General features: G+C 51.7%; 44 protein-coding genes. 14 read left to right on the top strand and 30 right to left on the bottom strand.

From position 1 onward, the window contains the following. Window positions 1-128 (top strand): IS3 family transposase (locus tag IAG03_RS14555; RefSeq protein WP_430472435.1); only part of this gene is annotated, 128 nt, incomplete at its 5' end. 102 nt (window positions 129-230) lie between these two features. Here the strand turns inward: IAG03_RS14555 and glgA are convergent. The 5 genes from glgA to IAG03_RS08605 all read right to left on the bottom strand — a co-directional run bounded on the left by glgA (window position 231) and on the right by IAG03_RS08605 (window position 7,385). Continuing rightward, entirely contained in the window at window positions 231-1,655 is a 1,425-nt protein-coding gene (gene glgA, locus IAG03_RS08625; protein ID WP_249319721.1) for a glycogen synthase GlgA, read from the bottom strand. A 61-nt stretch (window positions 1,656-1,716) separates the two neighbouring features. Continuing rightward, window positions 1,717-2,835: a glucose-1-phosphate adenylyltransferase subunit GlgD gene (gene glgD, locus IAG03_RS08620; RefSeq protein WP_249319720.1), complete on the bottom strand. Its 1,119-nt coding sequence runs from the start codon at window positions 2,833-2,835 to the stop codon at window positions 1,717-1,719. Then, on the bottom strand, window positions 2,822-4,051 hold the full coding sequence (locus tag IAG03_RS08615; protein WP_249319718.1) for a glucose-1-phosphate adenylyltransferase: 1,230 nt from the start codon (window positions 4,049-4,051) through the stop codon (window positions 2,822-2,824). The genes glgD and IAG03_RS08615 overlap by 14 nt, the downstream gene beginning before the upstream one ends. Window positions 4,052-4,080: 29 nt before the next feature. Beyond that, window positions 4,081-6,033 (bottom strand): 1,4-alpha-glucan branching protein GlgB, encoded by a 1,953-nt coding sequence (gene glgB / locus IAG03_RS08610; protein ID WP_249319716.1) that lies wholly within the window; start codon window positions 6,031-6,033, stop codon window positions 4,081-4,083. A gap of 326 nt (window positions 6,034-6,359) precedes the next feature. Then, window positions 6,360-7,385, bottom strand: coding sequence for a zinc-dependent alcohol dehydrogenase family protein (locus tag IAG03_RS08605; protein ID WP_249319714.1), 1,026 nt, complete (start codon window positions 7,383-7,385; stop codon window positions 6,360-6,362). Window positions 7,386-7,726: 341 nt separating this feature from the next. On the opposite strand from IAG03_RS08605, the gene IAG03_RS08600 reads away from it, so the two are divergent. After that, complete coding sequence (locus IAG03_RS08600) at window positions 7,727-8,431, top strand: transaldolase family protein (RefSeq protein ID WP_249319713.1); 705 nt, start codon at window positions 7,727-7,729, stop codon at window positions 8,429-8,431. A gap of 374 nt (window positions 8,432-8,805) precedes the next feature. On the opposite strand, the gene gap is transcribed toward IAG03_RS08600, so the two are convergent. Both gap and IAG03_RS08590 read right to left on the bottom strand, forming a co-directional pair. After that, complete coding sequence (gene gap, locus IAG03_RS08595) at window positions 8,806-9,819, bottom strand: type I glyceraldehyde-3-phosphate dehydrogenase (protein WP_249319711.1); 1,014 nt, start codon at window positions 9,817-9,819, stop codon at window positions 8,806-8,808. Window positions 9,820-10,082: 263 nt separating this feature from the next. Continuing rightward, window positions 10,083-10,451 carry a metal-dependent transcriptional regulator gene (locus IAG03_RS08590; protein ID WP_249319709.1) on the bottom strand — a complete coding sequence of 123 codons (369 nt, stop codon included), beginning with the start codon at window positions 10,449-10,451 and terminating at the stop codon, window positions 10,083-10,085. A 209-nt stretch (window positions 10,452-10,660) separates the two neighbouring features. On the opposite strand from IAG03_RS08590, the gene IAG03_RS08585 reads away from it, so the two are divergent. The 4 genes from IAG03_RS08585 to IAG03_RS08570 all read left to right on the top strand — a co-directional run bounded on the left by IAG03_RS08585 (window position 10,661) and on the right by IAG03_RS08570 (window position 14,080). Further along, window positions 10,661-10,873, top strand: coding sequence for a FeoA family protein (locus tag IAG03_RS08585; protein WP_249319707.1), 213 nt, complete (start codon window positions 10,661-10,663; stop codon window positions 10,871-10,873). Window positions 10,874-10,965: 92 nt separating this feature from the next. After that, the gene (locus IAG03_RS08580) at window positions 10,966-11,187 is read left to right on the top strand and encodes a FeoA family protein (RefSeq protein WP_249319706.1); all 222 of its coding nucleotides are present in this window, start codon (window positions 10,966-10,968) and stop codon (window positions 11,185-11,187) included. A gap of 136 nt (window positions 11,188-11,323) precedes the next feature. Continuing rightward, window positions 11,324-13,810, top strand: coding sequence for a ferrous iron transporter B (gene feoB / locus IAG03_RS08575; protein ID WP_249319704.1), 2,487 nt, complete (start codon window positions 11,324-11,326; stop codon window positions 13,808-13,810). Between the two features lie 60 nt (window positions 13,811-13,870). Further along, window positions 13,871-14,080, top strand: coding sequence for a FeoB-associated Cys-rich membrane protein (locus IAG03_RS08570; RefSeq protein WP_249319703.1), 210 nt, complete (start codon window positions 13,871-13,873; stop codon window positions 14,078-14,080). An 818-nt stretch (window positions 14,081-14,898) separates the two neighbouring features. Here IAG03_RS08570 and IAG03_RS08565 read toward each other — a convergent pair. From IAG03_RS08565 to polA, 6 genes are all read right to left on the bottom strand, one after another. Beyond that, window positions 14,899-16,308 carry a resuscitation-promoting factor gene (locus tag IAG03_RS08565; protein WP_249319701.1) on the bottom strand — a complete coding sequence of 470 codons (1,410 nt, stop codon included), beginning with the start codon at window positions 16,306-16,308 and terminating at the stop codon, window positions 14,899-14,901. Between the two features lie 793 nt (window positions 16,309-17,101). Further along, complete coding sequence (locus IAG03_RS08560) at window positions 17,102-18,868, bottom strand: phosphoenolpyruvate carboxykinase (GTP) (protein WP_249319700.1); 1,767 nt, start codon at window positions 18,866-18,868, stop codon at window positions 17,102-17,104. A gap of 133 nt (window positions 18,869-19,001) precedes the next feature. Continuing rightward, window positions 19,002-20,021: a tRNA (adenosine(37)-N6)-threonylcarbamoyltransferase complex transferase subunit TsaD gene (gene tsaD, locus IAG03_RS08555; protein ID WP_249319699.1), complete on the bottom strand. Its 1,020-nt coding sequence runs from the start codon at window positions 20,019-20,021 to the stop codon at window positions 19,002-19,004. Next, on the bottom strand, window positions 20,002-20,502 hold the full coding sequence (gene rimI / locus IAG03_RS08550) for a ribosomal protein S18-alanine N-acetyltransferase (RefSeq protein ID WP_249319698.1): 501 nt from the start codon (window positions 20,500-20,502) through the stop codon (window positions 20,002-20,004). Before rimI ends, tsaD begins: the two co-directional genes overlap by 20 nt. Continuing rightward, window positions 20,489-20,932, bottom strand: a complete 444-nt coding sequence (locus IAG03_RS08545) for an arsenate reductase/protein-tyrosine-phosphatase family protein (RefSeq protein ID WP_249319697.1) — start codon at window positions 20,930-20,932, stop codon at window positions 20,489-20,491. The genes rimI and IAG03_RS08545 overlap by 14 nt, the downstream gene beginning before the upstream one ends. A gap of 12 nt (window positions 20,933-20,944) precedes the next feature. Further along, on the bottom strand, window positions 20,945-23,509 hold the full coding sequence (gene polA / locus IAG03_RS08540) for a DNA polymerase I (RefSeq protein ID WP_249319695.1): 2,565 nt from the start codon (window positions 23,507-23,509) through the stop codon (window positions 20,945-20,947). A 161-nt stretch (window positions 23,510-23,670) separates the two neighbouring features. Between polA and dusB the strand changes: the two genes are divergently transcribed. Then, window positions 23,671-24,639, top strand: a complete 969-nt coding sequence (dusB, locus tag IAG03_RS08535) for a tRNA dihydrouridine synthase DusB (protein ID WP_249319694.1) — start codon at window positions 23,671-23,673, stop codon at window positions 24,637-24,639. On the opposite strand, the gene IAG03_RS08530 is transcribed toward dusB, so the two are convergent. After that, a complete protein-coding gene (locus IAG03_RS08530) occupies window positions 24,633-25,781 on the bottom strand; it encodes a hypothetical protein (protein WP_249319693.1) in 1,149 nt (382 codons plus the stop codon). The two genes, dusB and IAG03_RS08530, sit on opposite strands and share 7 nt — an antisense overlap. Window positions 25,782-25,904: 123 nt before the next feature. Here IAG03_RS08530 and IAG03_RS08525 point away from each other — a divergent pair, with 123 nt between their 5' ends. Beyond that, on the top strand, window positions 25,905-26,159 hold the full coding sequence (locus IAG03_RS08525) for a Smr/MutS family protein (RefSeq protein WP_249319692.1): 255 nt from the start codon (window positions 25,905-25,907) through the stop codon (window positions 26,157-26,159). A gap of 94 nt (window positions 26,160-26,253) precedes the next feature. Here IAG03_RS08525 and IAG03_RS08520 read toward each other — a convergent pair whose 3' ends face one another. Both IAG03_RS08520 and yfbR read right to left on the bottom strand, forming a co-directional pair. Further along, entirely contained in the window at window positions 26,254-27,504 is a 1,251-nt protein-coding gene (locus tag IAG03_RS08520; protein ID WP_249319691.1) for an LCP family protein, read from the bottom strand. 137 nt (window positions 27,505-27,641) lie between these two features. Beyond that, complete coding sequence (gene yfbR, locus IAG03_RS08515) at window positions 27,642-28,223, bottom strand: 5'-deoxynucleotidase (RefSeq protein WP_249319690.1); 582 nt, start codon at window positions 28,221-28,223, stop codon at window positions 27,642-27,644. 309 nt (window positions 28,224-28,532) lie between these two features. On the opposite strand from yfbR, the gene IAG03_RS08510 reads away from it, so the two are divergent. Both IAG03_RS08510 and IAG03_RS08505 read left to right on the top strand, forming a co-directional pair. Next, window positions 28,533-31,064 carry a YfhO family protein gene (locus tag IAG03_RS08510; RefSeq protein ID WP_249319689.1) on the top strand — a complete coding sequence of 844 codons (2,532 nt, stop codon included), beginning with the start codon at window positions 28,533-28,535 and terminating at the stop codon, window positions 31,062-31,064. After that, on the top strand, window positions 31,061-32,026 hold the full coding sequence (locus IAG03_RS08505) for a glycosyltransferase family 2 protein (RefSeq protein WP_249319688.1): 966 nt from the start codon (window positions 31,061-31,063) through the stop codon (window positions 32,024-32,026). Before IAG03_RS08510 ends, IAG03_RS08505 begins: the two co-directional genes overlap by 4 nt. Window positions 32,027-32,090: 64 nt before the next feature. On the opposite strand, the gene IAG03_RS08500 is transcribed toward IAG03_RS08505, so the two are convergent. The 10 genes from IAG03_RS08500 to IAG03_RS08455 all read right to left on the bottom strand — a co-directional run bounded on the left by IAG03_RS08500 (window position 32,091) and on the right by IAG03_RS08455 (window position 40,847). Then, the gene (locus tag IAG03_RS08500; RefSeq protein ID WP_249319687.1) at window positions 32,091-32,552 is read right to left on the bottom strand and encodes a hypothetical protein; all 462 of its coding nucleotides are present in this window, start codon (window positions 32,550-32,552) and stop codon (window positions 32,091-32,093) included. A gap of 155 nt (window positions 32,553-32,707) precedes the next feature. Continuing rightward, entirely contained in the window at window positions 32,708-33,550 is an 843-nt protein-coding gene (gene rsmI, locus IAG03_RS08495) for a 16S rRNA (cytidine(1402)-2'-O)-methyltransferase (protein ID WP_249319686.1), read from the bottom strand. Further along, a complete protein-coding gene (locus IAG03_RS08490; protein WP_249319685.1) occupies window positions 33,547-34,356 on the bottom strand; it encodes a tRNA1(Val) (adenine(37)-N6)-methyltransferase in 810 nt (269 codons plus the stop codon). Before IAG03_RS08490 ends, rsmI begins: the two co-directional genes overlap by 4 nt. Window positions 34,357-34,583: 227 nt before the next feature. Then, a complete protein-coding gene (locus tag IAG03_RS08485) occupies window positions 34,584-34,754 on the bottom strand; it encodes a DUF362 domain-containing protein (RefSeq protein WP_249319684.1) in 171 nt (56 codons plus the stop codon). A 185-nt stretch (window positions 34,755-34,939) separates the two neighbouring features. After that, entirely contained in the window at window positions 34,940-35,809 is an 870-nt protein-coding gene (locus IAG03_RS08480) for a PSP1 domain-containing protein (RefSeq protein WP_249319683.1), read from the bottom strand. A gap of 5 nt (window positions 35,810-35,814) precedes the next feature. Next, a complete protein-coding gene (locus IAG03_RS08475; protein ID WP_249319682.1) occupies window positions 35,815-36,741 on the bottom strand; it encodes an ATP-binding protein in 927 nt (308 codons plus the stop codon). Window positions 36,742-36,746: 5 nt separating this feature from the next. Continuing rightward, window positions 36,747-37,070 carry a cyclic-di-AMP receptor gene (locus IAG03_RS08470; RefSeq protein ID WP_249319681.1) on the bottom strand — a complete coding sequence of 108 codons (324 nt, stop codon included), beginning with the start codon at window positions 37,068-37,070 and terminating at the stop codon, window positions 36,747-36,749. Window positions 37,071-37,142: 72 nt separating this feature from the next. Next, a complete protein-coding gene (locus IAG03_RS08465) occupies window positions 37,143-38,570 on the bottom strand; it encodes an alanine/glycine:cation symporter family protein (RefSeq protein ID WP_249319680.1) in 1,428 nt (475 codons plus the stop codon). A gap of 49 nt (window positions 38,571-38,619) precedes the next feature. Then, window positions 38,620-39,615, bottom strand: a complete 996-nt coding sequence (locus IAG03_RS08460) for an RnfABCDGE type electron transport complex subunit D (RefSeq protein ID WP_249319679.1) — start codon at window positions 39,613-39,615, stop codon at window positions 38,620-38,622. Next, window positions 39,612-40,847, bottom strand: a complete 1,236-nt coding sequence (locus IAG03_RS08455; RefSeq protein ID WP_249319678.1) for a 4Fe-4S dicluster domain-containing protein — start codon at window positions 40,845-40,847, stop codon at window positions 39,612-39,614. The genes IAG03_RS08460 and IAG03_RS08455 overlap by 4 nt, the downstream gene beginning before the upstream one ends. Window positions 40,848-40,935: 88 nt before the next feature. Here IAG03_RS08455 and IAG03_RS08450 point away from each other — a divergent pair, with 88 nt between their 5' ends. Then, entirely contained in the window at window positions 40,936-41,496 is a 561-nt protein-coding gene (locus IAG03_RS08450; RefSeq protein WP_249319677.1) for an adaptor protein MecA, read from the top strand. Here IAG03_RS08450 and rpe read toward each other — a convergent pair. The 4 genes from rpe to IAG03_RS08430 form a co-directional block, all read right to left on the bottom strand. After that, complete coding sequence (gene rpe, locus IAG03_RS08445) at window positions 41,493-42,125, bottom strand: ribulose-phosphate 3-epimerase (protein ID WP_249319676.1); 633 nt, start codon at window positions 42,123-42,125, stop codon at window positions 41,493-41,495. The genes IAG03_RS08450 and rpe overlap by 4 nt on opposite strands. A gap of 241 nt (window positions 42,126-42,366) precedes the next feature. After that, on the bottom strand, window positions 42,367-42,645 hold the full coding sequence (locus IAG03_RS08440; RefSeq protein ID WP_249319675.1) for a hypothetical protein: 279 nt from the start codon (window positions 42,643-42,645) through the stop codon (window positions 42,367-42,369). A 21-nt stretch (window positions 42,646-42,666) separates the two neighbouring features. After that, the gene (locus IAG03_RS08435) at window positions 42,667-44,379 is read right to left on the bottom strand and encodes a phospho-sugar mutase (protein ID WP_249319674.1); all 1,713 of its coding nucleotides are present in this window, start codon (window positions 44,377-44,379) and stop codon (window positions 42,667-42,669) included. Between the two features lie 86 nt (window positions 44,380-44,465). After that, the gene (locus tag IAG03_RS08430) at window positions 44,466-44,936 is read right to left on the bottom strand and encodes a metallophosphoesterase family protein (protein ID WP_249319673.1); all 471 of its coding nucleotides are present in this window, start codon (window positions 44,934-44,936) and stop codon (window positions 44,466-44,468) included. A 203-nt stretch (window positions 44,937-45,139) separates the two neighbouring features. Here IAG03_RS08430 and IAG03_RS08425 point away from each other — a divergent pair, with 203 nt between their 5' ends. Genes IAG03_RS08425 through IAG03_RS08415 form a run of 3 tightly spaced genes read left to right on the top strand, consistent with a single transcriptional unit; the run spans window position 45,140 to window position 46,185 of the window. Further along, the gene (locus tag IAG03_RS08425) at window positions 45,140-45,376 is read left to right on the top strand and encodes an alpha/beta hydrolase (RefSeq protein ID WP_249319672.1); all 237 of its coding nucleotides are present in this window, start codon (window positions 45,140-45,142) and stop codon (window positions 45,374-45,376) included. Window positions 45,377-45,383: 7 nt separating this feature from the next. Then, complete coding sequence (locus IAG03_RS08420; RefSeq protein ID WP_249319671.1) at window positions 45,384-45,743, top strand: hypothetical protein; 360 nt, start codon at window positions 45,384-45,386, stop codon at window positions 45,741-45,743. Between the two features lie 37 nt (window positions 45,744-45,780). Beyond that, window positions 45,781-46,185 (top strand): hypothetical protein, encoded by a 405-nt coding sequence (locus IAG03_RS08415; RefSeq protein ID WP_249319670.1) that lies wholly within the window; start codon window positions 45,781-45,783, stop codon window positions 46,183-46,185. The last annotated feature ends 21 nt before the right edge of the window (window positions 46,186-46,206 follow it).

The raw sequence follows: 46,206 nt of genomic DNA, 5'->3' as shown, positions 1-46,206 counted from the left end.
CTTCCTTTGAATCCTTCTCTAAGGCGATTGCCGAGTATATTGATTATTACAATAACACCAGAATCCAAGCTAAAACAAAATGGATGCCTCCCTCTAAATTCAGGGAAGCATCCATGATGGAAGCTTAATTATTCATTTTTAAGCCGGTGTCCAGAAAACCGGGTACATATCATGGCTGTACGTCAAGATCGCCGCTTTTATTTTAATCATTTAATACGAATGCAGTTCCCCTATGCATCCTTCAGCATCTGGCGATACAGGCGGATATAGGCATTTGCAGACCGACCCCAGCTAAAATCACAGGTCATTGCAGTATGCATCAGCGTCCTGCGCGTTTCCGGGTCCTTCCAAGCGTCAATGGCACGGTATACAGCGCGCTTCATATCCTCACTGTCATAGTTACAGAAGGTAAACCCATTTCCGCCCGGCGCACCCGCATCATGGATCGAATCTTTCAGCCCGCCGGTTTCCCGGACAATCGGAATCGTTCCATACCGCAGGGAAATCATCTGTGCAAGTCCGCACGGCTCACTCTTACTCGGCATCAAGAACAAATCCGCCCCGGCATAAATCTTGCGGGAAAGCTCCGGCACAAATCCAAAGCACGCGCAAACTCTGCCCGGATACGCCTGCTGCATGTTTTTAAAGAACGTTTCATATTCCCACTCACCGGATCCCAGAACGACAAACTGCAGATTGGTCTCGCGCAGCAATTCCTCCAGCGCAGCCTGCACCAAATCGATTCCTTTATGGGAAACCAGGCGTGTCACCATTCCAACGAGCGGCGCCTCCGGATCCTGCTGCAGCGAAAGCCGCTCCTGCAGCTTCTGCTTGTTGATTTTCTTCCCAGACAGGTCTTCCGCCGAATACGGCGCATAAAGCTGCGGATCCGTCTGCGGATCATAGCTCGCAACATCGATGCCATTTAAGATTCCGGAAAGCTTCCAGGCGCGTTCCCTCAAAAATCGATCCAGGCCATAGGCAAACCAGGGATCCAAAATTTCCTCCGCATAAGTCGGGCTCACCGTAGAAATCCGATTGGCACACTCCATGCCGCCTTTCATAAAATTGATGCAGCCATCGTATTCCAGAAGAGAATCGTGCTCTTCCGGAATTCCCAAAACATCCTCTAGCAATTCATGTCCATACTTGCCCTGATACTGAATATTATGAACCGTAAACAGCGTCTTGATGCCGGCATGCCATCCGCCGGAGTAGAACAAATGCAGATAAACCGGCACCAGCGCGGTCTGCCAGTCGTTGCAGTGGATCACATCGGGATGAAAATCCAGATAGGGGAGCATCTCCAGAACCGCACGCGAAAAAAACGCAAACCGCTCTGCGTCATCATAATGGCCGTAAATGCCAGCTCGCTTAAAATAGTACTGATTATCGAGCAGATAATAAATCACGCCGCCAAGGTGTGCCTCAAAAACACCGCAGTACTGCCGGCGCCAGGCAACCGGAACCGACAGGCTTGTGACAAACCGCATGTTATCTTTGAGTGCCTGCGGAATCTCCTCATAAAGCGGAAGCGCCACCCGGCATCCAATCAGCCGGGTCCGCAACGCCTGCGGCAAAGAACCGGAAACATCGCCGAGGCCTCCGGTTGCAATAAATGGCAATGCCTCGCTGGTACAAAATAAAACTTTCATGTTGCTTTCCCACTCCTTTTCTGAGATGGAACCCATGGAAATTCTGTCTGCAAATCAGACTTTATACAATCCGGCCTTTGCTGATCGACAACGGATAGGTTTCGTATCCCATCAGCTGCCGACCATCCGTGACCCTTGCGTTTTTATCGATGACCACATATTGGAGACAGCAATTCGATCCAACCACACTGTCCTGCATGATGATGCAATTCTTCACTACGCTGCCTTTTCCAATCCGTACACCGCGGAACAGCAAACTGTTTTCGACTTCTCCTTCAATCACGCAGCCGTCTGCCACCATGGAATTCTGCACCTGCGCCCCCAGTCCATACCGGGCAGGCATATCATCGTGCACCTTTGTGTAAATCGGCCGTTCCGGATTAAAAAGCGCTTCCCGAACCGGCTTTTGCAGCAGCGCCATATTTGCCTGAAAATATGTTTCGATCGAATTGATCGGCGCTGCGAATTCTTTGAACGGATATCCATAAATCCGGAGCGTATGCAAATTGCTCTGGATCATATCCCGCACGAACCGGCAGCGGTTGTGACTGATGTTATCCGCGATCATGGAAAGCAGCTTCTCCCGGCGCATCAAAAACATTCCCATACCGTAGCAGCGGTTGTCCTGCGGTTCCGGGCGAATCACCACCTCATTGACACGTCCGTCTTCATCCAAGCGATATGCCGCCACCTCATGCAGACCAGTCGGTGTCTCTGCCTCGCGGTAAAGCACCGTAATGTCCGCTTCCTTCTGTTTATGGAAGGAAATCATATCTGCATAATTGATGTTGCAGATGGTATCACAGTCGCACATCAGGACATACTCTTCATTGCTTGCCCGTTTTAGGAATTTCCCCACCGAAGCCAGCGACTCAATCCGGCTGTCGCGTCCGTAGCCATTCCAAGCAAACGGCGGCAGCAAAAACAGGCCGCCGCTTTTGCGGGAAAGATCCCAGACCTTTCCGGAACCGACGTGATCCATCAGCGACTGATAATTATTCCGCGTAATGATCCCAATTTTCCGGATTCCGGAATTGACCATATTGGAAATCGGAAAATCGATCAGCCGGTACCGCCCGCCAAAAGGAATTGATGCCAGTGTCCGTTCTCCAGTCAGTTCATGCACCCCATCGTCGTTAATGTTGGCAAAGAGAATTCCCAGTACATTATTCCGCCGCATTCTTTTCCGCCTCCTCTGCATCCAGCATGGCTTTGGGCGGCACTACCGCACCGGGCTGGACAACATATCCCGCGCCGACAACTGCAATCCCCCAACCGCCCTTATCCTTTGGCGCAATGTCTTCCGGCCGGGCGCCGACAACCGCGCCCTTCCCGATCACCGCATCTTCTGCGATAATCGCATACTGCACCACCGCGCCTTCTTCGATGCGTGCCCCGGGCATTACAATGGAATCGCGCACCACCGCGCCCGCTCCGACAAACACGCCGGTAAACAAAACCGAAAAATCAATTTCGCCGTAAATATTGCATCCGCCGGCAACCAGCGAATTTTGCACCCGGGATTCCGGCGCGACATAGTGCGGCGGCATCACCTGGCTGCGTGCATAAATCTTCCAGTTCGGATCGGAAAGATCCAGTTCCACCTTCGGGTTGATCAAATCCATATTGGCTTCCCAGAGGCTTTCAATGGTTCCGACATCCTTCCAGTACCCGGTAAATGGATACGCCAGCAGCCGCTCGCCCGCATTCATCATAGCCGGAAGCAGGTTTTTTCCGAAATCATGCGCCGATCTGCGGTCCGCCGCATCCTTGACCAGATACTCTCGCAGCTTGCTCCAGGTGAACACATAAATGCCCATGGAAGCCTGATTCGATTTCGGATGTGCAGGCTTTTCGTCAAACTCATAAATGGTTCCGTCCGCGTTTGTATTGAGAATTCCAAAGCGAGGCGCCTCTTCCCACGGAACCTCAATCGACGCGATCGTACAGTCCGCATGGTTCTCCCGATGGAAAAGAACCATTTCGGAATAATCCATCTTGTAAATATGATCGCCGGAAAGAATCATCACGTAATCCGGATGATACTGTTCAATAAACCGAATATTCTGATAAATCGCGTTGGCCGTCCCCATATACCAGTCGGATCCACGGCTGCGCTGGAACGGCGGCAGAACATGCACGCCGGCCTTTGTGCTGTCCAGATCCCAGGGCTGTCCGTTTCCGATATATCGGTTGAGTTCCAGCGGCTGGTATTGTGTCAGCACGCCGACCGACTCAATGCCGGAATTGACACAGTTCGAAAGCGGAAAATCAATAATTCGATATTTCCCGCCGAACGGCACCGCCGGTTTGGCAAGATATTTTGTCAGGACACCTAATCTGCTTCCCTGCCCGCCGGCAAGCAGCATCGCGACCACTTCCTGTTTTGGCAACATGGATACCCCTCCTAACGTTAACGCACATCCTAGGTTTCATCCGGAATGTCCGGTTTGTTCTGTTTTTTTCGCTGTTCTGACCGATCGCGCTGACAGGTGAGAAACGCGACGGAAAGCGGCGGCAGCGTCAGCGAAATGCTCTGTGCCTGTCCGTGCATCGGTACCGGATCCGAGTGCAGCATTTCGCAAGTTTTGGTGCCGGTACCGCCAAAAGCCGCTTCCTCCGTCGAAAAGATCTCTGTATAGACGCCCGCATACGGTGCGCCAATCCGGTAATTTTGGCGTTCAACCGGCTGAAAATTGCAGACCGCCAAAACTTCGCCGCCCATAGAATCCTTTCTCCGGAATGCAATCACGCTCTGCGTGTAGTCATCGTTTGCAATCCAGGAAAAGCCTTCCCAGGAAAAGTCAATCTCCCAAAGCGGACGAGTTTCCCGATAGAATCGGTTCAGGCTGCGGAAAAACGCCTGTGCTTTCTGATTTTGGGTTTGTTTGAGCAGCCCCCACTGCAGCTCGCCTTCATAATTCCATTCGGATTCCTGCAAAAATTCGGTCCCCATAAAGGTCAGCTTTTTCCCCGGATGCGCCATCATATACGCCAGAAACACTCGAACTTCTGCAAATTTCTCTTCCGGCATTCCCGGCATCTTGTTGTAGACCGACCGTTTCAGATGAACAACTTCATCGTGGGAAACCGGCAGAACAAAATTTTCCGAAAAAGCATAAAAGAAGGAGAACGTGACCTTGTTGTGGTGATCCTTTCGGTAGAGCGGATCCAGCGACATATATTCCAGCATGTCGTTCATCCAGCCCATATTCCATTTATAGTTAAAGCCAAGTCCGCCGCAGTATGCCGGCCGGGAAACCATCGGCCAGGCGGTGGATTCTTCTGCAATCATCATCACACCGGGATCTGCCGCAAAAACAGCCGAGTTGAGTTTCTGTAAAAAAGCGACTGCTTCCAGATTTTCGTTTCCACCAAGCCGATTTGGATACCATTCTCCATCTTTTCTGCTGTAATCAAGGTACAGCATCGATGCAACCGCGTCGACCCGGATTCCGTCAATGTGGTAATGCTTCACCCAGAAAACAGCGCTGGAAATCAGAAATGAAACGACTTCTTCTCTTCCGTAATCAAAAACCAGCGTGCCCCAGTCTTTGTGTTCCCGTTTCAGCGGATCCGTATATTCGTAACACGGCGTGCCGTCATAAAGCGCAATGCCGGCCGTATCCCGCGGAAAATGCGCCGGAACCCAATCCATGATGACGCCGATTCCGGCACAGTGGCAAGCGTCGACAAACGCCATAAATTCATCCGGCGTTCCATAACGCGATGTCGGTGCAAAATACCCCGTTACCTGGTAGCCCCAGGAACCGTCAAAAGGATACTCCGTTACCGGCATGATCTCGATATGCGTATAGCCCATTTCCTTAACATAAGGAACCAGCTCTTCCGCAAGCTTTCGGTAAGAGTAAAAATTCCCGTCCGCATACCGGCGCCATGAGCCCAGATGCACCTCGTAAATATTGACCGGCGACTGTTCATGCGGATGCGCTTTTTTATACGCATACCACGGCGCGTCGTTCCAATGGAACCCGCTGATATCAAAATATTTGGAGGCGTTATCGGGGCGGGTTTCGAAATGATAGGCATATGGATCAATTTTAAATAACTTTTTTCCATCCGTACCGCTTACATAAAATTTATAGGCGGAAAATTGTTCCAATACAAACGGCAGCGTTGTTTCCCAGACGCCGTCGCTGATTTTGACAAGCGGATACTCCTCCGGGTTCCACCCGTTAAAATCGCCGGCAATCGAAACTGCTTTCGCGTGCGGCGCCCAAACCCGGACCGACATGCCGTCTCCCTCTTCGGTTTCTATCCGATGGACGCCCAAATAGTCCTGCGTATTAAAATTCTCGCCGCGATGGAACAAATACAGCGGAAGGTTTTCGGTTTTCTTCTTGGTTACTTCCTGCATGTTCACGTATGGCCTCCCTGTGATCCGGAACAGATCCGTTTTATCCGTAGGACACTGTCCATTTTGAATTTCCTTTTGCGGGCACCTGAAAGAGAGCCCTTCTTCCGTTTTCTGTTATCATCATAACAAGATTTCCAGAAAATTTCAATGGGGATTATGCAATATTTCCTTATATTATTTTGTTAAAAAGAGATTCGTTTGTTAGTTTTATATAAATACGCCGTGCAAATTCCCCATAAGAACACAAATCCTATTGTATCACACGGTCTGTGTCGGAACCTGTAAAAAAGGCTGCCCGCGTTTTGACGCAGACAGCCTTTTTATCGTTAGAGCCAGGGATTGATCATGTATTTACCCTTTGCGCGCATCTCCGCGCTGCTCAGAATCTCCGGAAGCGCCTCCAAGGAGCAGGTGTCGTGCACCATCGCGTCCACATTGATCCGGCCGGAGTTAATCAGCGAAACCGCACGGTTGTGGGTATACGGATTGATGAACGAAGCCTTCAGCACAACTTCCTTCTGGAAAATTTCAAACGGCTTCAGTGCAACCGTCGCGTCCGGTTTGGTCAATCCAAACATCATCACAACCGAACGTTTGCCGGCAAGATCGATCGCCTGCTCAATACAGGCGGGAATTCCTGCACACTCAATCACTGCGTCCAGACGCTTAATGCCGGCGTTTGCAATTGCGGCCTTTACGTCTTCCTTGAACGGATCCACGCAAACATCCGCACCCAGCTGTTTGCCCATTTCGCGCTTTCCTGCGACCGGTTCGATCAAAACCACTTTATGCGCGCCGTAAAGCTTCGCAAGCTGTACCATCAAAAGGCCAATCATTCCGCCGCCAATCACAGCAGCGGCTGCGCCTGGGCGAATTTCACACAGATCAATTCCATGCAGACAGCAAGCAAGCGGTTCCGCCATGGCGCCCTGCCCGAACGTAACTGTATCTGCCAAACGATAGACTTGTTTCGCAGGAACCGCAGCGTATTGTGCAAATCCGCCGTCCGTCGTCGTTCCATAGCCGATCATTTTCTCGCAGAAATGGCCGATTCCCTCGCGGCAGTAATCACACTCTCCGCACATATTATTGGGATCCACACAAACGCGGTCTCCAATCTTCAGGCTATCCACTTTTGCCCCAATCTGTTCAATTACGCCCGAAAATTCGTGTCCCAGAACGGTATTGGGGTTGCAATCTGCGGCTCCTTTATCGCCTTCGTAGATATGGACATCTGTCCCGCAAATACCGCAGGCCATCACTCGAATCAGAACATCCTGCTCTCCAACCGTAGGAAGCGCACGTTCTTCGATGCGCAAATCATGTTTTCCATAAAAAACAGCGCTTTTCATTTTGATGTCTCCTCTTTTGCGTTTTTCTCACCTTTGAGTTTACTGTTCTGCCAGTGGTTTGTCAAGAATCATTTCCTATTTTCCCCTTTCGTTTTAACATGTTTGCTGAAAAGAATTTGGGGCGTTCAAGATTTTACAGCTGATTACGGAAAATTCTTGCAGCCGGATCGGAACATTGCCAAAAAACCATTTCTCTTTTTTGTGGGAATCGTTGAAATGGGAGAATTTTTAATCGGCCTTTTATTATTCTTTATTCTCATTAAATATTTTCAAACAGTAGTATACTATTAACAGAAATAGAAATGAATTCATGTAAAAAATCACAAAAAGAGGCGTGGGACATGCTCTATTTATTGGACACGGCAAACTTAAAAGCCATTCAAGATTTGACAGATTACTATCCGGTTTCAGGCGTCACAACCAACCCGACCATCATTTCCCACGAAAGGGCTGATTTTGAAACATTGATCAGCGGCATCCGCAGCATCATCGGAAAAGACCGAATGCTCCACGTCCAGGCCACCGGAAAAACCTGCGAAGAAATTGCACGGGAAGCTTTGGCGCTCAATTCCTTTGACAAGGGAAATCTTTATATCAAGGTTCCAGTTTCCCGAGAAGGCGTAAAGGCCATTAAAGTCCTAAAGGAAAAAGGGATCAAGGTCACGGCGACCGCCATCTTCACCCAACAGCAGGCGTTGGTCTGCGCACGTGCCGGCGCGGATTTCGTCGCACCGTATATCAATCGTTTGGATAATATTGTCAGCGACGGCACCGGTGTTGCGAGCGATATTTCTCACTTGTTCCACCTTTACAATCTGCCGACCAAGGTATTGGCCGCAAGCTTTAAGAATGTAGAACAAGTTCATAAAGTCAGCATGGCCGGCATCGACGCCGCAACTGTAAATCCGGAATTGCTGGAATCCCTGCTCTGTCACCCGCTTACCACACAGGCAATTGCGGATTTCTCTGCTGATTGGGCTTCCGTTTATGGAAAGGATGCCGACATTGCAGATCTTTTGGAAAACGACATCTCGATTACCGCCTGATTTTATCCGCTTTGGTATGCCGCAGCGTTTCATCGCTGCGGCATATTTTTTTGCTTTTCCTGCAGCAGCTCTTGCGCCTTGCAATTTTTCTTCTGGAAAGCGGCATCTTCGCGTCCCATTTTGGGGAGTGCTTCGGAAAATACTGCTACATGTACACGCGTCCTTTTTCAAAAGACATTTCATGCTTTAGGGTTTTGATTTTCCGCATTGCAAAAACAGCGCCGTTTTAGGATGTCTGCGCACTGTTTTCGAAACCCTAATTTTTAACAACCGTCCGCCGTGTCTCTATTGGATTGCAAATACACGCTGGGTACAAGCACACAAAAAAAGCAGCAGGCAATCAGCCTGCTGCTTTCAGGATTCGTTCACAAATCTTATTCGTGATCGACTTTGTACATGTGCTTGATGAGCTCGATAACCTTGTTGCTGTAACCCCACTCGTTGTCATACCAGGAAACGAGTTTCACGAAGTTCTTGGTCAGCGCAATACCGGCCTTCGCATCGAAGATGGAGGTACGCGGATCGCTGATGAAGTCGGAGGAAACAACATCTTCATCGGTGTAGCCGAGGATGCCCTTCAGTTCGCCTTCAGAAGCCTCTTTTACAGCTGCGCAGATCTCATCATAGGTCGCTTCATTTCTGAGGTTGACAGTCAGGTCAACAACAGAAACGTCCAGAGTCGGGATACGGAAGGACATACCGGTCAGCTTGCCGTTGAGTTCCGGAATAACCTTGCCGACAGCCTTTGCAGCGCCAGTGGAGCTCGGGATGATATTGCCGGAAGCAGCGCGGCCGCCTCTCCAGTCTTTCTTGGAAGGTCCGTCAACCGTCTTCTGGGTAGCAGTGGTTGCGTGAACCGTCGTCATAAGACCGTCAACAATGCCGAACTTGTCGTTGATGACTTTGGCAAGCGGAGCCAGGCAGTTGGTCGTGCAGGAAGCGTTCGAAACGAACTGCATGTCCTTCTTGTACGTATTGTTATTTACGCCCATAACAAACATCGGGGTGTCGTCCTTGGAAGGAGCGGACATAACGACTTTCTTTGCACCGGCATCGATGTGTGCCTGAGATTTCTCTTTCGTCAGGAAGAGACCGGTGGACTCGACAACATATTCTGCGCCGACTTTGCCCCACGGGATCTCAGCAGGATTCATGCAAGCGAAGAAGTTAACCTTCTTACCATTTACGGTGATGGAATTCTCATCGTAGGAAATCTCGCCGTCAAATTTGCCGTGAACGGTGTCATAGCGGAGCATGTACGCCATGTAATCCGGCGTCATGAACGGATCGTTGATTCCAACAAACTCAATTTCCTCGGATTTGAGGCCTGCACGGAAAACGAGACGACCGATGCGGCCAAAGCCATTAATACCAACTTTGATGGACATAACTCTTACCTCCTGAAATTATTGTTAAATAATTATCCACCATTTATTCTATCCTATTCCCTCGCACTTTTCAAGTCTAAAACCAAAAAAATATGTTTTTTCACCTTTCCCATAAATATCTTTCGTCATGGCGCCGGCACATACAGCAGTATGATGGTTTTTGAGCTTTTCGTTTCAAGTGCGTGATGCACCCCCGCCGAATCACAGCTTCCGCACAAGGCAAGGGAAAGGATTTCGAAAAAATCTCGTTATCGAGCTGCTTTCTAGAGTTTCCCGTTTGTGTGGCGCTTGATCGCCTCAAAACTTTCCGGACTGATGACATGCTCAATCCGGCAGGCATCTTCCCGGGCAATTGTCGGATCTACGCCGAGATAAATCAGCCAGTCAGAAAGCAGCGTGTGCCGCTCGTAAATCATAGACGCAATTTCTGCCCCTTTTTCTGTTAAGGTGATGTACCCGTCCGGATCCATTCGGATGCACCCGTTTTCCCGAAGATGTTTCATTGCAACGCTGACACTGGGCTTGGAGAATTCCAGTTCATTGACAATATCAATCGACCGAACCGCGCCAAGGCGCCGATGCAAAATCAGAATGGTTTCCAAATAGTTTTCTGCGGATTCCTGTATCTTCAAAGTCCTCATTCCTTTTTATTGAATCATAATCATATTTAGTATAACACGACTTTTGTGCAGATTGCAACTTCCGTTTTAAAGCGTAGAAAAAAGCGGAAAAAAAGCTTGACAAGAGAGTTAGACAGTGCTAACTTAGTAGGTGGTTAGAAAATGCTAACCTAATTAAAAAATCCAAAACCAATCCCGTAAACCAACGGAGGGAGGAAGCTATGATGCCCCTAACAATGGCCAAAACAGGCGAAGCCATCGAAATCAAACGAATTGGCGGTCGAGAAGACACCCGGCGTTTTCTGGAGAATCTCGGATTCGTCGTCGGCGGTACTGTAACCGTGGTTTCGGAAATCAATGGCAATATGATCATCAACGTCAAAGACTCTCGTGTTGCAATCAGCCGAGAGATGGCAAACCGGATTATGATTTAAACTCCGGCGCCTAATATGCGGCAAGCAAAGAGCCGGATTGGCTTCCGGTTCAAACCTCAAACGCAGAAAAGAATGAGAAGGGAGCGATCGAAATGCAGACACTGCGAGAGACAAAATGCGGTTCCACCGTAAAAGTGGTAAAACTCCACGGACAGGGTGCGGTAAAACGCCGGATCATGGACATGGGCATTACCAAAGGCGTGGAAATTTATGTTCGAAAAGTGGCCCCGTTGGGTGATCCCGTAGAGGTAACGGTGCGCGGTTACGAACTTTCCTTGCGCAAAGCGGACGCTGAAATGATTGAAGTGGAATAAGCCGGCCGATTCGGCAGATCCCCCATCATCCTTTGCAAATGCAGAATTGTCCAGCCAAAAAGTTAGCTCAATCTAACTCAAAAACTCAACCGGCACCGGTTGCCGGAAACACTTATCAAGAGGAGGCTTATGTGCAATGGCTATTAAGATCGCACTTGCCGGAAACCCGAACAGCGGTAAGACGACGTTGTTCAACGCGCTGACGGGATCCAACCAGTTCGTCGGAAACTGGCCCGGCGTTACCGTTGAAAAGAAAGAGGGACGTCTGAAAAACCAGAAAGACGTGGTCATTACAGACTTGCCCGGTATTTACTCTCTGTCGCCGTACACCCTCGAAGAAGTTGTCGCGCGGAACTATTTGATTCAGGATCGTCCTGACGCCATCCTCAACATCGTAGATGGCACCAACATTGAGCGAAATCTTTATTTGACCACACAACTCATGGAGTTGGGCATTCCGGTTGTAATGGCTGTCAACATGATGGATATCGTCAACAAAAACGGCGACCAGATTCGTACGGAACAGCTTGAAAAGAGTCTCGGCTGTAAGGTCGTAGAGATTTCCGCATTGAAAGGCACCGGCATCCAGGAAGCTGCGCAGAAGGCTGTTAAGCTTGCAAAAAGCAAATCGCGTATTCTGCCGGTCCATCATTTCTCTGCACGCATCGAAAAATCTCTGGATGAAATTGAAAGCAAGCTGACCGATATTCCGGAGGAGCAGAAACGCTTTTACGCCATTAAACTCTTGGAACGCGATGATAAAATCCGCGATCAGATGAAGAGCGCGCCGGATGTGGAACCGATTATTGCAGCGCTGGAAACCGAACTGGACGACGACAGCGAAAGCATCATCACAGACGCACGGTATACATATATTTCCTCCATCATCAGCAGCTGCTACAAAAAGAAAAACCAGTCCGCATTGACGCCTTCGGACAAAATTGACCGCGTGGTTACCAACCGCTGGGCTGCGCTCCCGATTTTTGCCGTCGTCATGTTCATCGTGTACTATATTTCCGTTACAACAGTTGGCAGCATTGCGACCGACTGGGCGAATGACGGCGTATTCGGAGACGGATGGCATCTCTTCGGCATCGGAAGCAAGGCTTATAGCGATGTTGCTGAAGAATATGACGGCGCCTCCCAGGTCATCAACGGATTTATTGCGTCCGCTGAAGAAAACGGCATCGATACAGAGGCGGTTGCCGCGGCGCTGGATGCGGAATCTGAGGATTATGATCCGGCCGCTGCAAAAGAAGCCCTGATGGCGTTTACTTCGCAGTTCTCTGCGACCGACACCGCAACCTATACCGTTGTCGATGAGGAAACCATGGCAGACGAAGAAGTTACCTCAACAGGTGCTGATCTTGCGGATGCCGAGGCTGTTTACGACAAATACAGCTATGAAGCGCCGGATCCTGCAAGCTATGGCGTTTGGGTGCCCGGTATTCCGGTTCTGATCGGCAAAGGCCTTGAAGCCGCCAATTGTGCAGATTGGCTCAGCGGCCTGGTTCTCGACGGTATCGTCGCCGGTTTGGGCGCTGTTCTCGGATTTGTCCCGCAGATGCTCGTGCTCTTTATCTTCCTTGCCTTCCTTGAGGCTTGCGGCTACATGGCGCGTATCGCCTTCGTGATGGACCGTATTTTCCGCAAATTCGGACTTTCCGGAAAATCCTTTATCCCGATCCTGATTGGTACCGGCTGCGGCGTTCCCGGAATCATGGCTTCCCGTACCATTGAAAATGAACGTGACCGCCGGATGACGGTTATGACGACGACCTTTATTCCCTGCGGCGCAAAGCTGCCCTTCATCGCCATGATCGCCGGCGCGATTTTCGGCGGAGCGCCTTGGGTTGCGCCTTCCGCTTATTTCCTCGGCATGGCAGCCATCATCTGCTCCGGTATCATTTTAAAGAAAACCAAAATGTTCTCCGGCGATCCGGCGCCGTTTGTCATGGAGCTGCCGGCATACCACTGGCCGACAGTCGGCAATGTTCTGCGCAGCATGTGGGAACGCGGCTGGGCATTCATCAAGAAGGCCGGAACCATCATCCTGCTTTCCACCATCATTGTCTGGTTCACAACGTACTTCGGCTTTGTTGACGGCACCTTCACAATGCTCTCTGAAGATCAGATCGACCACAGTATTCTGGCCATCATCGGCAATGCGATTGCTTGGCTCTTCATTCCGCTCGGCTGGGGCAACTGGCAGGCAACGGTCGCTTCGATCACCGGTCTGGTTGCAAAAGAAAACATCGTCGGCACGATGGGGATCCTTTACGGCGGAACCGGTACGGTTTACAGCAATCTCGCTGGCGCCTTCACTGCTCTGAGCGGTTACAGCTTCCTGACCTTTAACCTGCTGTGCGCGCCTTGCTTCGCTGCGATGGGTGCCATCAAGCGCGAAATGAACAGCGCAAAATGGACCTGGTTTGCAATTGGTTATCAGTGCGGATTTGCTTATGTTATCGCACTGTGCATCTATCAGCTCGGTATGCTCTTCACTTCCGGCGCATTCGGCATCTTCACAGTTGTTGCGTTCCTGCTGGTCGCACTGCTTGTGTTCCTGCTCTTCCGTCCGTATCACGAAAGCGATCGCCTGAATGTCCGTGTACGGGTATAACTAAACGCGTAAATTTCAAAATCTCATTTCGTTGTTTCCATTCCGGAAAGGGGGATTTTCATGCTTGCATTTCTTGCTCAGTCCTGGGGAACGCTTTTGATCGGCGCACTCGTTCTGCTTGTGGTCGTACTGGTTATTCGAAAACTCCTGCACGACCGAAAACAAGGAAAATCCTCTTGCGGCTGCAACTGTGCACATTGTCCGAATGCAGGAATGTGCCACTCCCACACGGCCCCGGATGCGACCCCGGCTTCGAAAAAAATTAAATGATTTCCCTCTCCTCTCTGAATGGTTTGATTCTGTTTTCGAAGCTTTCAAAAGAAGGAACCGTATCGACACGATACGGTTCCTTCTTTTATATACGCATATACTTCCGCGTCATGCTCTGGAGTTTGACTTTTGCGGCTGTTTTCTTCCGCACAAGCGTTTGGAGAACCCCCTGCAAGGGCTGTGCAGTTGCAGAGCCTTGCGATAGGAGGTCCGTCTTGCATCCGCATTTACATTTGGACGAACACTTTGTTTTTGTGTGCCGATTAAAAATTTTTAGATTTCAAAAAAACTGCATTTTCTCGAGAGATGTTTTGCGGCGCTCTACGCCTCCACGTTCGGCTTTTAGCTCCCAGCACACCACTTTCCTTTTTGAAAGTTTAACCGCATTTAGGCGGCATTTTGCAAGCAAGAAAACACGTCTGGTTTCCAAAAAAGTTTTGCTACAATTTGTAAGCATGGATCCCGCTTTCACTTTCGACTAAAAGTCGGGAAGAAAAGACGACCACCGAATTCTCCGGATAACTGGGTACCGTTTCCGCTCCCCTCCATTTCAGGTTTAGATACCTGCTTTCCAAACACAGTTTTGTTTCTTCGGCCTCTTTGTTTACGCATGGATCCGGCTGATTGGCCGCTTGCTTCTGCAGACCTTTGGTATTCCCTGTCGCCGACTACGCTTGCCCTGTTGCCGTCTCCTTTTCTGCTCTCTGAAGAAACGCAGCCTTTCACAAAAAAGCCCCAAAGCAGCGCGCACTATCGCCACATAAAAGGTATCAAAAAAGGGCCTCTGTTTTTGAAACAGAGGCTCTTTTGAAGCTTTATTAGTCAAGGATATAAACATTCATCGTACGAATTCCAAACGAGTAGCAATCACTCAGCGTGTCATAATAGAGATCCGCCAGATAATCGCCATACAGGAACGCTCCGCCGGTATCTGCAGCAACTGCATACCCATAGACGAAGCTGCCGTCCGGAGAACAGATATACAGCCGCGTCCCATACGGAATGACATTGGGATTGACCGCCACATTGCCGACGGCTGCCGGCAATCCGGAAGCGGTTGTACCACCGCCGGTATAAGCCGAACAGCTTCCTGTCAGCACCGCGCTGTAGGAGATCGTATTCCCATTGTGATCCACTAGCGTGGAACCGCTCGTGCTTGCTTCCGCAGAGCTGCTGGAAGAAACCGTTTCCGGTTCTTTTGTACCAACGAGCACCACCTCATCAACCGGTTCCTTTGTAACCTCGTTGCTGAGCTCCTCACTCTCAATGACCTTTCCGTCCAAAAGCTTTTCTTTCTTTACGATGGTACGGACTCCGGCTTCTCCCGCTGTTTCAACAGCGGTTTCTCCAAGATAAAGATCTTCGCTTTCTTTTTCAACAATCTCGTAAGAAATCTTTTTTTCTTCGGTCTTTTCGCGATACGTCACACGGCCGACCTCGATGGACATTCCGTCATAGACTGCCTCATCCAGCGAGACGTTCAATTCGTCCTCTTCGCCAAGCGTGATTCCGGCCGCCTTCAAAGCATCTTCCACCGTGCCTGCCGGAACGATCTGCTTCTCTGTCGTTCCGTCCGCGGTAATTTTCACTTCGAACTGCGGCAAAAACCGGATCGTCATGCCAGAACGCAGCTTCGTATCTGCCGACGGCTCCAACAGGACTTTTTCGTCCGGAACCAGATTTTCTTCAGCAAGAAAATCCGAAACCGTATCTCCTGTATGCGCAATGCATTGCTTCTCGCCGTCTTCTGTCTGCAACGTGACAAAGAACGCTCTGCGAATGACCACCTTATTGGCGGCAGCGTCGTAGGATACGGCGTCATCTGCCATCAGCGGCGGCATTCCGCAGTCGTGCACAGCAGTCTGTGCAATCGATGCAGCACTCATCTGATACGTCTGTACCGGAAGCCGGTATAACGCGCCGTCATCCATTACCGTTGCTTCGGTTTCCCGATAAATCGTAAGCACACGGGTTTCCTCTGACAGAACTGCAGTATCGTACCCTTCTAAAGGTGCAATCCCATACGTCTCCGCCTTTTCCAGGATTTTCTCCTGGTTCAGGCCTGCTGTTTCAAACGTTATGCTTTCTTCGCCGTCTATCACGGTCACGTCTATCATGGCAGCCATAACGGAAACAACCGAGGCGATGCAGATCATCATCATGACTGCAATTGCAATCATGCGTTTGACCGCTGCGGTCAACCTCATCTTTGTTTCTTTCTTAACCATAAAAAGTCCTCCTGCGATCCGTTCCTCTCAATTATAAAATTGAGTCCGTAAATCCTTGACTGTCGTTTCGCAGTCTTCTGCGAAATACGCTCACCGCAATATGGCAAGCCCCTGGAACGAATTACAGATGCTAGTATATCGGATTTCTTTACGATTGTCAAATTATTTTCGCCATCGGTTTTGTGCATTATGCTTAATTATGTATTTTTTTAATTCTAATATAGCAAAATTCAGTTCCAAAATCCTATTTTTGAATTTACATAACTGTTTTTATTTTCCTTTTCATGTGTGCAAAATGCTGTAATTTCAAAAATTACAAGTTTGTAACCGAAATAAATTTTGCTGAAAATGAATATATATTCTGAATATTTCATTTTTTGTCAAATATCGTTCTTGAAATATCTCGATTTATTGAAAATTTGCAGCAAAAAAGATTCGTTTTATGAATATTCATACATTTCATTTTCTTTCGGTTTTTTCAAATATATTCCAGAAACGTATCAATTCTTACAAAGGTCTTACAAAATTTTGAAATATCCGCCTCTGAATCCCATGCTTGCGCAAATGCCACCGCAGGAGCAGTTCGCCGCATTTCGCTTTTCCAGACGACTTTAAAGCAGAATACAATGGAGCGGCAGGATCCTATAAAAGACAAAGCAGCTTACACTTCGTTAAAACGTCATCGCACACTTTGCGCTTTATCTATCCAATCAGCGCCACCCAACATCCTTTTTCCACACAAAAAAACAGGCAGGGAAATTTTTCCCTGCCTGTTTGAAATTCATATTGGCGTTTATGCCTGCACGTTCTTCTTGAGCAGTTCGAGCTGTTCGCGAAGTTCCTTCGGAAGCTTGTCGCCAAATTTCTTGTAGAACTCTTCGATGCCGTCGGCTTCTTTTGCCCACTGGCCGTTCTTGACTTCCAGAATGGACTTGAGCGTCTCGCGGTCGAGGTCAAGACCTTCGATATTGATATCTTCTGCCTTCGGGACATATCCGATTGCTGTCTCAACAGCATCCGCTTCGCCCTTGCAGCGATCAACGATCCATTCGAGGACGCGGAGGTTATCGCCAAATCCCGGCCAGATGAAGTGGCCTTCTTCGTCCAGACGGAACCAGTTGACATTGAAGATCTTCGGAGCCTTATCGCCGAGCTTTTCGCCCATGTCGATCCAGTGCTGGAAGTAGTCACCCATATGGTATCCGCAGAACGGAAGCATTGCCATCGGATCACGGCGAACCACGCCGACTGCACCGGTAGCTGCAGCTGTCGTCTCGGAAGCCATGATCGAACCTACGAACACACCGTGGTTCCAGTCACGGGACTGATATACCAGCGGAGTGGTCTGCGCACGGCGGCCGCCGAAAATGAACGCAGAAATCGGCACACCGGTTCCCTTGTCGAACTCGTCGCTGATGCACGGGCAGTTCTTTGCCGGCGCGGTAAAGCGGCTGTTGGGATGCGCACCCTTCTCTGTAGAAGTCTTGCCGTTCCAGGGGTTGCCCTTCCAGTCAACCGCATTCTCCGGCGGATTCTTGTCGAGGCCTTCCCACCAGACGGTATTATCGTCGAGGTTATGCACAACGTTGGTAAAGATCGTGCCCTGGCGTGTAGAAGCCAGCGCATTCGGGTTGGATTTCTGGTTGGTTCCCGGTGCAACACCGAAGAAGCCGTTTTCCGGATTGATCGCGTAGAGACGTCCGTCCTCGCCGATCCGCATCCAGGCGATATCGTCGCCGACTGTCCAAACTTTGTATCCCTTGGCTTTGTAGCCCTCCGGCGGAATCATCATTGCGAGGTTGGTTTTGCCGCAAGCAGACGGGAACGCTGCGGAAACATAGGTGATTTCGCCATTCGGCGCTTCAATACCGAGAATCAGCATATGCTCTGCCAGCCAGCCGTTTTTCCAGCCGAGATAGGAAGCAATGCGCAGTGCAAAGCACTTTTTGCCGAGCAGAACGTTTCCGCCGTAACCGGAGTTTACGGAAATAATCGTGTTGTCCTCGGGGAAATGGCAGATATAACGCTTTTCCGCATCGATATCGCATTTGCAGTGCAGACCGCGTACCCAATGATCGCTGTCGCCCAGCACTTCGAGAACGTTTGCGCCCACACGGGTCATAATCGCCATGTTCAGAACGACATAGATGGAGTCCGTAACCTCAATTCCGATTTCGGAAAGGGAAGAACCGACCGGTCCCATAGAATACGGAATCACATACATTGTCCGGCCATGGTAGCTTCCGCGTGCAATGTCATACAGCATTTTGTATGCTTCCTGCGGATCTTTCCAGTGGTTTGTCGGACCTGCGTTCTCCTCTTTGCGGGAGCAGATGAATGTGCGATCCTCTACACGTGCAACGTCGTTGACCGCCGTACGGTGCAGATAGCAACCCGGAAGTTTTTCCTGGTTGAGTTTAATCATCTCTCCGGACTGGCAGGCTTCTGCGCGCAGCGCTTCGAGTTGCTCTTCGGAACCGTCAATCCAGACAACCTGATCCGGGTTGACAAGCGCCTTCATTTCTTCAAGCCAAGCGATTACTGATTGGTTATTCGTCATGTTCTTCTCCTTTCGGCACAAAAATGCTGAATAATAATAAAATGAACGTTATACACTTTTATTATACCGGATTTCCCGCCCAAAATCAACCATAATTTCTACAAATCATTTCCTATCCGGCGTTCTCCGGCGTTTAAAAACATCCCGGTTCTGCAAGATCCGCATTGGCGCTTGCATTCAATTCCATACCGGCTGTATGTCCGGCCAGAAACTCATAATATCCCTGCGACGCAATCATCGCTCCGTTGTCCCCGCAGAAGGCGCGTTCCGGCATGTAAAGTTTCCATCCGCGCGCACGGCATACTTCCTCCGCCCGGCGCCGCAAAAGCCGGTTCGCTGAGACGCCGCCTGCAAGCACAAGTTTCTGACTTCCGGTCTGCTCTGCTGCGGCAATCAGATTCCCAATCAGAGATTCCACCACTGCATGACGCAGCGACGCCGCCATATCCGGCACCAAAACAGTTTCCCCTTTTTGTTCTGCATTATGAATACGATTGATGACCGCTGTTTTGAGTCCTGAAAAACTAAAATCCAACGGCGCGCCGTCTACATGCGGCCGCGGCAGCGGGTACGCATTCGGATTTCCGGTCTCCGCAATCTCATCAAGCTGCACACCGCCCGGATAAGGAATCCCCATCGCACGCGCCGCTTTGTCAAAGGTTTCGCCGGCTGCATCATCACGCGTGCTTCCAAGCACCGTAAACCGGGTATAGTCCTCCACCGAAAGCAAATCCGTATGGCCGCCCGAAACAACCAGACATAAAAACGGCGGTTCCAGATCCGGGTTCGACAGATAGTTGGAGGCAACATGTCCGCGCGTATGATGAACCGGAACCAGCGGAAGTCCCGAAGACAGCGCCAGTCCTTTTGCGAAATTCACGCCGACCAGCAGCGCGCCGATCAATCCGGGCGCACAGGTCACCGCAATGGCATCCACCTCCGAAAGAGACAGACCCGCATCGGCAAGCGCCTTTTTGGTCACCGGAATCACCGACTCACAATGGCTGCGCGATGCAATCTCCGGTACAACACCGCCGAACGGCTGGTGCTGCTGAATTTGAGAAAACACCGCAGAAGAGAGCAGACGCCGTCCATCCTCAACAATTGCCGCTGCTGTCTCATCACACGAGGACTCAATTCCCAATATTTTCATGTTCTGTTTCTCCTTTTTCTTCCGCTGTCAGGAAGCGCGTATAGATCACCGCATCTTCTTTCGGGTTCTCATAAAAATCGCGGCGCACGCCCGCCTTTTCAAACCCCATTGCCTGGTAAAGCCGCTTAGCAATTTCATTGCTCAGACGCACTTCCAAAGTCAGAAAGTCCGCATTTTGCGCTTTGGCATACCGGATCAGCGCACCTAACAGCCCACGCCCGATTCCATTCCCGCGCCAGTCCGGATGAACCGCCACGGTATCGATGTAGCATTCCCCGCAAATGATATGCATACCGGCGCATCCTACCAAAATGCCGTCTTTCCTGTGCGCGCCCACAAAGTAACACAAATTCGGTTGTGCAATCGCCTCTGCAAGCGACGTCCGGCTCCACGGGCTTGAAAAGCTCAGCCGCTCGATTTCCGCCGCAGCACCCAGATCTTGTTCTGCAAGCGGGGCAAACCAGTCCTCACGATCCTGCATGCAGCGCCTCCAAATCGGTTAGCAGCCGCTTTATGCCTGCAGAAAGCTGATCCCGGCAGATACGATATGTTTCCAAAGAACCCCCGTAGGGATCTGCGATCGGGTCTCCCAGCACATAAATCCGGTTTCCCGGAACGCCTGCAGCCTTCAGAATCCCGACGGGCGCTTGTCCCATCACTGCAAAAACGGTGTCCGGCGTAAAATCTTCCGGCGCAAGTCTCCGCGCCCGATGTGCGGAGAGATCGATCCCAAGTTCTTTACAGGCAAGCACTGCATTTTCACTGGCCGGGGCACCCGTTTCCGCGCAAAACCCCGCACTCGAGCAGGGATAACGCTCCGTAACGCCCGCTTCTTCCGTCGCCTTCCGGAAGAGTCCTTCCGCCATGGGACTCCGGCAGGTATTGCCGGTGCAGACAAATAAAATTCTCACATAAACTCCCCCTTATCCCTTGGCATCATACCAGGTTTTCCCGATCTTTGCTTCCGCAACCAACGGGACCCGCAAATCGGCAGCATGCTCCATTTCTTCTGTAAGCAATGCTGCAACCCGTTCTGCTTCCTCCTGCGGTGCCTCTACAATCAGTTCATCGTGTACCTGTAAAATCAGTTTCGCACGCATTTTTTCCCGCTCCAGCCGCTCACAGACCCGAATCATTGCGATTTTGATGATATCGGCTGCTGCGCCCTGGATCGGCATGTTTCGCGCAACCCGTTCTCCAAACGCCCGCAGATTGAAATTGCTCGAAGCAAGCTCCTGTAAATAGCGCCGGCGGCCAAAAATGGTCTCCGCATATCCGCGCTCCTTTGCTTCCCGGATTGCGGTATCCATATATGCTTTCACGCCGGAGTAATGCTCCAGATAACTTTGGATATACTGCTCTGCTTCCTTGCGGGAAACGCCGATATCCTTGGAGAGAGAAAACGCACCGATGCCATATACGATTCCGAAATTGACCGCCTTTGCGCGGCTGCGCATTTCCGGCGTCACCATTGCCTCCGGCATATGGAACACCTGCGCCGCTGTTGCGCGATGGATGTCATCCTCCCGGCGGAATGCGTCAATCATGTTCTCATCATTTGCCACATGCGCCAATACGCGCAGTTCAATCTGCGAATAGTCCGCATCCACCAGTGTCCATCCGGGCTTTGCAGTGAAAAAGCGGCGCATCTCCCGTCCGAGCGCCGTCCGCACCGGGATATTCTGCAAGTTTGGTTCCGTAGAGCTGATCCGGCCGGTACGGGTTTCGGTCTGGTTAAAGCTGGAATGAATCCGTCCGTCCGCGCCGATGACTTTCAGCAGCCCGTCGCAATAGGTCGATTTCAGCTTGGTCAGCGTCCGATACCGGAGCACCATCTCGACTGCCGGATGCTCATACCGCAGGCTCTCCAACACCTCGGCGCTGGTAGAATAACCGCTCTTGGTTTTCTTTCCGTGACGCAGGCCGAGCTTTCCAAATAACGCCTCCCCCAGCTGTTTCGGGGAATTGATATTAAAGGCATAGCCCACTTCCTGATAAATTTCGGACTGAAGCGTTTCGATTTCAGCCTGCATTTTTTCGCCAAATGCTGCAATTCCGTCTGCATCCACGGCGACGCCGGTTTCTTCCATCTCGGCAAGCACGCGCGCAAGCGGGAGCTCGATTTCATCAAACAGCTTTTTCTGCCCGTTTTGTTCCATTTCTGCTTCCTGTTTGTCCGCAAGCGCAGGAAGCACCGCCGCTTCTCCCAAAAGTTCTTCTTCCATCGCAGGCGCCGAAATTCCGTATCCGGCCGCCATCCGGGAAATTTGATAGTCTGAAGAGGAAGGATTTAAAAGATATCCCGCCAGCAAACAGTCCATACACACGCCGGAAAGTGCACAATTCTGCAAAATCGCCTCCCGGTACAAACGCTTTCCGTCAAAGGTGCGTTTGCGAATCGGCAGTCTGCAAAACGCCCGGAAAAATGCAGGATCATTCTGCACCTCGCAAATTTCATCGCCAATCCGGAACACCAGCCGGGTACAGCGTCCCTCTTCAAAAACCGATAAAAAGTCGGCGGCTCCCTGATCTGCCAGACGCGCAAGCACCGCCGCGCCGTCGGCATACCGCTGCACCGGCAGACTTGTCTGCGGACAATCCTGCGCGTGTTCCGTTTTATCGGCGGGCAGCAGTTTTTCAACCTGTGAAAACATCTCCAGCCGCACAAGAAGCGCCTTTGCCCGCTCTGCGTCCGGTGCTTTCTCTACATACGCCTGCGGATCCGATTCGACCGGCGCTTCCCGGCAAATCGTGCCCAAAAACAGGCTCATGCGCGCACTCTCTTCCCCGGCCCGCAGCTTTTTAGCCAGCGCCGGTTTCATGGTTTCATCCTCCAGATGTGCATAAACGTTTTCCAAACTTCCATACTGCTGAATCAGTTCCCCCGCGCCTTTTGGGCCAATCCCCGGCACGCCGGGAATATTGTCGGAGCTATCTCCCTGAATGGCTTTGATGTCAATCAACTGCCGGGGAGAAACGCCGTATTCCTCCCGAATTTTCTCTGCGGTATAGAGAGTTGACTGTGACGCGCCGAACTTTGTTGTCACAAGGCGAACGGTCGTCTGATCCGATACCAGCTGCAGGCTGTCGCGGTCGCCCGTTGCAATCACACAGGAATTGCCGCTTTCTTCACAGGCGCGGGAAAGCGTCCCGAGGATATCGTCCGCTTCAAATCCCTCGCATTCTACCAGTCGATATCCGAGCAGCGTGAGCAATTCCTTTAAAACCGGCATCTGCTGCGCCAATTCCTCCGGCATCCCTTTTCGTTTTGCTTTATAGGCCGCAAACGCTTTATGCCGAAATGTCGGTGCGCGCAAATCGAATGCAATCGCCACTGCATCGGGCTGTGTCTCTTCTTTGATTTTTTGCAGCATCGTGAGGAATCCATAAATCCCGTTTGTAAACTGGCCGTCCTTGGTAGAGAGCAGTTTAATTCCATAAAAGGCACGGTTCAGGATGCTGTTTCCGTCGAGTGCAAGCAGCTTCATAGGAGGATCCTTTCTAAACTTTAAATTCCATCTTTTGTTTGGATCCGGACGCTTCTCGGCCGAATCCAATTTACAGGACATATTTCATTTATTATAACACTTTCCAAAGAAAAAAATAAGTGGTAAAATAACCGGAGATCCCAAGTGAAGGAGAGGATGCTTTGCTTCCGTTTGAAATGAACCGAAAACTTGCGCTTGCACCGATGGCCGGCGTGACCGATCACGCGTTCCGGGCACTTTGTATTTCCTTTGGCGCCGATTACTGCGTAACGGAAATGGTCAGTGCAAAAGCAATGCAAAATAAAGATCGCAAAAGCCTGCGCCTTGCTGCGCTTGCACCGGATGAGCACCCTGCAGCAATCCAGCTCTTCGGGGATGATCCGGAGGCGCTTGCGTTTTCTGCGAAAAGAGTCGCCGCCCTGTATGCACCGGAGGCCATCGATCTCAACATGGGCTGTCCTGCGCCGAAAATCGCCGCAGGTGGCGGCGGCGTGTCGTTGATGCGCAATCCGAAGCTGTGCGGAGCGCTTGTTGCCGCTGTAAAAAAAAGCGTCCCCGAACTTCCGGTCACAGTAAAAATTCGGAGCGGCTGGGACGACACCGAAAAAAACGCCGTTGAAGTCGCGCTGCGCTGTGAAGCCGCCGGCGCTGCTGCCGTCGCCGTACACGGCAGAACCCGCGCGCAGATGTATCGTCCGCCTGCAGATCTCGAAATCATCCGGGCGGTTGTCGACGCGCTGGAAATTCCCGTGATCGGAAACGGGGACGTCACTGACGGCCCCTCTGCTGCGCGGATGTTCGACGAAACCGGATGCCGCATGGTCATGATCGGGCGCGCTGCGCTCGGAAAGCCCTGGATTTTTAAAGAAATAGCGGCGTATCTCTCGAATTCCGAGTACACGCCGCCGTCTATTTCAGAACGTATGAAAATTATGGAACAGCACATTGAAACCATGTGCCATGAAAAGGGAGAACGCATCGCCATGCGGGAAGCCCGCAAGCACATCGGCTGGTATCTGGCCGGGCTGCGCGGCGCCGCCGCATTCCGCCGCCGGGCCGTGGCGCTGTGTGAACTCCGGGAGCTCCACCCGCTGGTGCAGGACATTCTGAAGGAAAATCCCGATCAGTAAAGCACCAGTGTCCCATCCTGTACAGAAAACCGGCAAAACCGCCGTTCACTGACGGATGTCACCGTATCGCAAAGATAGAATCCGCCTTTTCCGTCCTCAACCTGTGTTACAATATACCGGCCGTCCACACACGCAAGCATGGTTCCCAACTCCCGCGGATAGGAAAAACAATCCCCGGTATTGAGCAGGCCTTCCACCTCATAGACATCTCCCCGGTCCCGAATGCAGTAGACCCGCGCTGTATCTGCATCGACCAAATACCGGACAGCTTCCGCTTCTCCGTTCAGTTCCAATAGCGCCGTGACCTCCCGGGTTGTTTTGTCGACTGCACAAATCCGTTGATCCCCGGTTGGAAAATACGTTGCGCGGAAATAAAGCGATGCGGCATCTATGCCGGCATAGCGGAGCATTCCATTGGTCCCGCTTCCCATAATCGGCTCCAGCGGAAGATGGGCCTCCCCGCTTTTGACGGAGATTACAAAATCAATCAGCGGGCAAATCCAGATATCATCCCGGATTTCTTCCTCCATGTACTTGCGGTTTCGGTAGCAATATCGTTTTTCCGATTCACTGCCATAGGTCTGGAGAATCAAAAGCTGGCGCTGGCCGTTAAAATCATAAATCCGAAACTGTTCGGCACAAAGGCCGCAAAGACGCGGATCTTTGAGGTAATAATACTGTTGATCCTTCATATCATAGAGAAACAGGATCCGTGAAAAACCGGTCAATTCCCGATATTTCTGAAAAACTTTTCGGTGCGCTTCATTTTCTTCGGTAATCAGCAGAAGCCGCGTCTCATCCAGCGCAAGACAGCCGTAAAGATTTCCGAAAAACTGCAGATGCGCGCGCGCTGTTTCGGCCCCGCTTTCCTTGGAAACACGGGAAACCACGGCTTCGCTTTCCCCGCCCGACATCACGAGCACCGTTTCCTCCGGAAAATCAAAAAATGTGCAGACATCCTCCGGCGGAATTGCAATTCCAGACGCAACGGTACGGACTTCGCCAGTTTCTGCTTGGTAAACCTGAAGAGAAAGGCTCACGCCGGCGCTTGTGCGGGTTTCGCTGGAAAAATAGACTTCTGCGCCGTCCGTGGAAATCCATTCCACGCCGGCACCCTGGCCCCGAATATCCGCTGTCCGCACACGCACCCCTCCTTATCCGCCGCAGTCTAACTGTACTCTTCTTTGTATTATAACATTCTTTTTTCGATTGTGAAACCTATTTTGCGCCAGAGTCTGCAAAACGGCGCCCAAAGGAGTTTTTTGATGAAAGTAAAAAAATCCGGTGCAATCATTGAAGTGGATCTTCATGGTCTTCGCACCGAGGACGCCGAATACCGGCTTCTGCACCTGATTGATCACGCCGGTCCGGAAATCACGGAAATTCTCGTCATCCACGGCTACAGCCGCGGACAGGCGCTTCGGGATATGGTTCGGGAAACGCTTTCACACCCGCGAATCAAATCGCGCCTGAAAACGCTCAATGAAGGCCAGACCCGACTGCTCCTTCGAAAAAAATGAGGCATCCATGATGAAAGCCGCCAGTCACATGACCGGCGGCTTTTGAAGTCCGATTTTCAGGATAAAACGTACGGCTTTAAAAAAGCTGCCAGTATCATTCACCACCGCTTTCTGAACTGCTGGCCTGGCTGATGACATTGCCTTTTCCGTCATATCCATAATGTTCCAGCGTCAGTGCGAGTTCCGGGAAATCCTCTTCATAAATGAAATTGTTGACCAGGATATTGTTCCACTGAATATGCGGCGTCAAAACTGCCGCTTCATATCCGTTGATCAGAACCCACGGAGACTCATAAAACCCATCGACCGGCAGACGGAACTGTTCTGTCGGGTAATTGAGATATGTCTGCGCATTGGAAAGGATCGCCAGAATTTCCTCCTGCGTCAGATCGCTCGAAATCGTCGGCACGACTTCGTTTGCCATCTGCGTAATGGTAAGGATATCCAGCTTTTTCATTTTTTTAATCAAAGACTCGATCACATTCCGCTGCCGCTGCGTACGCCCCCAGTCAGAAGTCTGCCCGTCTCGAATCCGCGCATAGTACCGCGCCTGCAGCCCGGTCAGGTTGTTGTCTCCCGCAACCGCCCAGGCATTTTCTTCTCCGGACTTCTGGTTGATCCGATCCGCCTCGTCCTGTGTCAGTTCAATCTCCACACCGCCCGCAGTGTTAATGATTTTTTCAAACGCCGCGAAGCTGACTACCACATATTTATCGATGTCACAGCCAAAATTCTTTTCAATGGTTTTGACCAGCAGTTTGGGCCCACCAAATGTATATGCGGTGTTGATCCGGTTATATCCGTTGTCTTCTGCAATTTCCAGATACATATCCCGCATAAAGGACGTCATTTTCAGCTTTTGGTGGCGCCGGTCAATGGAAATCAGAATGATACTGTCCGTCCGGCAGGCCTCGCCGGTATAGTCATCCGTTCCCATAAGCAGCACGTTGAAAATCGCATCGTCATGATACAAATCACCGACCCGTTCCGGATCGTCATAGATTTCCTGCTGCGCTACCGGGCTCATTTTGGAAGGCGTTCCGTCGTCATTGACCGTATAGCTGGAGTCGCCATCATAGACATACATTCCGAGCAGATTTCCGGCATAAACAAATCCGACTCCGCCAACCAGAAAGATCAGGCTGAACACCAAGCACAAAACGCTCAAGACAATGGCTTTTTTGGAGCGCTTCCATGGTTTTTCCGAAGAAGATAGCTCTTCCATGCGCGGATTCTTTCCGCGGCGCAATTTGACATTTTGCGATGAATTGCGCCGGGATTTCTGGTTTCCGTGCCGGTGAACCGGCGTACTGTATCGTTTTCCTCGATTCTGATAACTCGCCATTTTATTCGCTCCTTTGTGCGTTTTTGGCCCGGTTCCTTTTCCTGATTCCCGGAACCGCGTCCAAATGCAGGTTGGCGGACGGACTGAATTTTTTTCGGATGCCCGCATGCTGCGGATGCATGCCGGGCGATCTGATCTTATTCCTGTTCATCCAGCGTCAGTTCATATGACGGCAAAAATTCCTGTAAAAAGCAGTCCACTTCCGGCATTTTCATCTCGGAAAGCGCCTGCCTTGTCGCTTTTTCGGCCTGGAGAAATTCCAGATTTCCTGTACTGCGTTCTTCCACGCATTTAATCAGGGCGGAAAGCTTGTCTGCCGCCTTTACAAATCGCAGCAGCTCTCTATTTTCCGGGGCAGCCTCTTCGAGAAGCGGCTGATAAGCGGCGCACAAATCTTCCGGCAGCATCGACAAAAGCCGCCGCTGCGCCATTTGCTCCACGCCCGCATACGCCTTCCGGATCTCCAAGCTGTAATATTTGACCGGCGTGGGCATATCTCCGGTAATGATCTCCGGCGCATCGTGGAAAAGCGCCAACACCGCCGCACGCTCCGCGTCTGCGCTTCCGCCAAACCGCGTATTGTGCAGGACTACCAGCGCATGCGCAAGAACCGCCGTTTCAAAGCTGTGTTCGCAAAGGCTCTCGTTCCGCGTGTTCCGCATCAGTCCCCAACGGCTGATATACTTCATCCGGGAGAGCATTGCAAAAAAATGCGCCATTCCGACAGTCTCTCTTTCTTTCTCAATTTCAAAATTCTGTTTTATTTTACAATACTTCCATATAAAAAGCAAATTATCCGCAAGAATAATTTTTAAATTATTTGTGAAAACATGATTTTTTCTATCTTCCTGGGAAAAAACATGGTATAATACTACCATTGATTGACAAAGTCATCCTCTTCATTCATAAACAGCATCCGGGCATAAAGACATTTTTGAAAAACACAGAACCTGTCTTTTCCCCGGATTTTTATTCTACATACGACACGGATCTGTTTTGTGAACAGCAAGACGCCGGTGGAGGGAATCATGAATTTCGAACACGAAAAGCAGCTGGACGCTGCCGGAAAGCGCGGACTAAACGGATACTGGAAAGCATTTCTGTACGGACTTGCCATTTCATTTTGTATTTTTCTTCCCTTTCTCATCGTGGACAAGGGATATTTTCTTTATTACGGTGACTTCAACGTACAGCAGGTTCCGTTTTATCAGATGTGCCACGACGCCATCCGGAGCGGAAATGTGCGCTGGAGCTGGACAACCGACCTCGGTGCCAATTTTGTTGGGTCCTATTCGTTTTACCTTTTGGGAAGTCCCTTCTTCTGGCTGACCATTCCGTTTCCCAGCAAAGCGGTTCCCTATTTAATGGCGCCGCTCCTGATGCTGAAATTTGCCTGCGCAGCACTCGCGGGATTCACCTTTCTTCGGCGCTATGTACGCCGGGAAGAAAGCGCGATCCTCGGCGCGCTGCTCTATGCATTTTCCGGTTTTTCCATCTACAATGTCTTCTTTAATCATTTTCACGAGGCGATTATTTCATTTCCCTTCCTACTCGCTGCGCTGGATGAGTACATGTACACCCGGCGGCGCGGCGTCTTTGCACTTGCCGTCTTTGCGTGCTGTTTTGTCAACTATTATTTCTTTGTCGGGCAAGTCACATTCTGTCTGATCTACTGGTTTCTGCGCATGTTCAGCCGAAGCTGGGAAATCCGCCCCCGCGATTTTCTCCTGCTGTTTTTCGAAGCGGTCGTCGGCGTCCTGCTTTCCTGTGTTCTTCTGATTCCCTCAGTGCTTGCGGTCCTGCAAAATCCGCGGGTGAGCAACGCGCCGATGGGATGGAATGCACTGATCTACAATAAAAACCAGCGGTATCTGCACATTTTAGAGTGTTTTTTCTTTCCGCCCGATATTCCTGCGCGGCCGAATTTCACACCAGATTCGGAATCCAAATGGGCCTCGCTGGGTGCGTGGCTGCCGCTGTTCAGCATGACCGGCGTCATCGCATGGCTTCAGCAGCGCCGGAAGCACTGGCTCAAAAAATTGCTCTATGTCCTGTTTGCCATGGCGTTTGTCCCGCTGCTCAACTCCATGTTCCAGCTTTTCAACGCTTCTTATTATGCCCGATGGTTCTATATGCTCACGCTGATGATGGCGCTCGCTACCGTAATGGCGCTGGAACGTCCGGGCGTCGACTGGAAACGTGCGATCTGCTGGACCACCGTCATCACACTGTGTATTGCGCTGCCCATCGGCCTGATGCCGCACGAATCCGACGATATCAAGGATATTCATGGCAATCCGGTTGTTCTTTACGGGCTTGAACAATATCCGACCCGGTTTTGGAGTTACGTTGCGATTGCGCTCTTCTGCCTGTTTTTGCTTTCCATTTTATTTGCATTTTTCCGTAAACACCGAAAGATATTTTTCCGGATTACCATTTGGTCCGTTTCCTTTTTATCGATCCTTTACTCCATTTTCGTGATTTCTCTCGGCAAAACGCAGTCTGAGGCTGCGAACGTTCACCTCATCCCCTATGCGCTCAACAACGGAGAAGATCTGGATCTTCCCGGAGATTTGCAAAATGTCCGATCGGATTTTTATGACTCCATGGACAATTCCGCCATGTACTGGCAAATCCCCAGCATTCAGGCCTTCCACAGCATCGTGCCGGGTTCTATTATGGAATTCTATCCCTCCATCGACGTCACGCGCGACGTCGGATCCCGCGCAGACACCACCCACGTTGGCTTGCGGGCACTGACTTCCTGCCGCTGGCTCTTCGACGACATGGACGACAACGCTTACTTTGGCGGCGAAAAAAAGGATTCCCCGCTGATGCCCGGGTGGACGTATTACGATACGCAGAACGGATTTGACATCTGGGAAAACGAATACTACATTCCAATGGGGTTTTCGTATCGATATTACGTGACGCCGGAACAATATGAGGAAACACCGAAAACAGACCGGGAACAGCTTTTGCTCAAAGCCATGGTGCTCTCTGACGAACAGGCCAAAAAATATGCATCCTGCATCTCTCCGCTGCCGGATTTCGGGACATACCACTACAGCGACGCCGAATATTTCGCGGACTGCCTGACGCTGCAGGCTGCTTCCTGCTCCTCGTTTTCACACGATAATACCGGATTCACCGCAGAGATTTCCGCACTTTCCTCAGAACTCGTCTTTTTCAGCGTGCCTTATGAATCCGGATGGACTGCGACTGTCAACGGAGAACCTGTCGATGTCGAAAAAGTCAGTGTTGGATTTATGGCGGTACAGGTACCCGCCGGCGACAATACCATCCGGTTCGAATATGAAACACCCGGTTTAAAGCTTGGGCTTCTCGTCAGCGCCGGCGCACTGCTTCTGCTTCTTTTCTATCTGTTCCTCGCCCGGCGTCTGCGTCTCGACCGCACGTTTACACCGGCCGGATATTTCCGCAGCCCCTATCACTGCAAACCATTTTCCGTCTATAAACAGGCCTGCCATTGCCAGTTCCCTGATTCTTCTGCGGCACTGGCAGAACCTCCAGAGAAAGAAAGGTCGGATACGCTATGACAACGCTGTTTCTTGTGGTTCCCTGCTACAATGAAGAGGCGGTTCTTCCGGAAACCAACCGCATTTTAAAAGAAAAAATGACTGCCCTTATGGAAGCCGGGCGAATCCGGAAAGACAGCCGGATCCTTTATGTGGACGACGGAAGCCGGGATCGCACCTGGGAAATCATTTCCGCCTGCCACGCAGAAGATGCACTTGTCAGCGGACTGAAGCTTGCGCATAACCGCGGACATCAGAACGCGCTGTTTGCCGGTCTCATGACTGCCCGCCTGGAATGCGACTGCGCCGTCAGCCTGGACGCAGACTTGCAGGACGATATCGATGTCATCGACGGATTTCTCGATAAATTTGAGGAGCACTGCGATATCGTGTACGGCGTCCGAAAAAAGAGAGAAACAGACTCTTTTTTCAAGCGCACCACCGCACAGGGATTTTATAAATGCATGAAACTCTTGGGCGTCGATATCGTATACAATCACGCAGATTATCGCCTGATGAGCAAGCGCGCGCTTGACGCCTTAAGTGAATACACCGAAACCAATCTCTTTCTGCGCGGCATTGTACCGCTGATTGGCTACCGCACCGACTATGTCTATTATGACCGCAAGGAACGGATGGCCGGCGAGTCGAAATATCCGCTAAAGAAGATGATTTCCTTCGCGCTGGAGGGCATCACCTCCTTCAGCGTCAAACCGCTGAAGATCATTTCCAACCTGGGCATTCTCATTTCCTGTCTGAGCGTCCTTGGCTTACTTTATGCGCTGATTTCCTACCTGACGCACAATGCGGTTGCCGGTTGGACCGCAATCGTCGCCTCCATCTGGCTGCTCGGCGGAATTCAGCTGCTCTGCATCGGAACGCTCGGCGGATATATCGGAAAAATCTACAGTGAGGTGAAGCGCCGTCCACGCTTCCACGTCGAAGAATATCTCAAAGACGGAAACGATTCTGATCTTCATTAAAAAAACCGGATTCGCAGGAAATCTGCGGATCCGGTTTTTCACTGCACAGGAAATTTTTCTGTGCCTAGCTGTGTATTTGTCTCTTTTCAATGGCCGCATTCTGATAGCTGATGGTAATATGGCAAATCGCAAACAACACCGCGAACACTATTAGCGGAATATGCAGCAGAAGGATTCCGCTTTCCAAAAACAGAATGGAGGGCAGAATCGACAGCACCAATGCCTTGCGGATCGAATTTTCCCGCCAGAACACCATCCACCCCAAACAATACAGCGCCGTCAGAAGGAACCCTGCAATTATATACGCTGTTTTCGCACCGGGAAACCAAAACCCACGGCAGAGGACCGGCGGTGTAACAATCATCAGGCCAAAACAGCCAACCCGGCCGATCTGTTCTGCGCACTCGACCACCCGGTTCTGGTATAGGTTCTGAAACCCCTCCTTGTGCGTCATGGTAAAGAAAATATTGGGGATTAAAATGATCCCGACAAACAATAGCCCATAAAACTGAATCCACGCAGACATGGGCTGCACACTCCTCTTTGGATTAATTTGGTTTAATTCCGGCAGATTGCGGCGATGGTTTTCGTCTCCGTCCTTTCAAGCAATCTGCAGAACCGGGCTGCAGATATCCGGCGCCGGAAAAACAGATTTCATTGCCCGGCGACGCAAAAGCACGCTTATGCAGAACCATCCAGCGCCTGCACAAGCGCCCGATAAATTTCGCCCTTTTTTCGTCCGGACTCCTGTGCCGCCTGTTTCGCAGCTTCCGCCGCAGATTTTCCCGCCTGCACATATCTGCGCGCAAGTAAAACCGCATCCTCTTCTGAAAGCTGTGTTTTTTCCAGCCGGGGCGCTCCTTCAATTACGAGGACAAATTCCCCCCGCGCGCTGCCGTCTCCATAACGCTCCAGCGCACCGGAAAGCGTCGTCCGCACCGCTTCCTCATGAATTTTGGTAAGCTCCCGGACAAGCGCGATCCGCCGGTCCCCCCATGTCGCAAGCATATCTGCAAGCGTTGCCGCCAGCTTATGCGGCGCCTCGTAAAAAACCATCGTCCGCCGCTCATCCTTCAGTTCCTGCAAATGCTCCCGGCGACTTTTTTTATTCATACTGAGAAACCCTTCGAACGTAAACCGGCCGGTCGGCAAACCGGAAACCGCCAGCGCTGCCGTAAATGCGCTCGGCCCCGGCACCGCCAGCACCTCAATTCCCCGCGCTGCACACTCTGCAGCCAGCGTCTCTCCCGGATCAGAAATCGCCGGCATTCCTGCATCCGAAACCAACGCGCAAGTTTCGCCGTTTTCGATCCGGTCACAAATATAGCGTGAGCGGGAACGCTCGTTGTGTTCATAACAGCTGATCAGTTCCTTTTTGATTGAAAAATGGTTCAGAAGCTTCGCCGTTACCCGGGTATCTTCCGCCGCGATAAAATCTGCCTGACGCAGCGTTTCCTGTCCGCGCGGAGAAAAATCCGCCAGATTGCCAATCGGTGTTCCGACAATGAACAATTTCCCCGTCATTTCTGCACCGCCTCTCCTTCCTGCTTTACGGGCTCTTGCAGATCCTGTGCGATCTGCTTTCCCGCAAATACCGGGTTCTGTTTATAATCCCCGTAGATCGCCATCATCTCTTTTGTAAACTGGCCGGCTTCCTCAACAAACAGCACCGGCTCAACCTTTAAAAACGGCTTCCCGCCTTTTCGGCCCTCCAAAAGAAATAAAAACGGCGCTTTCCCCCTGCGCTGCTGTACAAACTGCAGCCGCTTCGGCTCTAAGCCATGCTTCCGAAACGCTTCCATGACGTCGCCAAGGCGTTCCGGACGCTGGCAGACACAAAACCGGCCGCCATACCGCAGCACACGGGCGGCCGCTTCTGCGACGGCTTCTATGGTGCAGTCCGTTTCATGTCTTGCTGTACTTTCCGCCTTTTCCCGGCATAAAATTCCGGTTCCTACCGGTTTATACGGCGGATTACAGGCAACCACATGCAATTCCCGCAGCGGTTTGAGATCTTCTCTGCTGCAAAGATCCGCACAAAGCACTTTCAGGCGTCCGGAAAGGCCGTTACGCACAATCGTCTGCGAAAGCAGCCCGCAGGCATCCTGCTGGATTTCCACTGCATACACCATTTCCGCCTCCGACCGGGCGCACCATAAAACCGGAATCGCGCCGCAGCCTGTCCCAAAGTCCGCACACCGCTCTCCGCGGCGCGGCATGGAAAACTGCGCAAGCAGCAGCGTATCCGTCGAAAATCGATGCTGCGGAGAGACCCAAACGCCATATCCGCGGGACAGCGGTTCCCAGGTTTGTTCCATATTGGACGCCATTGGGTTCTTCCTTTCTTTCCATAGAATTCAAACGATTGTTAGATCTCCGGCAAACCTTGAGAATCCGTTCCTTTTTACGGGCCGTCTTGCATATCTGGCCGCGCCTGACGGAATCATGTTCCGGACCTTCCATCATGGAAAGCCGGTTCTTAAAAATGCCGTTTCAGGTTTTTATACAACAAAAAGCGGAGCAGAAAACCGCCCCGCTTTTTCTGTTCTGTTTTCCCTTACGCCTGCTTGGGAGCGTCTACCGGGCAAACATCTGCGCAAGCACCGCACTCGCTGCAAGCGTCTGCGTCGATTACGTATTTCCCATCACCTTCGGAAATCGCTTCACAGGGACATTCCGCTGCGCAAGCGCCGCAGGCGATGCAGTCGTCACTAATTGCATATGCCATCGTTGTGCACCTCCCTATTAATTTCGTCTCCTATTGTATCACATTTTCGTAGAATTGCAAGATTTTTCACAAAACATCCCCAAAAATCTCACAATCTGTTCTTAAACTCCCTGCCGGGTAACCCCCATGCTTTCCATTTTTTACGAAAAATCGGGCTGCAAACGCGCTTGCAGCCCAATTCCTTTTTAATTTTTTTCCAGTTTTCCCAGACTTTCCGCCTCTGCCTTGTCGACTTTAATCTGACTGTCCTTCAGCAGTTTAACTTCATCAAGCGAAAACGTCTGCGGTGCGGCATCCGGCGCCTTGGCAAGCCGGACCGTCAGAATTCCCGTCAAGAGATTCTGATCGACGACCGTGCCCTTTCCTTTGGGTGTCATAACCAGCGCATTGACCTTCGGCGTACGCCGCAGAAGATCCAGATACGCTTCCTGTTCGTATTTCAGGCAGCACATCAGTCTGCCGCAGGTTCCCGAAATTTTTGTAGGATTCAAAGACAGCCCCTGCTCTTTGGCCATTTTAATGGAAACCGGCTGAAATTCATCTAAAAAAGACGAACAACAAAACGGCCTGCCGCAAATGCCGAGTCCGCCGAGCATCTTCGCCTCATCGCGCACCCCAATCTGCCGCAGCTCAATCCGTGTCCGGAAAACGCTTGCGAGATCTTTCACCAGCTCACGAAAATCGATCCGGCCGTCCGCAGTGAAGTAAAACAGAATTTTGCTCCCGTCAAACGCATATTCTACATCGACCAGTTTCATTTCCAGCTTATGGGCCGCAATTTTTTTATTGCAAACGGAAAATGCATTTTTTTCCTTCTGCGCATTTTCGCGAAGCTTTTTTAAATCATTTTTGGTTGCAACCCGCAGAACTTTTTTCAGCGGCTGCACAATTACACTCTCGTTGACATTCCGGTTTTCCATTGCGACGTCTCCGCATTCCACACCGTGGGCAGTCTCAACGACTACCTTTGCGCCAACGTCGACCTGATTGCCGCAGGGATCAAAATAATAAACCTTCCCTGCATCCTTAAACCGGACTCCTATGACTTCTGCCATGCCTTTTATCCTTTCCTGCCCCGAATATCGGAGCCTTCTCTCTTATTGAATCCCGCATCTGAACCGTATCGAATTTTTCTGCACATTGCGAAAAACGTCGTAACAAGCAGTGCATGATTTGCATTCTGCTGGCTCTTTTGGCGGGTCTCTTCCGTTAATGCAGATAAATTCAGGAGGCGCTCCAGAGTCAGCGCGCCACCCAGCGTTTCCACTGCTGCCTGCAGCTGCTTAGCCGGCGTTCCACAAGCCCGAAACACACAGACGTCCCGCAAAAGCAACGACAGCTTCTCAAGAACCGCGCGAAAAAGCACCTTGTCCGCAATCAGCGGCGCACTCAGAGAAACCAGTTCCCATTCTTTCGGTGCAACCAAAGCAGACGCAATCTGACTTATCAGCTGTTCGGCGCGCTCCGCAAGTTCTGCGTCAAAGGCCGGTTTCTCCTGAGGCAATGAAAAAAATTGTGTGCGGGAACGAACTGTCGGCAAGAGCGCATTGACGTTATCGCAGGTCAGAATAAACAGCAAATCCTGCGGCGGCTCCTCCAAAATTTTGAGGAGCGCATTCTGCGCTTCCCGAGACATATCCTGTGCTCCGCGCAGAATATACACCTTTCTGGGCGCTTCGTTCGGCCGCTTGTAAACATCGGAACGGATAAAGCGGATTTCCTCTACATGAAACGACCGCGCCGCACCGCTTCCGCTTGCAGTATGAATATCCGGATGAATTCCGCCAAATGCTTTTTTGCATCCGGCGCACTCTCCGCAAGGCCTTTTTTGCGCATTGGTGCATACCGCAGCTGCAGAAATCCAGGCCGCAAGTGCGTCCGTTTCTCCGCCTTCCAACAAAATCGCATGCGGTGCGCGGCCTCTCAAAAACGCATCTCCCAGCTGTTGCCGGATCTGCTCCAGCGCAGAGGTCTCTGCCTGCTGCATGCGGGTTAAACCTTTTCGAAACGATCGATATTGAGCACAAAGATCGTCGAACCGCCAACCGTAACTTCAACCGGGAACGAGGAATAAATTCCGACGTCCATGCTCGCCGTGCTCGGAATCACCTGCGTGCGGCGGCTGCTCCGCTCTGCGATCAGTTCAATGACCCGATCCACTTTATCATCCTCAACACCCGCAATAAACGTCGTATTCCCGGCCATCAGGAATCCGCCCGTTGTCGCAAGCTTTGTAACGGAAAAGCCTTCTTTTGTGAGCGACCTAGAAACCGCACTGCTGTCATCGTTACTTACAATCGCGAGGATTAATTTCATTTGGTGTCCCTCCCAATATTTTGATAGAAAAGTCCATACGGAAACATTTTTCGCTTCCGTTTTTGTCTATATTTATTTTATCACTTTTGTGGAAAAAAAGCTATACTTTTTTTCAGCTTCGCGTGCGGATCCGTTTCGCGTAATTCGGACCTGCTTTTCGGCATCCAGATATTGCCGCAGTTCCGAGAGCACCTCGCCGGACAGGAAAAAGACTGCCGCCAGGTTCGGAATTGCCATCATCCCATTAAACGTATCGCACAGGTCCCAGACGGAGCCAAGATCCATCCGACAGGCGAAAAATGCCGCTGCTGCAAACAGAAGCCGGTATCCCCATATGCCGCGTCCGCCGGAAAGATACCGCAGACCGGCCTCGCCATAGCAGCACCACGCCAGCATCGTTGCAAAGGCAAACAGGGCAACCGCTACCGCGACAAAAATGGCGCCGCCATTTCCAAAGGCGGACCGGAACGTTTCTGTGCTCAACGCAGCGCCGTCTTTTCCGGTTTTCATAACCCCGCTGGAAAGAATACAGAGCGCCGTCAGCGTACACATTACCCAGGTATCAATAAAGACCTGAAAGATCCCCCACATGCCCTGCTCCACCGGAGAATGGTTGCAGGTACTGGTATGTGCCATGACGGAACTTCCCAATCCCGCTTCGTTTGTAAAAATTCCGCGGGAAACGCCGGCGCGCATGGCCCGCAGCATGACAACCCCGCCCGTACCGCCCGCCGCTGCCCGAAGGCTGAAGGCTTGCGAAAAAATCTCGGCGATCGCGTGACCCAAGTTGTTTCGAAACAAAAACAGCACGATCGAACAGGCAAGCAGATAACCGATTGCCATCCCCGGCACCAATTTTTCCGCAACACGAGCCGTGCGGCGGATCCCGCCGCAGGCAACCGCAAATAACAGGACGCTTAAAACGCCGCCGGTCAGAAGCGGAGACAAGCCAAATCCCTCTCCAAACGCCTGTGCAATAGAATTTGCCTGTGCCATATTCCCCATGCCGAGTGACGCAAGCACACAGGCTGCCGCAAACAGTTTTGCCAGCCATGGGCTGTGCAGACCGCGCTCCAGATAATACATGGCACCGCCGCGCCAAAATCCGGATTCATCCCGAACCCGGTACTTCATGCCGAGAACCGTTTCGGAAAAAATCGTCATCATGCCCAGCAGCGCTGAAATCCACATCCAAAAAATTGCGCCCGGCCCGCCGAGCGTCAGTGCAGTTGCAACGCCGACAATGTTGCCGGTTCCAATGGACCCGGCAAGCGCCGTTGACACGGCCTGCAGCGCGGATACGCCCTGTTTTCCTTCTTTCCGCGCAGACTGACCGAACAACGCAAACGCAGTCTTACGCAACCAAAGCCGGGCGTGTGTCAGCTGAAAAAATCCGCTCCGAATACTTAAATTTGCACCTGCCAAAAGGATGGCCGAAAGCACCGGCCATCCCCATAAAAATCCTTTTAATCCCTGTCCGATTGCAAAAAGCACATGCATCTTACTTCACCCATATTAGTGTATGAGCAAGCGGATGCCCGTTAGTACCTCAGACTGTGCTTTCGTCTGCCGTTTTTGCCTGGGCGCGCGGCACTTTCGCCTTGCACCGGATCGGTCTTTCCCGGAACGTGCAGACGATACCGTCCAACACAGGAGAAAGAAGATTCCCAAATAATATGGCAAAACAGGTGCCTTCTTCATAACTGCCAAACCAGCGGTACGCCATTACAAACGCGCCGACAACCACTGCAAAGCAGACCGATCCGACCGCTGTACGCGGAGAAGTTACGGGATCCGCCGCCAGAAACACGGCACAAAAGAGCAGCGAACCGGAAAGCAGCTCATATTTCACGGAAGCAAGCGCCGATAATTCAGAGAATCGCGGAAAAATAGCAGCAACGATTGCCGCTGTTCCCAAAAGAACAACCGGCACATACAGCCGAACATCCCGGCGCAGCACAAAAAAGACAGCGCACGCGGCCAGCATCACCGCAAATCCCGCACCCATCGGGCCGGGATATTGCCCCCAAAGCAGATCATACGGAAGGATTTCCGGTTTCATTCCCGCTTTCAGGAATGCGCCCGGAGACCATTCCGGATTCACTTGGCAAGTTGCCAGCAGCGGAAGCTTCTCCAGTGCACAATAGCCAAACACCTGTTTCGGCCAGCAGAGCGTCAGTCCCGCAAGCCCAAACGCCGCCGGATTCAGCAAATTCCGGCCGCCGCGGCCAATCGGAAGTTTTCCCACTAAAACACCTGCAAACGCACCGGCCGCAGGCATCCAGACCGGTACAGCTGCCGGAAGCAGCAGTGCAACGATCATGCCCGTTACAACCGCGGAGCCGTCAAACGCCTGCTTTCGAAAAAGGAGACCGCGCAGCGCTTCCGCACCGCAGGCACCAAGAATACCCGATAAAAGAAGAATCCCTGCACGAGGTCCATAAAAGGCAAGCGGAAGCAGCGAAAGCACCGCCAGTGCAAGCAACGCATCGGCCATCATTCTCGGAATCGTGCGGTTTTTTCGAACCCACAGCTGGCCTCTCATCCCGCATCCGCCTCCTTTTGTCTTCTCTCTGCAAATAACAGCGGCATACCCAGTCCCGCCGGACATCCAAACGTACAGGTGTTGCAGCCCAGGCACCGTTGCTCCCAAGCATCCAAAAGCGCTTTGGGCGGCCGTTTCCGCTGAAAAAGTTCCGCAGCCCGCCACAGGGCAAGCCCCGCCGGACAAGCACGCTCGCAGGCGCCGCACCCGATGCAGGCCCTGGTCTCCCGCTTCTTTCCGACCGGAAGCACCAGCAAGCTGCGGGTAACCGCCATTACAGGGGCAGAAAGATCCTGTACCGCAGCACCATTCCAGGAAGATCCCATTACCACGGTAAACTCCCGCGAGCGGATGCCCAGGCCGCAAGCTTCCAGAACAGCGCGAACCGGCGTTCCAATCAGCACCTTTACATTTTTCGGTTCCGGAACCCCTTCGCCCGACACGGAAATAACGGTATCGGTCTGCGGCACTCCGGCACGCACGGCGTCCGACAGCGCAATACAGGCCTGTATCCCGATGATTCCCGCATGCTGAAAAGCCGGCTTTTGAGAAAGCAGCGGCCATACAGGATACCGGGTACCTGCATCCTGCCAAAGGGAAGCAGATTCTCCCCGTAGCTTTCGGCGCCCGGTTTCGCCCGGACATATGACCCGCATCGTTTTCGCGCCAATTGCCGCAGCTGCAAGTGCAAGCCCATCCAGTGCGGCTTCGGTATCACAGGAAAATGCCGCCTCCTCTGCAGAGGAATAGGGATCCTCATCAAATGCCGCAGCGGCCAGGCATTCGACACCATCCGTCTGCATACCTTTCAGTGTGTCATAGAGCGGCTCCCCGCTCAGTTCCTCCAAAATGGCAGCACTTCCAGCCACCCGCAAAATCATTTCCGCACCCGGAATTCCTTCTGCAGCAGGCGGAATTCCACGCAGCGCCTTTTGCCGCGGAGCCACTTCCGTCACCGCACAGCGCAGCGCGCCCTGCAGCGGATGCGGAACGGTTTCAAAACGCAAGACCTCTCCGCAAACAGGCGAATACGACGGTAACTGTGTTTCCGGAATGCAGACCGGCTGAAACCGAATTACTTTTCGGCCGCCCGTCAGCAGCAGCCCCTCTTCCGGCGTTTCCGCCGTCAGCGGAATCCACACCTGCTCCGGAACAGACACCACTGTAATTCGTCTTGGCGAAGGCCGGTTCTGCCTGTCAGGCTCTATTCCTTTCCAAATTGCTGCCGCCAACTTTTCCAGTCCCTTCCAAAATTCCTCAGATCTTCATAATATGAAGCAGAGCGGTTTCGAGCCGTCCGCTTTGAATGGAGGTGCCCGATTGAAAATCAAATCTATCGACCCCACCCACTTGCTCGTTGTCCTGTCCCCCACGGAAACCGATTCTCTCGGCATTCATCCGGAAACGCAGTGGCAAAACCTGCACACCCGGCTTACCGTCGCAAAAATTTTCGCCGCAGCCTGTGACCGGGCATCCTTTTCTGCGGGTCACGGAGAAATCACCATCCGAATTTCCACCTCTCATGACGGGGAAACCCTGCTGCTGTTCTCGACCTCTCCGCGCAGACAATACCGGATCAAGGGTGTTGCCGGCCCGCTCATCTACCGGTTTCGAACCATCGATGACCTTCTGGATGCTGCCAAACGGCTGCTTCGCGCCGGGCTTACCAGCAAAGCGTCCCTGTTTTCAGACCGCGATACGTTTTGTCTGATCATTTCTCCGCGGTACATCCGGCGCGTCAAAACCGCGCTCCTTCTCGGGGAATACGGAACGCTCTGCGGCAAAGGCCGGGCGGCCGCCTCTCTCCTGCGGGAACACGGCCGCCTGCTTTCCTCAAATTTTCTGGACGCGCTCGCGCCCTACTTTTCTACTGTGCGTTAAGCGTTTTGCAGCGCATGAATCGCCGCCGCCGGATCTTCCGCAAGGAACACCCCCGTTCCGGCCACGCAGACATCCACTCCGGCCTGCGCACAGGATGGTGCCGTTCCGGCGTGGATGCCGCCATCCACCTCGACCAGAACATGCGGCGCCTTTTCTTTCAAAAAGCGTACTTTCTGCATCATGTCCGGCATGAATTTCTGCCCGCCAAAGCCGGGCTCTACCGTCATAACCAGAACCATATAGAGTCGATCCAAATAGGGCAGCACCGCCTCTGCAGGCGTTCCGGGCTTGATTGCAAGCGCCGGTTTCGCCCCTGCTGCACAGATTTCATCCATCGTTTCCGAAACATCATCCGCGCTTTCATAATGGAAGCTGATGATATCTGCGCCGGCCTTGCGGAACCGCCGGACGTATTCTTTCGGATGCGTAATCATTAAATGCACATCAAACGGAATTTCCGTCAGCGGACGAATCGCCTCCACAACCGGAAATCCAAACGAAAGATTCGGCACAAACACGCCGTCCATAATATCCAGGTGAAGCCAGTCGGCTCCGCCGGAAACAACCCTGTGAAGATCCTGCTGTAAATTCGTAAAATCCGCCGAAAGAACCGAAGGTGCCACTTTCACGTTGTTTTCCCCCTTAAATTCTCAAAAAGCGTCATCTGCTCGATGTGCTTTTTTTATTTTACCTGATCATCTCCGAGTTTTCAAGCAGATTTGCCGCTTTACAAGAAAAGCCCGCTGCAGCCGGAGCGGCCGAAGCGGGCAATCTATATAAAAGCAGGAAATTCTCCTGCTTTTCCATCCTATGCAGCGCGTGCCGGATTGACACTGCCCGCATAAGAGAACGTTTGAAAATCAAAACGCGCTAATGATCGGCGTCTTTCTGCGCTTTGCGATCTTTTTGATAGTTCCGGAGAAAAACCACCGCAACAATCACCAGAATAATCCCGGCAATCACCCGAAACACAATGCCAAGCGTTCCCTTGAAGAATCCAACCGCCGGCCAGATTGCATCTGCAAGCCACCAGCACCCAAACAGCAGAAACAGCCCGCCGCCCAAATAGAAGACTTTGTTTTCCTTTCCCATTCTTGCAATGAGCAGATACCCAATCGCAAACCACATGACGGCATATACATACTGCATGGCCGTTTCCTCCTTTTTCGGTCAGACACCCAGAAGCCTTCCGGTATCTTCTTTCATCTTCTCGATCATCGCTTCGGTTTCCGCACGGGAACCTGCATGCGCCAGATAATACACCTTGACCTTCGGCTCTGTTCCGGAGGGGCGCACCAACAGTTTTGTTCCATTTTCCATGCGGTATTCCAGGACATTGGATTTTCCCATTGGGATTTCGCTTTTCCGGTCACCATCCCAACGTTCAGAGGTTTGATAGTCGCTCCGGCCGGTAATACGGTAGCCCGCAATCTCCTGCGGCGCACTCGCGCGCAGTTTTTCCATGATTGCCTGCATCCGCTTCATGCCGTCCTCACCCTCAAAGAAGAAGTTGCCGAGGCCGCTGAGATAATAGCCGTATTGCTGGTAGAGCTTTTCCAGCACTGCAATCAGGGTTTGTCCGCGCTGCTTGTAGTAAGTTGCCATCGCACAGATCATCATGCTGGAATTGACGGCATCCTTATCCCGCACATAGGTTCCTGCAAGATAGCCGTTGCTTTCTTCAAACGAAAAGATGCATCGGTTCTCTTCGCCGTCTGCTTCATACTTTGCAATCTGATCGCCGATGTTTTTAAACCCGGTAAAAACCCGGTCTACCGTAACACCGTAATGCGGCGCAATCACATCTGTCATGTCGGTGCTGACAATCGTGGAAATCAAGACCGGATTCTTCGGCATCTTGTGAAGCTCCGTACGGCGCTTCGCGATAAAGTCAAACAGCAGAATTCCGATTTCATTTCCGGTCAGCAGCGTATATGCCCCCTGATCCCGAACCGCGACCCCGCATCGGTCGCAATCCGGATCCGTCGCCAGCAAAAGATCCGGCTGTACGCTCTCGCAAAGCGCAAGCCCCACCTTCAGTGCTTCCCGCAATTCCGGATTCGGGAACGGGCAGGTCGGGAAATGCCCATCCGGCCATTCCTGCTCCGGAACAACGGTGACGTCGGTTACGCCTGTCCGTTTTAAAATTTCCAGAACGCACTTCCGTCCAGTTCCGTTGAGCGGCGTATACACAACCTTCAGATTGCCGCCGTGCGCATCATAAATGCTCTCCGCTTGTACGGAATGCAAAAACGCTTCGGTTACGCTTTCTGAAATGTATTCCACACCGCCGTTTTGCTGCGCTTCTTCAAATGAGATTCGCTTCACACCGGTAAAAAGATCTGTCTGTTCAATTTCCTGCATCACTTCGTCCGCCATTTCAGCGGCAATCTGGCATCCGTCGTTGCCATACACCTTATATCCATTGTAGGCCGAAGGATTGTGGCTGGCCGTTACACAGATTCCGGCATCGCAGTGCAGATACCGCACGGCAAAGGAAATCGCCGGTGTCGGCATCAACTCCGGATATAGATAAACATGCACCCCATTTGCCACCAAAACAGCGGCAGCCTCTCTGGCAAAGACGTCGCTCTTGAGGCGGCTGTCATAAGCAATTGCCGTCGAAGGCGTCTTTTGGCCTTCTTTGTGATGATTGAGATAATTGGCAAGTCCCTGTGTCGCTTTGCGCACCGTATAAACATTCATGCGGTTCGTTCCGGCACCAAGGATTCCGCGCAGACCGGCTGTTCCAAAGGTCAGATCCCGGTAAAACCGGTCGTTGATCTCTTCCGGTTTTCCGGCAACAGCGTCCAAATCCGCTTTGAGATCCGGGTCATCCAGTTCTTTGCTGCGCCATGTCTGATATTTTTCTTCGACCGTCATATTTCACACATCCTTTCTAAGTTTGATGCTTTCTATCTTTTTACGGTATCAAGCGTACCACGATCCGGCAGCGACGTCAACTGCTGTCACCGGTTTTTCCGGACGATGGATGTCACGATTCCGGCTTCTGTCAAATCGAGAAGCCCATAACTTCCGTTTCTCCCCCGCACTGATCCGGGATTCAGAAGATAAAGCCCGTCCTCATATTTTGTATATGCAACATGCGTATGCCCGTAAAGCGCAACATCTGCATTTGCAGCCCGTGCTGCTTCCTGCAGGCGCTCTTCTCCAAACTTGACGTCATACAAATGTCCATGCGTAAAAAACAGCCGGAAGCCCTGCACCAGCATCGTATCAACCGCCGGAAGAGACGAGGCGTAATCACAATTTCCCCGAACCTGCAGAAACATTTTACTGCGGAACATTGCCCGCGCCTCTATAAGATCCGCTTCTCCGTCACCCAAATGCACAACAAGTTCCGCCGTCGGTTGTTCTCGAACGGCCGAAAGCACCGCCTGTTCATCGCCGTGAGAATCGGACAACACCAAAATCCGCAAAAAAACATCTCCTTTCCAAAAGCCGCCGCAAACGCCCGGATTCTCCGGTTCATACTTTCTCTCCTGCCGCATAGAATGGAGTATACGCGCACAGTGTGCCTCCCTTTCAATCCGTCGGGAGCACAATTTCCTGCTTCGCAAATCGGATCAACATAAAAACACCTGAAAAAGGAGGGCAGCGGTGCCTTCGCGCACCGGATTTTATGCCAAATCAAAACGAACTTCGCGCCATGCTCGACGCCCTGTCAAAAAAGATGGGAACCACGCCGCAGGAGTTGGAACAATCCGCACAAAGCGGACAGCTGGACCGCATGCTCCGAAACCTAAAGCCAAACGATGCGCAAAAACTGCAATCTGTTCTGCAAAACCCGGAAGCCGCCAACGCGCTTTTAAACAGCCCGCAGGCACAGCAGCTGATCAAAAAACTCACAGGAGGCTAAGAAAGCCATGGAGGATCTGACAGGCAGGCTCAGTGAAATCTTGAATAGCCCGGAGGGCATGGAGCAAATGAAAGCAATCGCCGGAATGCTTGGAATGTCCGGCGGGCTTCCCGGCGCTGCAGAGCCGCCTCCCGCTGTGCCTGCCGCACCTTCCTCCGGCAGCGACATGATGGGCGGCCTTTTAAAATTTGCACCGCTCTTGGGACATTTACAGGGCGACGATGAAACCATCCGGTTTCTCAACGCACTCCGCCCGCTTCTCGGAGAAGAACGCCAAAAAAAGCTCGATGAAGCCATTAAAATTTTGCGGCTGCTCCGGCTTTTTCCCCTTTTAAAGGACACCGGCTTACTCTCTTCGCTTTTTTAATCGCATCCCTTAATTCAGATGGAAGGGAAGTGCTTTCATGCCAGCAAATCCGGAGATGCAGCGGATGCAGCAGGAGGCCGTCCGCCGTGCAATGGAAATGCAGTCCAGAGCAAAACCTGGCCCGGAGCTGCATGTTGCAGATTCCCGGCAGCGCGCACAGCAAGGCCGCCGCGGTATGAATCCGGCCGCACAGCAAAACCGCACGCCACCGCAAGCCGCACGCAATTCTGCGGAACAGCGGGCTCCAGTGCCGCCGCAGCCAGAGACACCTAGGCCAGCACCGCCTGAAGATCCTGAAAAGCCCGGTCTCCCTGCCGGAGATATTCTGGATTTCTTGTTGCAAGACAGCGAACGCACGCTGATTCTTTTGCTGATTTTGCTGCTCAGTTCGGAAAAAGCCGACGCTTCCCTGCTTTTCGCGCTTCTCTATCTTGCTCTATAGGAATGAAGTTCCGACACATGT

Source organism: Yeguia hominis (genome assembly GCF_014384705.1).
In the GTDB taxonomy this organism is placed as follows: Bacteria; Bacillota; Clostridia; order Oscillospirales; family Acutalibacteraceae; genus Yeguia; species Yeguia hominis.
This window is presented reverse-complemented; position numbering and strand designations above follow the sequence as displayed.

What these genes read in the sequence shown, in the direction of transcription:
- gap (WP_249319711.1), bottom strand. Translation starts at nt 9,819, where the DNA reads ATGTCCATCAAAGTTGGTATTAATGGCTTTGGCCGCATCGGTCGTCTC.
- IAG03_RS08420 (WP_249319671.1), top strand. Translation starts at nt 45,384, where the DNA reads ATGGAGGATCTGACAGGCAGGCTCAGTGAAATCTTGAATAGCCCGGAG.
- IAG03_RS08520 (WP_249319691.1), bottom strand. Translation starts at nt 27,504, where the DNA reads ATGGCGAGTTATCAGAATCGAGGAAAACGATACAGTACGCCGGTTCAC.
- yfbR (WP_249319690.1), bottom strand. Translation starts at nt 28,223, where the DNA reads ATGGCGCATTTTTTTGCAATGCTCTCCCGGATGAAGTATATCAGCCGT.
- feoB (WP_249319704.1), top strand. Translation starts at nt 11,324, where the DNA reads ATGGCTATTAAGATCGCACTTGCCGGAAACCCGAACAGCGGTAAGACG.
- IAG03_RS08505 (WP_249319688.1), top strand. Translation starts at nt 31,061, where the DNA reads ATGACAACGCTGTTTCTTGTGGTTCCCTGCTACAATGAAGAGGCGGTT.
- IAG03_RS08565 (WP_249319701.1), bottom strand. Translation starts at nt 16,308, where the DNA reads ATGGTTAAGAAAGAAACAAAGATGAGGTTGACCGCAGCGGTCAAACGC.
- glgB (WP_249319716.1), bottom strand. Translation starts at nt 6,033, where the DNA reads ATGCAGGAAGTAACCAAGAAGAAAACCGAAAACCTTCCGCTGTATTTG.
- IAG03_RS08585 (WP_249319707.1), top strand. Translation starts at nt 10,661, where the DNA reads ATGATGCCCCTAACAATGGCCAAAACAGGCGAAGCCATCGAAATCAAA.
- IAG03_RS08605 (WP_249319714.1), bottom strand. Translation starts at nt 7,385, where the DNA reads ATGAAAAGCGCTGTTTTTTATGGAAAACATGATTTGCGCATCGAAGAA.
- IAG03_RS08570 (WP_249319703.1), top strand. Translation starts at nt 13,871, where the DNA reads ATGCTTGCATTTCTTGCTCAGTCCTGGGGAACGCTTTTGATCGGCGCA.
- IAG03_RS08485 (WP_249319684.1), bottom strand. Translation starts at nt 34,754, where the DNA reads ATGGCATATGCAATTAGTGACGACTGCATCGCCTGCGGCGCTTGCGCA.
- IAG03_RS08615 (WP_249319718.1), bottom strand. Translation starts at nt 4,051, where the DNA reads ATGTTGCCAAAACAGGAAGTGGTCGCGATGCTGCTTGCCGGCGGGCAG.
- IAG03_RS08510 (WP_249319689.1), top strand. Translation starts at nt 28,533, where the DNA reads ATGAATTTCGAACACGAAAAGCAGCTGGACGCTGCCGGAAAGCGCGGA.
- rsmI (WP_249319686.1), bottom strand. Translation starts at nt 33,550, where the DNA reads ATGACGGGGAAATTGTTCATTGTCGGAACACCGATTGGCAATCTGGCG.
- IAG03_RS08560 (WP_249319700.1), bottom strand. Translation starts at nt 18,868, where the DNA reads ATGACGAATAACCAATCAGTAATCGCTTGGCTTGAAGAAATGAAGGCG.
- IAG03_RS08480 (WP_249319683.1), bottom strand. Translation starts at nt 35,809, where the DNA reads ATGGCAGAAGTCATAGGAGTCCGGTTTAAGGATGCAGGGAAGGTTTAT.
- IAG03_RS08425 (WP_249319672.1), top strand. Translation starts at nt 45,140, where the DNA reads ATGCCAAATCAAAACGAACTTCGCGCCATGCTCGACGCCCTGTCAAAA.
- IAG03_RS08470 (WP_249319681.1), bottom strand. Translation starts at nt 37,070, where the DNA reads ATGAAATTAATCCTCGCGATTGTAAGTAACGATGACAGCAGTGCGGTT.
- IAG03_RS08490 (WP_249319685.1), bottom strand. Translation starts at nt 34,356, where the DNA reads ATGGCGTCCAATATGGAACAAACCTGGGAACCGCTGTCCCGCGGATAT.
- IAG03_RS08460 (WP_249319679.1), bottom strand. Translation starts at nt 39,615, where the DNA reads ATGAGAGGCCAGCTGTGGGTTCGAAAAAACCGCACGATTCCGAGAATG.
- glgD (WP_249319720.1), bottom strand. Translation starts at nt 2,835, where the DNA reads ATGCGGCGGAATAATGTACTGGGAATTCTCTTTGCCAACATTAACGAC.
- IAG03_RS08415 (WP_249319670.1), top strand. Translation starts at nt 45,781, where the DNA reads ATGCCAGCAAATCCGGAGATGCAGCGGATGCAGCAGGAGGCCGTCCGC.
- IAG03_RS08525 (WP_249319692.1), top strand. Translation starts at nt 25,905, where the DNA reads ATGAAAGTAAAAAAATCCGGTGCAATCATTGAAGTGGATCTTCATGGT.
- IAG03_RS08465 (WP_249319680.1), bottom strand. Translation starts at nt 38,570, where the DNA reads ATGCATGTGCTTTTTGCAATCGGACAGGGATTAAAAGGATTTTTATGG.
- IAG03_RS08500 (WP_249319687.1), bottom strand. Translation starts at nt 32,552, where the DNA reads ATGTCTGCGTGGATTCAGTTTTATGGGCTATTGTTTGTCGGGATCATT.
- glgA (WP_249319721.1), bottom strand. Translation starts at nt 1,655, where the DNA reads ATGAAAGTTTTATTTTGTACCAGCGAGGCATTGCCATTTATTGCAACC.
- IAG03_RS08580 (WP_249319706.1), top strand. Translation starts at nt 10,966, where the DNA reads ATGCAGACACTGCGAGAGACAAAATGCGGTTCCACCGTAAAAGTGGTA.
- IAG03_RS08600 (WP_249319713.1), top strand. Translation starts at nt 7,727, where the DNA reads ATGCTCTATTTATTGGACACGGCAAACTTAAAAGCCATTCAAGATTTG.
- polA (WP_249319695.1), bottom strand. Translation starts at nt 23,509, where the DNA reads ATGAAGCTGCTTGCACTCGACGGAAACAGCATCCTGAACCGTGCCTTT.
- IAG03_RS08435 (WP_249319674.1), bottom strand. Translation starts at nt 44,379, where the DNA reads ATGACGGTCGAAGAAAAATATCAGACATGGCGCAGCAAAGAACTGGAT.
- tsaD (WP_249319699.1), bottom strand. Translation starts at nt 20,021, where the DNA reads ATGAAAATATTGGGAATTGAGTCCTCGTGTGATGAGACAGCAGCGGCA.
- IAG03_RS08440 (WP_249319675.1), bottom strand. Translation starts at nt 42,645, where the DNA reads ATGCAGTATGTATATGCCGTCATGTGGTTTGCGATTGGGTATCTGCTC.
- IAG03_RS08475 (WP_249319682.1), bottom strand. Translation starts at nt 36,741, where the DNA reads ATGCAGCAGGCAGAGACCTCTGCGCTGGAGCAGATCCGGCAACAGCTG.
- rimI (WP_249319698.1), bottom strand. Translation starts at nt 20,502, where the DNA reads ATGCAGGATCGTGAGGACTGGTTTGCCCCGCTTGCAGAACAAGATCTG.